The organism is Helicobacter mesocricetorum (genome assembly GCF_900198605.1).
GTDB classification, from domain to species: Bacteria; Campylobacterota; Campylobacteria; order Campylobacterales; family Helicobacteraceae; genus Helicobacter_D; species Helicobacter_D mesocricetorum.
Window position 1 is genome coordinate 1 of sequence record NZ_FZPJ01000020.1, and the last position, 50,249, is coordinate 50,249.

Here is a 50,249-nt window from a genome sequence, read left to right on the forward strand (position 1 = left end):
TACGGTGGACGAGCTAAGTGTATAATAATACTAGTTATAGAATGTTACAAGGTCTAGGAATTGATGAAAAAAGGGGGTGTGGGAGGAAGATAAAACATTAAAGGGACGAGGGGGGGGACCATAATAGCAACTCCATTAAAAATTAAGGAGTATCAATGAAAATTTCATTAATCGCATCAAGAGCCTTGATTGGCTTTAGTGTTTTGGGTTCTATTGCAGCCTATGCAGTAGATATTACAAATAATACAGATTTTACGAACAACTTCCAAAACAATAACGGAAATTGGAGTGTAAAAGCAGATTCTAAAATTCAAAGTGAAGGGGTAACTCTTAAAAAATTAGAGAAATTTGAACAACCTCTTAATAACATCACACTAAGCACAGATAAAAAAATAACTATTGACACTAATGTAGAAGTTGGTAGCTATACCGATAAAAATGATCTAACCAAAGCCTATAGTTTTAACATTAATGCTAAAGAAGGAGTGGATAATAATGGGACAATAGACATTCTAAGAGATTCCAAAATTGAGGCAAACACCTCATTAAAAACAAATTCTAGGTTAAATATTGTTGGAAGCAAACTTGATATTATAGGCAATGTTAGTGCAGAGGACAATAGCATAATTACTCTTACTGATACTACTAATATGAACGATACAATTCGTAGATTCGAGGAGTCAGTATTATTTGGAGATGATAATACCAATACAACGGATACAGAATCTCAAATTGACTTTAATGATCTTATTCGTTCCGCTAATGCTCTAGGAATTAGCTCTGGAATCCCCACTTTAAACATTAAAGGAAACTTTGAAACAAAAGGAGCTACGACTTTTGAGTTTCACGAAAATGGCTTTATTAATACCACAGGGAAAGCCACAATTAACTCTCAAGGTAGCCTTAACTTCAACACAAGCAATAGTCCTCTAACTAGCGATAAAACCCTACTTTTTGCACAAGGAGGAGTAGATATTGTAAAAACTGCCAATAATCAAAATTCCTCTGTTTTAACCCAACAAGGAGATAAAACTTGGAAACCCTCTGAAGGAGGAATACTCAATGTAACTTACGACAGAGAAGTAGCCTCCTATCTCTCTAACCCTTCCTTGCTAAATGGAATCATAGTTCCAAGAGTAGAGGATTTAAAAAGTGAGAACCTTACATACGAAATTCGTGTAGATGAGAAGAAAAACAATCTTTTTATAAAAGTCAATGTCGATAACTCAAAAATAAACACTACGAGTCTTAAAAATATTAAAGACGAAAAAGAACTCCAAAAAGCCCAAGATGAGTTCCTAAAAACCCAACTAAAAACTACTGCTACAAGCACAAAGACCGCTCTTGAGACTGCAAAGAAAAATCTTGAGACCGCTAAAACAAAATATAACGAAATCAGCACTAGCAATAAAGCGGCAATTACCAAAAATATCGACTTAGCCATACAAGATATTGACGCAAACCTAAAATCTACACAGGATATTAACAGCAAAACTGATGCCACAGCACAAGAATACCTTAGTGCATTGCTAAAGGGTGCTGATACCAAAACCGCAGAGGATGTATTAGTAACCTTGATTGACAAAAAAGACAATAAACTCTTCAATGCTACACTAGATACAGAAGTGCTAAAAAATACAACCACATCAATTTCTAGAAGCGAAGATACAAGAGATGGATTAAATATCTTAAAATCTCTCTCTACTTCTGCTATTGATACAGATACTATTCTTAGTGTAATAACTAACCAAAACTTCTTTAAAGATACAAGAGAACAAGCACAAACTATTTCGCAACTCTCTGATACCTCTAGCTCTCAATTAGGTGCTATTAATATCGCTAATGATGTAGCAATTGGAGATAGAATCGCAAGATTTAATAATCCTCATATAGAAACCAAAAGATTTGCTGCGCTAAGTAGTGATGTAGCTTATAGCTATTATGATGAATATGTCTCAAGCGTGTGGGCAAATGTCTTTGGGGGAGCTAATATCATTGGAGGAAATACCGGGGGACTTTATGGTCTTAGCATAGGGGTTGATAGAAATATTAGCTCGAATGTCTTGCTTGGCGGATACTTCACTTATGCGGATTCTACGTTTAAAAGCAAAACTACCAAACAAAAAACAAATAACTTCCAAGCTGGGCTTTATTCTTTGGTTAAACTCACACAAGATTGGGAAAATTGGGAAATAAGGACAAAAGCTTATGCGCAACTTAGCCCAACTGATCAATACAGCACCAATATCTTAGGGACAGATTCTGCAGATTTTACAAAAAAATTCTTTGGCATTAATGGAAGCTTAGGAAAAGTGTTTCAAATCTCTAATGACTTCTTCGTCAAACCCTTTGCTGGTATGAATTACTATTATGGCTTTACACCTAATTATACAGAGAGCGGAACTACTTTAGCCAAAAATGTTCGCTCTTCTACCAATAATGCTTTAAGCTTGGATTTAGGAGCAGAGCTTAGAAAATACTTCGGTAGCAATTCCTATCTCTTTATCACTCCAAAACTTGAGCAATACATTATCCATACCGGAAGTGATTATGTCGCAAGGTTTGCTGGCTCTACTTCAGCCTTTAGAATCGCAAATAACGAAAAGACAAAAACTTATGGACAGCTTGTTTTGGGTGGGAATGTGAATATTAACCAAAACCTATCTTTAAATATCGGGGGAGGCTTAAAGCAAATCCTAGCTGGTAAGTCTCCAACCAATGAAACTTATTTAAATGGAAATATCCAACTTAAATATAAATTTTAATTCAAGATTACACTTTATTTAAGTTTTTCATTAAGGGAGGTCTCCTCCCATCTCCTAAACTCTTCTTTGCAAAGCCTCTTTGATTGAATATTTTATTCCAATCTCTTAATGAAGTTTTAGAGTTTTTTTAGTAAAATTCACTCCAATATTTCCTTATAAATGGGTTTGATAATGGAAGAACATAATGAAGCTTTAGCACTCAAATATCGTCCTATGGATTTTGATGAACTTGTAGGGCAAGAATCTATTAGCAAAACACTCTCTTTGGCTTTAAATACCAAACGATTATCGCACGCATATTTGTTTTCTGGCTTAAGAGGAAGTGGCAAAACCTCAAGTGCTAGAATCTTCGCTAGAGCTTTAGAATGCGAAAATGGACCTAAGGCAAAGCCTTGTGGAATCTGTGCAAATTGTATTGCTGCTAATCCTCATAAAATGAGGCATATTGATATTATAGAGCTTGATGGTGCATCTAACCGCAAGATTGATGATATTCGCGACCTCATAGAGCAAACCAAATACCACCCCAATATGGGAAGATTTAAAATCTTTATTATCGATGAAGTGCATATGCTAACCAAAGAAGCCTTTAATGCCCTCTTAAAAACCCTAGAAGAACCCCCTCCTTATGTTAAGTTTATCCTTGCAACCACAGACCCTCTAAAATTACCCGCTACGATTTTAAGCCGAACCCAACACTTTAGGTTTAAAAGAATCTCGGACAAAAGTATCTTGGAACATTTAAAAAACATTCTCCAAAAAGAAGGCATTACCTATGAAGAAGAAGCCTTAAAAATGCTAATTCGCAGTGGAAGTGGCTCTTTAAGAGATACTTTAACCCTCTTAGATCAAGTTATTATCTACTCTAACTACAATATCACAACCAATACTTGTGCGAGTATGCTAGGGCTTATTAATCCTCAAAGTCTGCAATCCCTCTTTGAATGTATCCTCAATAATGATAGAGAAAAGCTCTTAAAAGCAATGGAGGGATTTTTAGAATATGAAAGTGAAATGCTCTTAGATGAGATGAGTATTTTTCTTAAAAACAAGCTCTTAAAAGGCGATAATGCCTATAATGTTGTGCTTATTGATAGATTTTTTCGTATTATTGCTCAAGCAAAAGAATTGCTTTTTTTAGGCTCTGATGACAATTTTGTGCTAACTTTAACCCTCCTTAAAATGCTAGAAGCACTGCAGATTCAAGAAATTGATACCGCCATAGAAAACCTAAAAAACCAAAGCCCACAGCTACCAATCCCAAAAGCACCTACCCCCTCTCCATCTCCCATACAAACGCCTACTTTAGCCAAAGAAAGCCCCTCTTTATTCCAATTGCTCCTCCAAAAAATCTATGAGAGAAACTATGACTTAGGGGAATGCTTTGAGAAAAACATTACTTTTGTCTCTTTTGATAACAATCTTCTAATATGGGAGAGCAAAGCCAAAGATGCTGACAAAGAGCGATTAAAAAATAGCTATTCTATTATTAAAAATCTTGTTTTAGAGATTTTTGGCTTACAAACCCAAATCAAATCTCTAAGCAAAGAAGAATCTTCTAAAACCCCAGAAACCCCAAACACTATTCCAAATACTACTTCTCATAATATCACTCCAGATTCCGCTCATACAAATACTCAGCAAAAGCTAGAAGATTCTCCATCTAATGACCCCAAAATGGAAGTTACACAAGCCCTAGAAACCCCGCTTTTAAAAAGCGCAAAAGAGTTATTAGGGATTAAACAAATCAAGGTTCGACCCAAAGAAGAGAATCTATGCAGCTCCTAACTTCCTTGCTTTTAAAAGAAAATGAACTTACAAAACTTGCTCAAACATTAAAGATTCAAGACAAACAAGGAGTTTATCTCTTAGAGGGGGATTTAGCAAGCGGTAAAACCACTTTGATAAAAGCAATTGCGCAATATCTAGGAAGCACAAGTCTTGTTACCTCCCCAACTTTCTTGATTAGACAAGAATATGACCATCAAATCTACCATTATGATTTTTACCAAAAAGACCTCCAAAACCTTTTAGAGTTAGGATTTTTAGAAGAGATTGAAAAAGCAGGTTGGCATTTTATAGAATGGGGAGATAAAAAATTAGCTAAAATATTACAAGAAGTTGGAATAAGCTTCACAACCATTAAGATTCTACCCCAAAACAACGAAAGGGAATACCAAATTTATGTATAAACTAGAAGCAAGGCAACTATCTAAAACTATCAAAAAAACAGACATTATCTCTAATATTTCTTTAGAAGTAAAAAGCGGTGAAATTGTGGGTTTGCTAGGACCAAATGGAGCAGGAAAAACAACAAGCTTCTATATCATTTGTGGGCTTTTATCCCCTAATGAAGGAGGAGTATTTTTAAATAACCAAGAAATTACTCATTTAAGTTTGCACCAAAGGGCTAAATTAGGCATAGGGTATCTCCCGCAAGAAAGCAGTGTTTTTAAAGACCTAAATGTAGAAGAAAACTTAAAAATTGCTGCGGAAATATCTATCCAAAAGGAAAAAGATAGAATAAAACGGATAGAAGAACTCTTAGAGACCTTTAACATTGAACCCATAAGATACCGCAAGGCAATTAGTTTAAGCGGTGGAGAACGAAGAAGGGTAGAGATTGCAAGAGCGCTTATTAAAAGACCAAAATTTATTTTATTAGATGAGCCTTTTGCAGGAGTAGATCCTATTGCGGTTTTGGATATACAAAATATCATCAAAAGACTTTTAAGCTTTAAAATAGGGATTTTAATCACTGACCATAATGTGCGCGAAACACTAAATGTTTGCGATAGGGCTTATGTTATCAATAAAGGGAAGCTTTTAGCAAGTGGTAATTCTGAAGAGATTCATACCAATGAGCTTGTTAGGAAGCATTATCTAGGAGAGAATTTCAAAATATGAAATTAAGAACCCAAGCTTCTACAACACTTAAAGCCAAGCTTTCTTCTACCTTAAAAAGCTGGTTACCTATTTTACAAAGCGGTATGCAAGATTTAGAGGAAACCTTAGGAGAGTTTGCAAAAGAAAATCCCTATTTTGAGATAAAATCCCAAATCACTAATGATTTCTCCTCTTATAAAAGAGGTAATAGAGACCGCCCAAAAGGTGCTAAAGCTGGACAAGCTGGAGGGCAAAGTGATGGTATTGAAAACTTCTGCATTCAAGAAGAAAGTTTAGAGGAGAGCTTACTAGCACAAATCCTTCCCCCCCTCTTCCCTACACAAACTTCACAAAATATTGCTCTAAAAATCATAGAAAACCTCAATGAAGAAGGATATTTTGAAGGCGATATTGAACATATCGCTAAAGAATGCTATTGTAGCACGGAAGAAATAGAAAAAATCCGCAAACGTTTTGCCTATCTTGACCCGCCCGGAATTGGAGCAAAAAACTTAAAAGAATCTTTTTATTTCCAGCTAGATAATATGGATATAAAGCCTGAAATCTTTGAACTTTGCTCAAAAATCCTAAAAGACTTGGAGCATCATATTCGCTTTAAAGAAGAATACTACTATAAAGAGGCTATGCGGGTGATTCAAAGCTTCAAAAACCCTCCTGCACTAGACTTTTATGAAAGGGAAGCAGCGATTATTCCAGATATTTTAATCCTCCAAGAAGCCCACAATATTCAAGTGCAGATTAATGAAAAATATTATCCAAGCATTGAAATAAACTTCCATAAAGAAAAAAATTCTAAGGTTAAAGAAGAATTCATCAAAATAAAAACCAAAGAGGCTAAAGATTTGGTAGATGCACTAGAGATGCGAAAGGCAACGCTCTATAAAATCGGGATTATGATTGTAGAATACCAATATGAGTTTTTCATCGGAGGAGAGATAAAACCTATGAAGCTTAAGGATTTAGCCCAAGAGTTTGGACACGCCCCAAGCACCATCTCAAGAGCGATTTCTAATAAATTCTTGGAATGCTCTCGTGGTATTTTTCCCCTTAAAGTGTTTTTTGCTACGGCTATTGATGAGGAAATAGCCAATGTTACTATCAAAGATTTTGTTGCGGATTTAGTCAAAAATGAGAACAAACAAAAGCCTTTAAGCGATACAAAAATCCTAAAACTCATCGAAGAAAAATTTGAAATTAAAATGGTGCGTCGAACTATCACAAAATACAGATCCCAACTCAATATCGCAAGTTCTAGTGAGCGCAAAAAACTCTATAAGATGTCCCTTTAGTTTATACAAAGCTAATCTTATCTTTATTATCCTCTTTAAAGAAGAATCCAAACAATCTAAAGAGTCTTAAGAATCCAATTAATCCAACCAACCAACCTAAACCAAGAATTTAATCAATCTAAAGTAAAAAAATAATAATAAATAGAGTCTTACCAACCTAAAGACTCTAAACAAACAATAATATAAACACTAAACTATTAAACGAGATTCCTCTAAGAAGTAAAGAATTTTTTTCGTGGCGGTGAGAACCCTTAGTTTGCAAGCAAACTTTTCCCAAGCCACTCTCAAAACTCTTTACTTCTTAAAGCTTTACCTTTTCTTTATCTTATTGCTTTATAAAAAACAAAAATGCTCTTGATTTTATAATCCCAATGAATAAATCGCCCAAATCGTGGAAACAACAGAAAAATAAGATAAGCTACATAATTTTAATAGTAAGTTTTCAAGAAATTTTACAAAGACACTAAATAAGATTCATTAAGTTTTAAAAAAGGGGTGGGGGTAAATTAACAACTATAAGTTGTTAAAAACTCAAAAGGATGGGGTCTTCCCTCCCAAGGCCAAATTTCTGTTTCAAACTTATACGCCTTGTAGGTTTGGATAAAGGTTTCACTAAAGACATTATCGACTTTTAAATATTCTTTATCGACCAACATTTCTTCAATAGCGTGTCTTAGGGTATGAGGAAGTTGTTTAATACCCTTTTCGCGAACTTCATCTAAAGTTAGCTCAAAGAGATTAACTTCCATAGGCTCTCCTGGGTGAATCTTATTTTTAATCCCATCTAATCCCGCCATTAATAAAGCAGCAAAAGCCAAGTAAGGGTTGCTAGAGCTATCAGGGAATCTAAACTCCATTCTTTTAGCTTTCTCCCCACTATTATAAGGAATCCGAATACTCGCACTTCTGTTTTGTGCAGAATAAGTAAGAATAGAAGGAGCTTCAAAGCCGGGTATTAATCGCTTATAAGAATTTGTCGAAGCATTAGTAAAAGCTGCTAATCCTCTAGCGTGTTTTAATACTCCACCTAAGAAATACAATGCCTCCTCACTCATTCCCTCATAAGCCTCTCCTGCAAAGAGATTCTTCCCTTTCTTCCAAATGCTTATATGTGTGTGCATTCCACTACCATTGTCATTATAGAGAGGCTTAGGCATAAAGGTTGCTGTTTTGCCATTAAGATGCGCTACCATTTTAATAACATATTTAAGCTTTTGCACATTATCAGCAGCTTCGAGCATATCTCCAAACTTCACACCTATCTCCCCTTGTCCTTGTGCTACTTCGTGATGAACTACAAAAGTTTCCAATCCCACTTGATTAAGCACTTTTACCATCTCTGCTCTTATATCCACCATAGAATCCACAGGGGCTACTGGAAAATAGCCCCCTTTAAGTCCCGGACGATGCCCTAAATTAACACCATCATATTCTTTGGAGCGATTCCACTCTCCCTCTTCTGTATCAATCTCATAATATTGACAATTCACAGAATCCCGCATTTTAATAGAATCAAAGACAAAAAATTCATTTTCAGGACCATAATAAGCAACATCCCCTATACCAGAATCTTTTAAATGCTGCATTGCTTTTTTAACAATACTACGCGGACATTTCTCATAAGGCTCATTTTTATAAATATCCCATATATCGCAAAACACCACCATTGTCGTATCAGCTGTGAAAGGATCAATAAAATACCGTATAGGATCAGGGATTAAAATCATATCCGACTTATTCACAGGTTGCCAAGCAGGAATAGAACTCCCATCAAAGGCAATCCCCTCAAAACTTCCCTCATCAATGGCACTAGCACTAAAAGATAAATGATGCCATATACCTTTAATATCTGTAAATCTAAAATCAATAAATTCTACTTCATTTTCTTTGCACTCTTCAAAAAATTTCTTTATAGCTTGTTTATCAACTTTTGGTTTATTGAGAGCCTGTTTCACTATCTACTCCTTAAAATGCCTTATTTTATGAAATTATAACAATATTTTTTTTAAAGTATTCCCATAAAGTAGCAATATTAGTTTGTTAATTGCTAGGAGATTCTTGAATGAAATTTTGCAATTTAAGGGCATAAACACTAAAACTTTTGAAGCTTCAAAAAACTAAATTTTTAAGGGTTCGATAGCTATGAAAACAAAAAATAATAGAATTATTATTATTTTTGTTTGTGAATATTACTCCCAAAAAATATCTACAAATAAGGTAATTTGAAGATTATTTTTTGTTCTCATTTTATAACTATTTAAGTTTTTTTTAATGGTATTATACTATAATTCCCTCAAATTAAAAGTTTTAGCTCATTTTAAAGAAGTTTTAAATGTCTCCTAGTCAATCTCAAAATCTAGAATCTTTCAAAAATTACCAAATCACTCCTAAAGATTTAGAAATACTTGCTGATTATTTTTCTATTATTCATCATAGCAAAGGAAGGATTAGACTTCGTGCAAGCTCAAAACTCAAAAATGCCGTAAAAGAAAGCTCTATTAATGCTCAATCATTCTTAGAACATCTTCAAAAGATTCCAGCCATTAAAGAGATAAAGTTCAATAAGCTCATTGGCTCTTTAACGATTGAATATGATTATAATATTTTTCAGCCAAGCTTTTGGGAATCTTCCCTTAAAGGGGAAAAACTAGAAGAAATTTCACAAGTTATTAATACTATGCTAAAGGACTTATAATGACGACACAAGAAAACTTACTACAAGCCTTAGATAATGAATATAAATCCTATAACTTTTATGCTAATGCCTCTCAAGCTTTTGGGCTTCCTTTTAGTCAAATTTTTAGCACTAAGCTCCAAGACATTAATGCTTTAAATTTACACCTAGCCAACCTAAACATCCCCATACCAACCAATCCTTACATTAGCACTATCTTACCTAATACTTTGAGGGAAACTTTAGAAAATGCCATAAGCAACGAAAATACAAGTGTCGCCCTTTATAACACCCTAATTGCTCAAGAATCAGATAAACAGGCACTAGATACTTTCTACCTACTACAAGCAGCTTCTTTTAATCACCATATCCCTACTTTACAAAATACTCTTTATACCATAGAGCAGAATAATCAAAACCCTTTTGAACAAATCCATCAAGGAAAAGCTCTTTTAGATGAGACTGGAACTATCATCACACAACTACAAAATGGCAACCTCACGCAAGGAGAGTTAGAAAGTTTTCTAAACAAACTCAATTATTCTTTAATCGGGGGAATAATTTTAGGTGCGTTTGGTGCTATCATCTTAAATGAATTTTTAAATAAAGATAAGGAGTAAAAATGCCATTACCATTCATTGCAGGATTAGCTATAGGTTCGGGAGCAGCGTTGTTATTTACTAAGCGAAAAACATTAAAAAAGGTTTTAGAATCTAAAAATATCCAACAAAAACTTCATCAAGGTAAAGAAATTTCTTTAAAGGCTTATGATAAACTCTCACAGAGTTTTAAAAATGCAAAATGTGATTTAGAAAAAGCTATTAATAATAAAAACTCTGCAACAGCAAAAAAAGCAAATAGCCCTAAAAGAATACAAAAAAAGGACAAATAATGCTTATAGATACAGGAACACCAAGGTCTATTGTAGGACACGCCATTAGTGGAGCTATCATTGGCTGTATGCTAAGTGGAATCTATGAAGCCTCACAATACAAACAAGGGAATACCTCTAAAGACAAGGCTTTAAAAAACACACTTAAAGCTACACTAGAAGGAGGTATCATCACCGCTAGTGGAATTGCTGCTACTAATGCTTTAGGGAATACCTCTAAAACCCCTTTACAAAACAGCCTAGAAGCCACAGCCTGTATTGCTTTAGGATTAGCTAGTGCTTATGGGATTTCGCAATTAATTAATACAAAACTCGTTTCAAAAAAGGACAAATAATGAATACCCAACCCCATCCAAACAACCCTTATACAAAAAATAATCAAAATACCCCTACACAAAATAATAAAAATAGCCTTTTTGGAAATAACTCTAATGCCCAAAAGGATTTCTTAAAAGGAGCCTTAGTAGGTGCAGTAGCTACTTTTATTTTAACCAATGAAAACGCACAAAGAGCAATTTTTAAAGGTTTTGCAAAAATAAGTGGAATCTTTGAAGCAGGCATTGAAGAGCTAAAAGAACGTTATGAAGATGCTAAGGCTGAAGTGAATTCTCAAGAATAAGCAAAACCATTATGTTAGCACAACACCAGCTTACTTTAGACCTTATTCATTCAACCAAAAGACGAGCAAGGTTTAAATATACTTGTTCAAAAGATTCAACCATCAACCCTTTACATCTACGCGTAGAGCTTGATAATATAGAAAATATCTCCTCGCTTAGAATTAATGCTATTTTAAATAACATTATCATTGACTACCAAGGGGACTTAAAAGTAATCCAAACAAAAATCTATCAAGCTTTATTAAAGCACATTATGCAAAAAAAAGACCAAAAAAAACAAGAAAGTTATATTGCCCTAAGAGACGAAATTCCAAGCTCTGCAGAAGTAACCCGTGCTGGAACTGCTCTTGTGCTTTCTCCTTTTTTAAATAATCCCACAATACAGACCGGATTTTCTCTTGTAGCTTGTGTTCCCTTACTCTTAAGCGGAGTAACAGAAACTTTCGCACACGGCATTAACTCACGCACTTTAGAAGCTTTAGCTGTGGCTATTTCTCTTTATTTAAAAGATTTTAAAACAGCAAATTCTACAAACTTTATGTTAGCATTGGGCGAATATATAGAGGAAATTACAATGTATAAAAGTGATGACCTCATTAAAGAATTAGCCAAACCAACATCAGGTGAAGTATGGATTGAGATAAAAGAAAATAATAAAACTATCACCAAAAAGGTTTCAAGCAATACCCTAAAAATTGGCGATATTGTCGTTATTGGTGCAGGAGATACGATTTTAATTGATGGACATATCATTCAAGGCGAAGCTCTTGTTAATCAAATCTCTATGACAGGGGAAGCCACCCCGACACAAAAAACACGAGGTGATAAAGTATTATCAGGAACAATCGTTCAAGAGGGGAAAATCAAAGTATGGGCAGAATCTATTGGCAAAGATACAGCCACTGCAAGAATTAAAAGCTATATTGAAGAAACCCTAGTCCAAAAATCCTCCCAAGAATTAAACGCCTCTAAAATGGCAGATTCACTTGTCCCCATTACCTTTGGTTTAGCCATTCTCTCCTATCTTTTTACGCGTGATTTAATGCGTGCTGCGAGTGTTTTACAAGGTGATTATTCTTGCGCTTTGAAGCTTACCACACCTGTTACTTTCAAATCTGCTATTTCAAGCGCAGGAAAAGAAGGTATTATTGTAAAAGGAGCAAAAAGCCTAGAATCCCTACAACTTAGTGAAGTTTTTGTTTTTGATAAAACAGGAACTTTAACCAAAGGAGAATTAGAAGTTTTAGATATTTATTCCTTTTCTAAAGAATGGAGTCCAGAAACCATCTTAAATCTTGCTGCAAGTATTGAAGAACATTATTTTCACCCTGTCGCACAAGCTGTTGTAAAAGCCGCTAAAGAAAAAAAATTTACGCATTTTCACCACGATGAAGTAACCTTCATAGTAGCGCGTGGAGTTAAAAGTGAAATTAATGGGAAAAGTGTAATAATAGGAAGTCGCCATTTCCTAGAAAATGACGAACAAATTCCCTTTAAAGCCCATAATAAAAAGATAGAGAAAATCCTCTTAAGTGGCGAAACTCCTTTGTTTATAGGCTATGACAAACAATTATTAGGCGTGATTGTGCTGAAAGATACTTTAAGAGAAAATGCCAAAAAAGCATTAGATCGCCTAAGAAAAAGTGGAATAAAAGAGATTATTATGCTCACAGGAGATACTAAGCAAAAAGCCAAACAAATAGCAGATACATTAGAAATTAACCGCTATTATGCGGAATTACTCCCCACACAAAAAGCAGAGATTTTAGAACAAATTATGCAAGAGGGCAAAAAGGTAGCCTTTGTTGGAGATGGGATTAATGATGCCCCTGCTCTTATCCGTGCAGATACTGGTATTGGTATGCACAAAGGTGCAGACATTGCCAAAGCAAGTGCAGATGTTGTACTTTTACGAGATGATGTAGAAGCTGTTGCAGAAGCTAGAGAGATTGCCATTATGTGTTTAAATAAAGTCCAAAGAAACTTTAAAATCACCGTGGTAGTTAATAGCCTTATTTTAGGGCTTGCCTCTTTAGGAAAACTCTCTGCTATCCAAACTGCTTTTATGCACAATGGAACAACCATAGCTCTCCTTCTTAATGCTTTACAAAGAATAAAAATCAAAGAGAAATAATGCGTCTTTTATTACTGATTGCTACAACACTTAGTGGAGTGATACTAACATCTACCTTGAAAAACACCTATTATAAATATAAAAAATACAAAAGGAATAATAATGAACACTAAAGATTCTTTAGAACAAAAAAGAGAAATAGCAAAAATTGGTATGAGTGCTTCTTTAGTCCTTACTGCTGGAAGTGCCTTGTTTTTAAAGCATACTTTAGCAAAGAAAATCCACATCGGAGCAGGGATAGCACTTATTGGATTTTCTTTATGGCATTCCTCCCTCTATCCCAAAACAAAACTAAAAGATAAAAATTCCTAACCCCCATTATTTTTATACTTCTTAGTTACAATGATAAAATTTTAGTTTTTAAGGATAAAAAGCTTGATATATTTTGCTTTAAGTATCTCTCTAGCAATCTTGTGTTTAGGTTGTGCCAAACTTCCAAACCCACAAGAACTAACCCACAAAATCCCGCAAAGCTTCAGCAATGAAGAAATCCTAATACACTCTAGCAATACCAATCTCACAGCCTCTTTAACCCCCAAAGAACAATTAAATACCTTATTCCTTGATGAATCCTTAAGTGAGCTTTATGAAATTGCGCTACAAAGTAATACCGATTTACAAATTATGCAAACAAGGATACAACAAGCCAACGCACAGCTAAAAAGTGCTTGGGGAGGAATTTTCCCAACCCTTAATGGGAATCTCAATACCGCTAATAACCATAGCAGGAGCAATACCAGTCCTGTTTCTAAAAGCTCTTCACAAACCACACAAATAGCAGCTACACTTTCTTGGGAGATTGATTTATTTGGGAGATTAAATGCCAACAAAAATGCTAAGGAATCTTTATATTATCAGAGTTTAGAAAATCTAAAAAATGCAGAAATTAGTCTTTTAGCCAATATTACAAGTCTTTACTTTACGCTTAGAGAAACTACTCTTAATATTCTCCTTACAGAAAAAAACATCACTGCCCTAACACAAATCTTGGAATTAACACGGCTTAAAGTAGAAAATGGTCTTTTAGATAGCACAGAGCTTTTTAATAAACAAGATTTACTAAGCAATGAACAAAACACCTTGCAATCACTTAAAATGCAATTAGAAGAAACTAAAAATGCGCTTTTGCTTTTGCTGGATTTAAACAACCTACCCTTTGATATTCACAATTCTTTTAGCTTTCATAATCCACAACCTCTAAATCCTCATATGATTCCAGCTGATGTGCTACTATCTCGCCCAGATATTCAAGCGAGTATCCAAAGCCTCTATGCACAAATCTATAATAAAGCTAATGCTAAAGCTAGTCTTTTTCCTATTTTATCCTTTAATGCCAATCTCAATGAAATTCTGCACTCTTCCACACAAAACAGCGGAAATATTGCGTGGCAGCTTGCTGCTTCACTAAGCGCCCCCCTACTTAATCGCACCCAATTAACACAAAATTACTTTTTACAAGATGCACTCTTAAAAGAATCCTATTTAACTTTGCAAAAAAATCTAAACACCGCATTTATCGAAATAGAAAATGCCATTTTTAATACCCAAAATACACAATCTCAACTCGAAAATAATACGCACAGACTACAAAATGCCAAAGAATACTATGATTTCTCTAATAATCGTAGAATCACAGGATTAATCGATGATTTGGAATATTTAAACAATGTAACCCTTCTAAATAATTCGCAAAAAAGCTTTAATTCATCAAAAAATGCCAAACTCCAAGCCCTCATTACATTATTTAAAGCATTTGGTGGCAATCTTTATCTCTCTAAAGGAATGCAATGATTTCTTCGCAAAATATTTTACAAAACTTAAACCCCAAAAAAAGCTACAAAAAACTCTTTTTATTGTCTATTAGTGCCGTTTTAATACTTCTTTTTTTAATTGGAGGAATCTACTATTGGAGCAATAAAGCACCCATTATTACTTACCAAACCAAAGAAGTATTTATAGGCGATATTTCAAGCACTATTAATGCTAATGGAACTCTCTCCCCAACCAATGAAGTCTCCATAGGAAGCGTCATTTCAGGCATTGTTTTAGAGGTTTTTGTCGATGTTAATGATAGGGTAAGCAAAGGAGAGGTTTTAGCAAAAATTGATTCAGAGAGCATTGAGCAAAATCTCTATCGGTTTAAAGCCCAACTAGAAAGTGCAAAGGCTCAATTAAAAAGCTCTCAAGTGGCTTTAGAAGAAAAACAATGGCAATACCAACAACTCCAAAATCTTTATGAAAAAACACAAGGTAAAACCCCCTCTGTTTTAGAATTACAAAGCGCAAAAACCTCCTATAATGCAGCCCTTAGTGATATAGAAATTAAAAAAGCAACCATTAAAGAAATTGAAACTTCTATCCGCTCTACCCAAGTGGATTTGAAAAACTCTCAAATCACCAGCCCTATTGATGGCATTATTTTAAAACGTTCCATTGAAGTTGGACAAAGTGTAGCAGCCTCCTTTCAAGCTCCTGAATTTTTCATCGTAGCAGAAAGCCTAGAAGAAATGGAACTTAATGCTAGTGTTTCAGAAGCTGATATTGGGAAAGTGCAAGTAGGACAAAAAGTAAAGTTTAGTGTAGATTCCTACCCCTCAAAAACCTTTGAAGAAAAAATTAATCGTGTAAATTATGGCTCTAATTCTACGAATTCTAGCACTTCAAGCAATGCTGTTGTAAGCTATGAAGTAAAAATTTATGTCCATAACAAAGACTTGCTTTTGCGTCCGGGAATGAGTGCGACAGCTGATATTGAAGTAGCAAATGCACAAAATGTTCTTTTAGTCCCCTCTAGTGCCTTATATTTCACCCCCAAAAGCACTGCCCAAACACAAAAAAAGAATCCCTTCAACCCCTTAAGTGGTATTAAAAAAAGACCAAATTCCCAAAAAACAACAACCAATCAAGGAAAAACGCTTTGGGTATTAGAAAATAACTCTCCTAAGCAAATTGAAGTGGAAGTTGGTATTAGCAATGGAGAATATACACAAATCTCTAGTGAATTAATCCAACCCGGAACTCAAGTTATCATTGGACAACAAGGTAACTAATGGAATTCATACAATTAAGCAATATCCATAAAAGTTATGGAAAACCCCCTAATAACTTTGAAGCCTTAAAAGGAGTAAATCTTCAAATAGAGCAAAGTGAATTTATCGCTCTAATGGGACCAAGTGGTAGCGGAAAATCCACAATGGCAAATATATTAGGCACTCTTGATAGTCCAACAAGCGGAATCTATGAATTTTGTGGCGTTAATGTCTGTGCTTTAAGCCTCAAAGAAAAAGCCCTCTTAAGAAGGCATTATATTGGCTTTATTTTTCAAGGATTTAACCTTTTACCCAAAACAACAGCTTTAGAAAATGTCGAACTACCCCTTATCTATCGCCAAATCCCCAAAAAAGAACGTTTAAGAATCTCTATGGAAGCACTAGAAATGGTAGGGCTAGAGAAATGGTATAACCATAGCAATAATGAACTAAGCGGGGGACAGCAACAAAGGGTGGCTATTGCAAGGGCTATTGCCTCAAAACCGCTTTTTTTGTTAGCCGATGAGCCAACAGGAAATCTTGATACCAAAAGAAGTATAGAGATTATGGAGATTCTCTCAAGACTAAATCGTGATTTTAAAATCACCATTTTGATGGTAACCCACGAGCCTGATATGGCACAATATGCCTCAAGAGAAATACTCTTTTTAGATGGTTTAATCCAACAAGATTCTAAAAGGTAATAAATGATTTTAAACGCATTTTTTCTAGCTTTTCGACAAATTACAAGAAGTTTTTTACGCTCTTTTTTAACAATGCTAGGGATTATTATTGGCGTTGGTGCTGTGATTGTTATGATTGCTTTAGGAAATGGCACTACATTAGCTATTACAGAGCAAATGAGTAGCTTAGGAAGTAATATTTTGCTGATATTTCCTGCAAGAGACCAAACACCAGGAAGAGGTGGAAGAAAACAATTTATGCTAAAAGATGTAGAAGTACTAAAGCTTCAAGTTGGGTATTTAACACGCGCTATTGCTCCTTTAGCCTCTACAAGCCTTCTAGCACAATTCCGACAGAACAATACCCAAACAGAAATATTTGGTATTGATGAAGATTATTTCATCGCTACAAATTGGGAAATTGCGCAAGGAAGGAACTTTAGCAAAGAAGAATACAAAGCAGGTAGCAATGTTTGTATGATTGGTGGGAGTGTTTTAAAAAATCTTTTCAATAACAATCTAAGTGATGCTTTAGGTTCTCGCATTAAACTTGGGAATATTATTTGTGATTGCATAGGTGTCTTAGCGAGCAAAGGACAAGGTGCTTGGGGAAATGATCAAGATGATGTCATTTTACTCCCGCTTAAAACCTACCAAAGGAGTATTTTAAAATCAGATTCTCTTTACAATATTAATCGCTTGATGGTTTCGCTTAAAGATAATATAGATTCCGCCACTGCTGTTAATGAAATCTCTAGGGCATTACAACAAATACGCAATATCAAAAAAGGGCAAAAAAATGATTTTGAAATTATGGATACCAAACAAATTCTTGAAATTATGAAAAATACAACCAATAATCTTACCTTATTTTTAGGTGCTATTGCGGGAGTTAGTTTGATTATAGGGGGTATTGGGATTATGAATATTATGCTGGTATCTGTTACCGAACGCACCAAAGAAATAGGAACGCGTTTGGCTATTGGTGCGCTACAAAGTGAGGTTTTATTGCAATTTCTCATTGAAGCAATAACTTTAAGCTCTCTTGGTGGAATTTTAGGAATTATTTTAGCTTTTTTTACATCTTTAGGCATTAGCCACTTAATGGACATTCCCTTTAGCTTTGATTATAGTATTGCTATATTTGCCTTTTTATTTTCTGCCTTTATTGGAATCTTATTTGGCTATCTCCCTGCTAGAAGAGCTTCAAAACTCGACCCTATTGATGCACTAAGACACGAATAGATTTTATTTCTTATAGGGAATGGGATTGAAAACTTGTTTTAAGTAATTTTTTTATAGAATAAAAATTCATTTCAAATTAAGGCAGTTTTAATGAAAAGAACCTATCAACCACACAATACCCCAAGAAAAAGAACTCACGGCTTTCGAGTAAGAATGCAAACAAAAAATGGAAGAAGAATTATCAATGCTAGACGCGCTAAAGGAAGAAAAAAATTAGCTATCTAAATTGGAATTATTTTGATTACTTTAAAGATAAGAACAGAGTTTGAAAATGTTTATAAAAGCCAAAAAAGATGGCATAACCCCTATTTTATCCTCTTTTTCAAAGAGAATATCCACCCCCAAAAAAGAATAGGATTTTGCGTGTCTAAAAAGGTAGGAAATGCAGTTTGTAGAAACTCTATAAAAAGACGATTTCGCAATATCTATAAAGAATCCATACCAAAGCTAAAAAATGGCGATATGATTTTATTGGCTAAAAATGGCGCAGATAAAATTTCCTATCAAACTTTAAAAAACAATTATAACTATGCACTTTCAAGACTTCATTTAATGGAAAAATCAGGATAAATTTATGTTTAAAAAAATAGGTAAAGTCAGTATTGCAATGATTAATTTTTATCAATGTTACATTTCTGCTTTATTGGGCGCAAAATGTCGCTATTATCCTAGTTGTTCAGAATACTCTAAACAAATCTTCCAATTTCATAATCCTTTTGTGGCTTTTTATAAAACATTCTTACGCATTTTAAGTTGCAATCAATTTTTTCAAGGGGGGATTAATTACCCAAAAGCAACCCTTTTTATACAACCTGTTTTTACCTCACCAAGATATTTTGACTTTTGGCTTATCCCTACACAGCCTATACTCTTTAGCCTAAGAAGCTTCACAAAACAACAAGTTTATATCATCAAAAATCTATCAAAGGACTCTCGTGTTTAACAAAATTGACAATCTAAGCTCTCAAGCAAGAATCCTCATTGCTATTATTTTAGCACTCTTGTTTTTTGTCCCTTATAGTTATTTTTATAAACCTACTCAAACCATACAAACCCAAGCCATAAAAGAAGAGAGCAAAACAACGCAATCTGCTATCCCACAAACCATTGAAGAACAAAGCAAACCAATACAACAAAATCTCTCCACAAACAATAATACAGCAAAAGAAATTATAGCAACCATCCAATCTAAAAATTTTGAATACCAAATTGATAGATTAGGGAGAATCACTCAAGCTTTTTTAAAAGAAGCAAGATACCAAAAAGACTCCCAAGAATTAGCACTCTTCTCCACAGATCTTTCTCATCAAGATAATCCAAAACCTTTAGAAATAAGATTCTCCGACCCTTTAATCAATCAACAAGCTTTCAATACCCCTTACTTTACCAACACTGCCACTATCCAAATAGAAGATAACCCACAAACTCTCACACTCACACAAAAACTCCAAGAAATCACCATTGAAAAACATATTACCTTTTATCCCAATGGGTATTATGAAATAACTATTAATATCCCGCAAAACTATGCTTACTTTATATCTCCGGGGATGCGCCCAAATGTAGAAAGTGATGCTTATATCTTCAAAGGTGTCATTATCAAAGAATCCGATAACACCATAACCACCATAGAAGACGGGGACGCTAAAGAACAAATTAATTTCAAAAACTCTACTATCTTAGCTGCTGTTGATAGATACTACACAACCCTGCTCTTTAAGCAAAATGGAAATATGGATTCTATTATTTTAAACAATACCAATAAAGATCCAATGCCCTTTATTAGTGCCAATGGGAACATCACCCTATCAGGCTATATTGGACCCAAAGATTATAGGATGTTAGAAAATATCAATCCAACTTTAACAGATGTTATAGAATATGGGATTATTACCTTTTTTGCAAAGCCCCTTTTTCTACTTTTAGATACCCTCTATAAACTAACAGGCAATTGGGGTTGGGCTATTATTTTACTCACACTTATTGTTAGAATCGTGCTTTATCCACTTACTTATAAGGGTATGGTTTCTATGCAAAAGCTCAAAGATTTAGCCCCTAAACTAAAAGAAATACAAGCAAAGTATAAAGGAGAACCCCAAAAACTACAAGCCCATATGATGGAACTCTATAAAAAACACGGAGCGAACCCTATGGGAGGATGTTTGCCCCTACTTTTGCAACTCCCTGTATTCTTTGCAATCTATCGCGTCTTGTATAATGCTATTGAGCTAAAAGGTGCGCAATGGCTTTTGTGGATTAAGGATCTATCGGTTATGGACCCTTATTTTGTATTACCTATTTTAATGGGGCTTACAATGTTTTTACAACAGCATTTAACGCCCACTACTTTCACAGACCCTATGCAAGAAAAAATCTTTAAATTCCTACCACTAATTTTCACGATATTTTTTGTTACTTTTCCTTCAGGATTAGTGCTTTATTGGTTTGTTAATAATGTTTTTTCAATCCTCCAACAACTTGCTATTAACAAATCTTTAGCTTATAAAAAATCCAAAGAAATTGCAGAACACAAACACTCAAAAGATTCCCGATGAAGAAAATAGAAGCTGATAATTTAGAAAATGCACTCATAAAAGCCTCTAATGAATTTAACTGCTCGGTTGTAGATTTAGAATATGAAATTATCCAAAACCCCTCAAAAGGATTTTTAGGATTTGGTAAAAAGTCTTCTATTATTTGTGTAGAGCCTAAAATAAAATCCCAAGAAGAATCCAACAAAGAAAATACAAAAGATTTAGCACATCAAGTCCCCCCACAACAAGAAAACAATCTAGCAATAATTGCAAAAGCTATCCAAAAAGAATTAGAAGAATTACTAAGCTTACTGCCTTATAAGATTAATACAATCTTCGTAGAACCCTATGATGAAAACACCTTATATATTAAACTTGATGGCGAAGATTCTGCCTTGCTTATTGGCAAAGAGGGCTATCGCTATAAGGCGATTTCTTATTTGCTCTTTAATTGGATAAATCACAAATATGGGCTAATGATACGACTTGAAATTGCAGAATTTTTGAAAAATCAAGAAGAAATGATTGCCAATTATTTATTACCTATTATTGATACGATTAAAACAACAGGTAAAGCCCAAACCAAACCTTTAGATGGGGTTTTAGCACACATTGCCATTACACAGCTAAGGGAGCAGTTTCCTAATAAATACATTGCCTTTCGCTTAACCAATGATGGGCAAAAATACATTATCATCAATGAATTTCACTATCAATGACACTATCGTAGCCCCTGCAACCACTTATGGCACCTCCTCTGTCAATATCATTCGCCTAAGTGGAGAAAATAGTCTAAAAATAGCCTCTCAATTAGCAAGAAAAGACCTAAGCAACCTGCCTCCTCGCTTTGCAAAACTCACCAAAATCTATTTCCAAGATAAACTAGGGCAGGACACACTTTTAGATGAATGCCTTATCCTCTACTTCAAAGCCCCCCATAGCTATACCACAGAAGATGTAGTAGAGTTTCAATGCCACGGGGGGACCTTTATCGCAAAAAACATTATGGAAGAATGCCTTAAATATGGAGCCACTCTGGCTAAACCCGGAGAATTTACCAAAAGAGCCTTTTTAGGAGGCAGGATTGATTTAAGCCAAGCCCAAGCTATCGCTAAACTTATCCAATCTAACAATGCACAAGCACATAAAATGCTAATGCGGCATTTAAAGGGCGAAATGCAAGAGTTTTGCGAAGACTTAAGGGAATCTCTGCTAAAAATACTAGCCCATAGCGAAGTGTTTATCGACTATGCAGAGGAGGACCTTCCCACAGATTTACTCCAAAGCCTCCAAGAACAGCTTGATTCTATCTTGCAAAACCTCTCAAACCTACTAGAGCAATCCAAACAAAAACGCAATCTCTTTGAGGGATATAGAATCTGCATTATCGGCAAACCCAATGTTGGCAAAAGCTCCCTTTTAAACGCTCTTTTGGGGGATAATCGTGCCATTGTTAGCGATATTGCAGGCACAACGCGCGATAGTATCGAAGAGAATTTTATGCTAGAGGGACATTTATTGCGGCTAATTGATACCGCAGGGATTAGAAAAAATGCAGAGACTATCGAAAGTGAAGGTATCCAAAGAAGCTTACAAAAAGCAGAAAATAGCGATTTACTCCTTGCTCTTTTTGATAATAGTAGAATCTTTGATGAGGAGGATTTGGAGATTCTTAATCTTTTGCAAAACTACAAAGATTCCAAAAAAATCGTTGCAATTATCAATAAAAATGATTTAAAAAGCTGTTTTAATCAAGAATATCTAGCTTCCTTTAACCCCTTATTGCTTTCTTTAAAAGACAAAGATTCCCTACACTCTCTCAAAGAGCATTTAAAAACTATCTTAAGCTCCACAGACAATAACGACACATTGCTCCTAACCTCCCAATACCAATTTGCTACGATACAAACTTGCATCAATGCACTTCAAAACTCTAAAGAACCTTTGCAAAATGGCGAATTAGAACTCTTTAGCTTCCACATCAATGAAGCACTACAAGCCATTGCCTCCATTACTAAGCCCTATGAATACTCCCAAATGCTAGATAAAATGTTTAGTGATTTTTGCTTAGGAAAATAATTAAAATCCCCTAAAAATCATTTGCTTTTTGGCTTGAAGTGTTTGCCTTTTCAAAGCATTGCTAAAAAAGTCTTGCTTAGATTCTTGAGGTATTAGGGGCAGTATCGCAAGGAATTTTCCTCTAAAAAGCTCCCCATTTTCAAATTCTCCCCTTGTATCATACATCGCTAAAAACTGCTCTTTACTCAAAGTCCTATTCCCAAGTGAGGGGTCGGCTAACCATACAATCCTTTCATTAATGCCCCTAATGACCGAGAAATGATCGCTTTTTCTATGCTTAAGATAAACCACCACAGGAATCTTAAGCCTAGAGAGTTGCTCAAAACTCGCAGCAAAACCCTGTGCCTTAAACCCAAATCCTGCCAACGCCTTTGCCATATCCTCAAAACTTGATTTATTATCGCCTTTATCCATTGCCTTAAGTATCTCTTCTTCACTTATCTCTTTATCATAATAAAAAGTAAGTATGGTCGCTAAGGAAGCAGCCCCACAAGAATAATCCAAATCTTGTTTGATGATTTTTTCATCCCTTAATTCCTTATAGCTTTTTACACCTACAAAGAGAGTATTGGAGGGATTTATAAGAAAATGATAATCTCTAGCATAGGCTAAAGAGATACAAAAAAGAAACAATAAAATCCTTAATTTAGAGGATATTATCTGCCAAATCATTGTGCGATTCCTTTAAAGTTATTCTAAGGAGTAAGCCCTCTGTCCTAAAAGCCTCTTAAAAAGTATAATTCCAATGCAAAGTGGCACTACTATTACTATCTTTTTGCGTAGCAGCCTTGAAGCTAAGGTTTAGGATATTCCCTTCAGAAAAACCATATCCCAAGCCAAAAGTTGGCTGAAGGAAGCTACGATGAAGCCCCTCTTTCCTGCTATTAAATCTACTCGCCCTTTGGTGAAGCCATTCAAACCCTAAGCTTAAGGTAACCCACTCATTAACCGCAAAGCCAACATTAGGATGAAGCAAAAGCACATTTCCGGGCTTATAATCTCCATCTTTGCTTTTGCGTTTATGACTATAACGATAGGTGGTGTTTAAAACTAAAACAATAGGATCGATACTCTTATACACAATACCTCCTACTTGCAAAGAGTGCAAATACGAGGATTTATTAAGGTTTTTCTCATAAAGTGCAGTTTCTACATAACCCAAAACACCTATGCTAGAATCATCTTTCAAAAACTCATAATTCACACCCAGCCAACCATCTATCGGCTTATGCTCAAAGATATTCGTAGAAACACTAGGATCTTTTTGTTGCCTATAGCTCCCTAGATAGCTACCGCGAATATAAATATCAGTTTTATTACTTATCCCATAATGAATCCCTAAAGTCCCAATAAGATTATCCCTCTCTTGCTCACTCTCCCCAAAGCTAGAGGGAATAGCGACAAAACCGGTATTGCTAATAGGCACGATAATGGGATCGCCTGTGGAGAGATTCTGACTTTTGGAGTTGGTATAGCTAAGAGAACTTTCAAGCTTAAACTTCCCCTTCCCACTCACTAAATCCTCTACCAACAAAGGCATATCTGCCGATAAAGATGTATAAAAAACAACAAAGAATAATAAGACGCGCATAAAACCTCCTTTGAAAAACTCTTATGAATTTAAAAATTAGCAACCAATAAATTCGCTAAATTACTCTACAAACATAGGGCAAAAGAAACAAAATATAGCAAAAAAATAAATATCTACCCAACTATAAAATCTATAAAAATAACTTCTACTTCCTTGCACGATAAAAAACTTAGTATGGGCTTTATAGTGATAGCATAGAAAGATAAGGACTCTCTCTAACATAATAACAAGCATTCCAAGAAATTGCCACCATTTGGTATCAAAGAAAATAAGAGAGATGATTAGAAAAAGAGTTTCGATAAAAATGTGAAAATAAAAAAATACTTTAAAAGCATCAGATTCTTTTCTTGATTCTAAAAGCGTTTTAAATCTCGACCACATAGAATAACTTTTATTAATAGAAATAAGATGGTAGAGAGAATATCTTAGACAATAATTCATTAAGGGTATCCTTACCATTCATCCTAAAAATCCTAATGGCAAAGAATTTATGACATCTCTGCTCAATATAACAAAGCATAAGGATACTAAAAATAAGGAAAGTAGGAATCATAAATATTATATATATACTAGAAGTCTCATAATAAAAAACATAACCAATAAACCCTAGAACTACAAGCCCAAAGTTAAAAAGTGTGATACCCCATACCACACTTCTTGTAGAGAGAATGATTCGTTTTTTGACTAGCATTTTTATCTTCTAAAATATCGAGATTTAAAAGAATCCCAACGAGGTTGCACATATTTAGTCATTACCCTACCATGAACTACTCTTGCACCCATTGTTGCGGGAGCCAATGTCATCTTTAGAGGAATCTGCTTTATCCCCCACGCCTTCGGCGAATAATAACCCCTAGTAGCTCCTAACGCAACAGCTATTCCAAAACTTCTCCAGCTCCAGCCTTGATTTCTACCAATTTGATAAGCAACATTATGAACACCCCCATAAAATGCACCAAAACCCATTCTAACTGCCATATATGGCAACCACGCCCCCTCTGTCGTTATCATCTCCTCATTAGAGAGTGCAATTAACTCTAAAGGTTTAGAATCTTTTATAAAAAGCGATTCTATTTCCTCTTGCGTGAAACTATCTTGAGCAAAGGTAAAGATAGAAAAAAGATTAAACAATACAATACTGCTAAATATTTTCATTAATGAACTCCTTAAAATGTAATTTTAATAAAGCTATCTTATTTTTACTATATTAAAATAATAAAGGGAATTAAAAATGGAGTAATGGAGTATAAAAAAGTAACATATACCTTAATCAAGCAACATCATCAATAACATTGTTAATCCAAAAAAGCATAAATTCATAATAATACAGGCTAATGCTTTAGGAGGGTAGTAGAAATTATTTTTATAAAACCATTCTACAGAAAAATGACAGGATACTTTGTTTTTATCAAGCCAATAGAGACAAGCAAACATTAAGGACAAAGTGGCAAGAGTTATTATAAGACGCAATAAACTTAACTCGCCATAAAGGTAAAATAACAAATCAACAATCCCAATAATAACAAAGACACCTAGACAAAAATATAAAAGGATAGATTCTTTAGTAATTTTCATAAGTCTATACCCCCATTAACTACCATTCCATTCTTACAAATCGTCCAGCAGAGACATTACCAATTATTACTATTGGCGCTCCTAATTTATTTCGCATAGCAACCACTGACTTCCTAGCTATCCATACACCCTCTACACTTCTTATAGCCCCTACTGCCACAGCTCCTCCAAAACTCCACTGATTCCAACCCTGCTTCCTACCAAATAATAAGATATGCCTTAATCATAATTAAAAATTAAGTTTTATTAATGGGTTTCTTAAAGAAAATTATTAAAACCAATGCGACACAAACCAATGCAACAAAGGCTAGATTAAGGATTTCATTATGAAATCTAACAGCCATTACTAGGATTGTTAAGAGAAAAAAACTAATAAATCGCTTGTAGCTAATCTTATCTAAATGGCATAAAACATAAAGCCACAGCAGAGAATAAACTGAACCCACAGCAAAAGTTAATCCCTCTATTGAAATTACCATCTAGTGTATAACCAAGGTCTTCCATAATAAATATAATCTTGTGGTCTAGGGGCATTTAAATAGGTTAGATTAGTAAATGTTAGACTCATTCCAATCCTTAACGCCAATAATGGCAACCACGCTCCCTCTGTCGTTCTCATCTCCTCATTAGAGAGTGCTATTAGCTCTAAAGGTTTAGAATCTTTTATAAAAAGCGATTCTATTTCCTCTTGCGTAAAGCTATCTTGAGCAAAGGTAAAGATAGAAAAAAGACTAAAGAATACAATACTGCTAAATATTTTCATTAATGAACTCCTTAAAATGTAATTTTAATAAAGGCATTTTATTTTTAACTATATTAAAATGATTTTAAAATGATAAAGGGAATTAAAAATGGAGTAATGGAGTATAAAAAAGTAACATTGTAATATTTTAAATAAAATCTATCCATACAAAAAATAATAAGATTTATAAAGGTTTTATTAAAAAATATTAAAACTTAAAACTAATCAAACCACCCTGTAAAAATATCTCCCAATGTATAAAACGCAAATAATAAAAACACATCTAACAATAAATAAACCAACAATTAGGATACCTATGCTCATACAGGCATTGCAAGCAATAAGGGCTGTAAAAATTAGGATAATCCTATGTAATAGCTTCTTCTTGGCATTAAACACCAAAATTGCATTAAATTAAGGCTTGAGATTTTATTATGCAATAAGTCCATAGATTTAAAGTTATATAAAAAAATACGAAACCCAAAAATTAAATTTCAAATAAATTTTGAGTTTGTCGGCTACCTTCTAAGAGAGAATTAAAATAGAGGATTTTACAGGTATTTTCTAATAAAGCAGTCATTTTAGAAAGGGATTGTAAATTTCTATCATAAGCATACACTCCATAGCCCTTTATAACCATAATCTTTTTATCATTTTCCCTAAAATAACGATTAATTTCCACATCCGCCCTTTCATACCAATTATCGTAATCTTTGGGGTTATACACATCAAGAACACCTAAAATTCTCGACCCAAAATAATCTTTAGGGATAATTTTGTCATAGCTTAGAGTATAAGAAGTCGTAAAAGGAGGCATTCCATAGGCAATGTATTTAGCATTGGGAAGGTTTTGATACAGCAAAGAATGGATAAAGGCATCCATACTTGCACCACTCCAACGATAATCCCTCTTGTGATAAAGCGTTATTAAAGAATCCTCATTCAAATCATCAAAAATTGCTTCTTTTTTGTTGATTAAAAAATGTCCTTCTTCAAGTTTTGCAGAAATAGAACCCTGAAAGATTCCAAAAAAATTCTTTCTAAACATTGCCAAAGAAACTTTTTGAAGATTGAGTAAAGTATTTTTATCCATTGGCTATTCTTAATCCTCAAAAAGAAGATTGATTTGATGGATAAAATCTAAGGGATCAACTTGAACTCCCTGCACTAAAAATCCAAAATGCAAATGAGGACCACTTACTCTTCCACTATCTCCACTTAGAGCAATCAAATCTCCTTTATTAACCCTATCTCCCACCTTAACCTTTAAAACATTACAATGATAATACATACTAAAAACCCCTTCACCATGATCAATAATCACAGAGCCACCAGCTAAAAATCTCTCTTTTGCAAGCACTACCTTACCGCTATTACTCGCATAAATAGGTGTTCCAACCGCTGCCCTAAAATCTGTGCCACTATGATAACTACTGACTTCACCATTAAAAACTCTAGCATTGCCATAAGCACTTGTTATTTTACTCTCCACAGGATAAATAAAAGGCTCACTCCAATAACGCTCTTTAGTGTGTATCGCATAAATCTCTTGTGTTTCTTTGCGTTCCTTTCGTATCCGCTCTTGATTTTTTTTATTAGGCTTTGCTTTAGCAGGCGAAACATAAATTTGCTCTTTTTTATAATTCCCCTCTTGTATCTTCAAAATTCCTCTATTACCCAAAGATATATTAATAGGCTTAGTGCGATAAGGAATACCAATAAAAGAAATTTTTTTAGCAGGATTACTAGGATGGGTTAGCCAAACATAAGTTTTATTTAGAATCTTTAAAGGCTGTGGATTATTTTCTAAAGTTTCTAAAATAATAGTTTTACCATTTTCTACAATATATTCATTCTGCGCTAAAAGCCATAAAGGCAACAATAAAACACAAAGGATTCTTGGCATAAATTCCTCAACCTTTAATAATATTAAAAGCCTGAAGAATATCAGAGTTTTACTTACAAAACAATATTAATTCCAAAACAATATTGTTTCAGCAACAAGCTTAACAAAAAGGTATTTTTGGGAATATTACATTTTTCTTATTAAGAAAGTTTAGCTTATTTTATTAATTTAACTTGACATTACAAGACTAAAGTTATATAATTTTGCTTGAATTTTAGAAGAATAATTGCTAAAATTCGCATTGAAGTTATTATTCTTAAAGCTTAAGGAGTGAAATGAAATGCAAGAAAATGAAAATTCGCCCATAGATTCTTCGCAAAAACAAGAAGAATCCCAAGAAATAGAAAATACCCAAGAAGATGATTCTAAAGAATCTTTAGAAAGTAAAATCAAAGAATTGCAAGACCAATATCTTCGCACCTATGCAGATTTTGAAAATACCAAAAAACGGCTTATCCGCGAAAAAGACCAAGCCCTAGAATATGCGTATGAAAAAATTGCTAAGGATTTACTGCCAAGCATTGATGCTTTAGAAAATGCCCTAAAAAGCATTAAAGATTCTAAAGAAAACCTTCAAGAAGGTGAGATTATAGAAAAAATTGAGGAGGGAATTGCATTAACCTTAGACAATCTTTTAAAAACTCTTGCAAAACACGGGATTGAACCCATTGATACCACAGGAGAATTTGACCCCAATTTCCACGATGCGATTATGCAAGTGCAAAGCGATACGCACAAAGCAGGAGAAATTGTCGCAGAAATGCAAAAAGGGTATAAATATAAAGAAAGGGTGCTAAGACCTTCAATGGTTAGCATCGCAAAAGCTTAAAAAAATATAAATAAAGGATAGATTATGGCAAAAGTATTAGGAATAGATTTAGGAACAACTAATTCGGCAATGGCAGTTTTTGAAGGCAATGAGGGAAAAATCATCGCCAACAAAGAAGGAAAAAATACCACTCCATCGGTAGTAGCATTTACCGATAAAGGAGAGATTTTAGTAGGAGACCCCGCCAAAAGACAGGCTATCACAAACCCAGAAAAAACTATTTACTCTATCAAAAGAATTATGGGGCTTATGAGTAATGAAGACAAAGCCCAAGAAGCCAAAAAACGACTTCCTTATAAAGTAGTCGATAGAAATGGAGCGTGTGCGATTGAGATTGCTGGGAAAGTTTATACACCCCAAGAGATTTCTGCAAAAATCTTGATGAAGCTAAAAGCCGATGCAGAATCTTACTTAGGTGAGGAAGTAACAGAAGCTGTAATCACCGTCCCTGCGTATTTCAACGATGCTCAAAGAAAAGCCACCAAAGAGGCTGGAACGATTGCGGGTTTAAATGTTTTAAGAATTATTAACGAACCAACTTCTGCGGCTCTTGCTTATGGACTAGATAAAAAACAAGCCGAAAAAATCGTGGTTTATGACTTAGGTGGAGGGACTTTTGATGTTACCGTTCTTGAAACAGGAGACAATGTCGTAGAAGTCTTAGCAACAGGTGGAGATGCATTCTTAGGCGGAGATGACTTTGATAACTGCATCATTGATTGGGCGGCAAGTGAGTTTGAAAGCGAAAATGGAATCAACCTCAAAAACGATGTTATGGCATTACAAAGACTAAAAGAAGCGGCTGAAAATGCCAAAAAAGAATTAAGTAGCGCACAAGAGAGTGAGATTAATCTACCTTTCATCACAGCAGATTCTAGCGGACCCAAGCATTTGGTGAAAAAACTTAGTCGTGCAAAGTTTGAATCGCTTATTGAAAAATACATTGACCAAACTATCAACAAAATCGGAGATGTGATCAAAGATGCGGATTTAAGCAAATCAGATATTGCCGAAGTGGTTATGGTAGGAGGCTCTACAAGAATCCCAAAAGTGCAAGATAGGGTAAAAGACTTCATTGGCAAGGAGCTTAATAAGTCTGTTAATCCTGATGAAGTTGTAGCCATTGGTGCGGCGATTCAAGGAGGGGTTTTAAAAGGGGATGTCAAAGATGTGCTTTTACTGGATGTTACGCCTCTTAGTTTAGGGATTGAAACCTTAGGGGGTGTAATGACAAAAATCATTGAGCGAGGCACGACGATTCCGGTTAAGAAAAATCAAGTATTCTCAACAGCGGAAGATAACCAACCCGCCGTAACCATTCAAGTTTTACAAGGAGAGAGGGAGTTAGCAAGGGATAATAAAGTGTTAGGGAATTTTGAATTAAGCGGAATCCCAGCAGCACCTAGAGGAGTGCCACAAATTGAAGTAACTTTTGACATTGACGCTAATGGAATCTTAACCGTATCTGCCAAAGATAAGGCAACAGGAAAAGCCCAAGAAATTAAAATCACAGGCTCTAGCGGATTGTCAGATAGTGAGATAGAAAAGATGGTTAAAGATGCCGAACTCAACAAAGAGGAAGACCAAAGAAAAAAAGAGGTGATAGATATTAGAAACCAAGCCGATAGCCTTGTTTATCAAACCCAAAAAAGCCTCAATGAGATGAAAGATAAAATCGACACTGCAGAAGCAGAAAAAATACAAAATGCCATTAGCGCATTGCAAGAAACCCTAAAAAATGATAATGCGACAAAAGAGGAGATTGAATCAAAAGTCAAAGAACTCACAGAAGTTAGCCATAAACTCGCAGAATCTATGTATAAAAAAGAGGATTCCACACAACAAGCAAACCAAAAAAAGGATGATGACATCATTGATGCAGAGGTTGAATAACCCTCTGCTTAAACCACACAAAAACATAACTACAAAAACACCAAACTCATCTTAGATAACTCAAAAACCTTTCTATAAATCCTTTGTGTTCTTGAGACTTTAGGGCAAACTAAAACCCTTAATTAAAACCCCTCTCTACGCCCTACACCTACTTTTTACTTCTACTTTGACGCCCCTGCTTTCTACCTCTACTTTGACTAACCCCTACTTTGGCTACCTCTGCTTTGGGGATGTAGAAAATCAAAAATTGTAGGAATCTAACGCCTTTTACTCTAATTAAGCTATACCCACATACTTACAAACTATCACCCTTAAAAATCACGATGTATAGAACTTTATCGCAAAAGACATTCCATAAATCATAAGAATTCCTAGATACCACCTAAACTCTTGCATAAGCCTAAAATACTTGATTTTTCTTGAAGTAAAGAGATTTCACATTCTACCTTTTAAGATTCTAACTTTACAACTTCTTATTTTTAAAATTTCTTGAACTTTAGAAACTACCTACCTAAACCCCATTTCTCTTTGACTATCAAAATTACTATTCATCTCTCTTTTAATCTCTGCAATAAAACCTTCTGTGGTAAAAAGTGGTATTTTCGAGCTTGCAACATTATAAGCGGTATTTTTAACCACTAAAGCAATCTGCCCTCCTGTAAGTGCAAAATCCGCCAATCTTTTTAAATTAAATGTTTTTTCAAAAGGTGCATTTTTAGGCAAAAGCCTTTCCCATAGCAATACCCTTTCCTCAAAATTGGGCTTTTTAAAGGCAATCTTATAATTAAATCGCCTAGAAAATGCGGTATCAATGGTTTCTAAGAGATTAGTAGTGGCGATTAAAATCCCATCAAAATGCTCAATTTGTTCTAAAAAAATATTTTGCATTTGGTTATGCATTTTCTCCGCTCCACCTCCACTTGAAGTTGTTCTAGTGCTTAAAAACTGGTCAGCTTCATTAAGCAATAAAACAGGAGATAATTTACTTTTTGTGCAAATATCTTGATAAGTCTCAAAAATCTTGCGGACATTTTTTTCGCTCTCCCCTACATACATAGATAAAATTTTGGAGCAATCAAAGCTTAATACAGGCTTTTTAAAAGATTTTGCTAGAGCTAAAGCCGTAAGCGTTTTCCCCGTCCCTGCAGGTCCATAAAAAATAATTTTTGCTTCAATGCCACGACTTTTTTCCTTAATCCCCCACTGCTTTAAAAGCTTTAAAACCTCACTATTAACTTGCTTTAATAAAACTTCCAAAGTAGCTCTTGTTTCTTGATTTAACACTACTTTACTAAGAGAAATTTTAGGTTTTAAATACTCAAAAATCTCTTGCTCTTTTACCAAAGATTCTAAACTTATTCTTTGTTTTTTGGTATCAGCTTGTATATGGGTAATTTTTTTTAAAATTCCATCGGGGATAAAAAATGTCCGAGATATTCCTCCAAATGGATTAAAAATCTCATCATAATCAATAAAACCTTTTTGAACTAACTTACTCCCATCGTCCAATAAAGAACGATTCTTTATCCTATCATAATCATTAACGCTAACTAGATTAATTAAAGAGTTTAAATCCCTTACTTCTGTTTCTTTTCCTGAATATTCCTCTTTTAGGAGTGCTAAAAATAATATTTTTTCTTCTTTATTAAAATCATTTTCTTTAAAAAGCTCTTCTAGGGGCAATTTTTCTTTAGTAATTTTTACCCTCAATTCTATCCTTTGTTGTAGAGATTGCGACTTTTGTAACATTTTATTTAACAAAGGCGAGGGCTGTTTATCATTTTTTAAAGGTATTAATCCCCATAAGACTTGAATCAATAAAAATTGATCTTTTAAATATTCTAAATGATTAGCATAAGGGATACTTTGGGGCAATTTTGGGTTAATACTACCTCCCTCTAAAATTTTCAAAAAATTTGCACTCAAAGAAAAGCTTACATTGATAAGTTCTAATAAAATAATCTCCGCTCCTGCATTTTTTAAAAAATTATTTTGACTAATCCATCCTAATTCTAAAAGATTCTTAAAATAAGGTAAATATTTAAGAATTTCATACTTTTTAGGTGCGAAAAGAAAATTAATCATATCAATACATAAAATCTCATCATTGCCCTTTAAAAGCTCTGCGCACATATAGCGCAAAATCTCTACTTCTTCTTTGGAGCATTTCAAATAAGGAAATAATATAGTTTTAGTGATAGGTTCAGTTTGCATAAAATTCAGTAAATGCTTCATCAAGTTATCCTTAAGCAAGGTTAAAGTGCAGGTAATAAGTATAAGGGCTTAATCATTGGACTAAAGCAATCCTTATTTAATATTGGCGGGAAGGTATATTCTGCCTCTTGTATTAATTCTTTAAAATTCTCCAAAAGAATTTGACCCTTCTTGCGGACAAAATAACTCTTTCCATAAGCCCTAATAGGAGAATCTCCATTAAATTCAAATCCATTTGTCGCTAAAAGCTCTATTCCTTTAGTAATTGCTAAAGTTTTAGCAAAAATATAAACTAATTTTAATGCCATAAAACTTCCCGGACCATTAATAAAAAAAAGTGTTTGGACTTTTGGGTATTTATCGCATACTTTAGCAAACAAAGGCAAAAGACAATCACTTAATTGCCCCTCCATTTGAAAAGATTCTAAGAATCTCTGCCCATCATAAACCCCTATTTTTAAAGGTTTGCTGGTAGAAAAAATTAAAAGATTATATTCTTTCATAAGCATAATCATAAGTTTGTTCAATATCTCCTAATTCCATAATTTCATAAGATTTATCCTCGCTAAGGAGTTTTTTGGTTAGGAGATGATTAAGTTTGTGGCTTCCTGCATAAGAGATATAAGCCCCCAAAAGAGGGATTCCAAGCAAAGACATATCGCCAATAGCATCTAAAATCTTATGACGAACGAATTCTTCTTTATAGCGCAATCCGCCTTGATTTAATATCCCATTCTCATCAAGCACAATAGCATTATCTAACGAACCGCCTAAAGCCAAACCTTTAGAACGTAAATACTGAACCTCTTTTAAAAATCCAAAAGTCCTAGCCCTTGCAATTTCTTCTTTATAATTTTTTGTCGAAAAATGAAATTTATATTTTTGCGTCCCAATGGCTGGATGTGGGAAATGAATAGCAAAATCAAAAATACATTCTTTATTAGGTTCTAAACGAACAAATTTATCATCATCTTTAACCTCAATAGGTTTTTTAATCCTAAGAATCTTTTTATTAGAGTTTTGTTGCTCTATTCCCGCCTCCTCTAAAAGCATACAATAACCAATGCTACTACCATCCATAATAGGCACTTCTTCATTATCCAAAACAATTCTTAGATTATCAATCCCATAAGAATGCACTGCAGAAAGTAAATGTTCAATGGTAGAAACCCTATACCCATCTTTGGCAATAACTGTTGCCATTGTTGTATCAACTACACTCTCTGGCTTTAAAGGAATATTAACACCCACATCATTACGAAAAAAATGGATTCCGCTATTTTCTGGAAGTGGCTCTAAGCGCATCTTCACAGGCACACCCTTGTGCAAACCAATTCCGACAACTTCAATGGCTTTTTTAAGTGTCTGTTCTTTCATCATAAATCCTCTATTATAATTTCATTATTCTTCTTATAAATTCTTTTAGCCCCATCACCTAATCTTTGCTTTTGGATAATCTCTCCGCCAAAGACAATATTTCCTTGCTGGAGTGATGTAATAATAAGGTATTCTCCATTGCAAGAAATATTACCATTAACTTCGCCAAAAATTTGGATATTCCCTTGAGATTGTATCAAAGCACCACTATTAATGCGTCCAAAAATAGTAATATCTCCCTCACTTTTAACTTCCTCTCCGCTACGAATAGTGCGATGAATAACAAGGGTATTTACTACTTTTTGCAAAGAATTTTTTTCTACTTTTTGTATTGGAGAAAAATCTTTATTATTTTTTAAATCCCTTAAAATTAAACCTTTTTTATAGGATTGTTCAAAAAAATTAATTTCTTTAGAGCATAAAAAATTTCTTAACTCTTCACTCAAAATATAAGTAAATACTAGCAAAAAACCCTGCAAAAAAATAGAATTTTTATTTAAATACTCAATAATTTCTTTATCCTCTCCTTGCGAACATACAAAAACTTTTAAATTCTTCTGTCTTATTTGGAGCATCATCATTCCTATAAACTATTAATAATTCCTTTAGCCTCAACAATAACTTTTGTAATGTTATTTTCAATCCATTTAGAATCCATCCATTCAGCAGTCCATACCTCATATCCTTGAACTAAAACCCCAAAATGCAAATGATCACCCAATGATAAACCTGTATTGCCCGTATTGCCTATTATAGTTCCTCTCTCCACCTTATCACCAATATCCACTAAGGATTTTGTTAAATGTGCATAAAGAGAAGACAACCCAAGACCATGATGGATAACTAAAGCATTTCCATCGATTCCGATAAATTCATCAACTATAACCTCACCCGGATTGCTTAAAATAATAGGAGCTTGTTTGACACTTGCTAAATCTAAGCCCATATGGTTAGAATAACCCACCACTTCCCCTTGATAAATAAAAGTGCGATGATCCCCAAAACTAGCCGTTACTGCAGCATTCTTAAGAGGAGAGAAAGCAGAGATTTGAAAATCCTCTATGGTTTCTAAAGAAAAAGTAGCACCCGCTTGCATAATGTGTTTTTCGCTATATTGCCTTATATCTTCATTAATATACTTAAAAATAGAAAGCTTATCAACAAAACTCTCTAAACTCCTATCTCCTATCTCTTCTACTAGACTTGAAATTTTTCCATCAATAAAAGAATCTGTCAGGGAAATGTTAGATTTTCTATACTCTTTTTTGACCGCGAAGAAATTAATAGGAGCAACACTGACATTACCTGCTGTATCACTAGCATAAATCTTTGCATTAAAGGCTAGATTATTTTTAGGCCAAGCCAACAAAGAAATATAATAACCCTCTTTATAAAAAGGCTGAGGAATAAATTCGTTTTCACCATTGGAGATTCTAATCTTTTCTAAATTCTCATCTTCAACTCTAAAAATCACTAAAGCACTTCCACCTTGTGTAATCCTATAAGAATTGGATACAACTGCTAATTGTGGCTTTTTGGTATCTATTGTAATAGCAATATTCTCTAAAGTTTTATTACCGCTAAAAAAATTCCACTTGCTCTTATCTGTTACTTCCACTATGAGATTTAAAGATTGAATATTTTTTGTGGGGATATTTGGCTTTTCTATAGCAAGACAAATGCCATTTTCCTCATCTTTAGCCACAAAAGGGCATTCACTAAAGGGAGCCATTTTGGTTGGTAAAAAAGATTCTTTTAAATCTCCTTCATAAGATACTCTATAATCCTTAATGCCTGTATCATCACTTAAATAAATAAAAAAATCTCCATTGAGATTCCAGCTAGGCTCTAAAGAAGTCTTAATCACTGGCTTATTCCTCTCAAATCCCTCAGAAGAGAGCATAAAAAGTCCTGCTCCTAAAAAGAAAACAACAAGCACTAATCCAATAATTTTTACAAAACTTCTTGATTGAACTTCTGATTGAATTTCCATAGTAATTCCTAATCTTTAATCATCTCAAAGAATTATAACTGAAATACCTAACTTTTGGATATAATTTAGACGGATTTTTCATTAACAAGGTTTTATTATTGAGTTTTTTTGCTCTCCTTTATCAAGCCCTTCAAGCAACAAGTGCAGAAGAAAAATGCACCCTTGTGCAAGATATTTATGCGCATTTTTATTCGCTAAAATTTGTCGATGAACCTATATTTTTGCTTGAAAGACCTACTTTTGCAAATTTCTGCACTATCCTCCCAAAACACAAAGTCCCACAAGGAAAAGTCTTAAAAACAGACTTGAATTTTGCGCATCTTTTACACTCTATTACACATATTGAATTTAGTGCTATTGATTTAGCCCTTGATTGTGCCTATCGTTTTAGAAACCTGCCCTTGCAATACTATTTTGACTGGATAGAAGTTGCCAAAGAAGAGGTGCAACATTTTTTAGCATTACATAATCTTTTAAATCACTTAGGGTATAAATATGGAGATTTTGGGGTGCATACCACACTCTTTGATTGTATGCAAAATTGCAATATCCTACTAGATAGGATAGCTGTAATCCCTAGAGGTATGGAAGCCGTTGGGCTAGATGTCAATCCTTTTCTTTGCGCAAAAGTTAGCACCAGCAAACACCCTATTAAAGAAGAATTATTAAAAGTCTTAAATATTATTTTAAATGAGGAAATTTCCCATGTTTCTAAAGGAGATATATGGTTTCATTATTGCTGTAATTTAGAAAAAATCCCTCTTAAAGAGCATTCTAAGACATATTTTAAAATTTTGCAAAAACATCATTTCTCTTTCCCTAAAGCAAATTCTCTATTAAACACTAAGGCGCGTCTTAAGGCAGGATTCACACAAGAAGAGATAGATTACTTAGAGCAAAACCAATTAAAGCACATCTAAATAAAATAAACATATCACACCCAAGATAATCCTATACACTCCAAAAGGAATAAAATTAAAACGAGCAATAAATCCTAAAAAAAATCTCACAGCTATTAAAGCCGAAAAAAAGGCTACAATAAATCCAACAAGAAGCAATAAAAAATTATCCACATTTAAGAGATTATAATTTTTATAGAGGCTATAACCACTTGCAACCACCATAGCAGGAAGTGCTAATAAAAATGAAAATTCTGCAGCAACCTTCCGATTGCAACCTAACAACAACCCACCAATAATAGTAGATCCACTCCTTGAAGTTCCGGGTATCAATGCTAAAGCCTGAAAACATCCAATCCATAAAGCCTGTTTATAAGAAATTTGCGAAACTTCTTGAATGAAATGTGTTTTTTCTTTATAGAAAAATTCCACCACGATAAAAACAATTCCTCCTATAATCAACATAATAGCCACAATCAAAGGATTAAAAAGGGATTTAATAACACTATAAAACAAAAATCCCAAAATCCCTGCAGGTAAAAAACCAATCATTAGCTTTATCCATAAATCCCAACTATTCTTATAAAGCTTTTCCCAAAAAATAAAAATAACCGCTAAAATAGAACCCAATTGGATAACAACTTCAAAAACCTTATGAAAAGGATTTTCAGGGATTCCCAATAACTTTGAAACTAGAATTAAATGTCCGGTTGATGAAATAGGTAAAAACTCTGTTAATCCCTCTACTATCCCTAAAATTGCAGCATTAATAAAATCCATTTTCTGCCTTTGAATGTGTAAAAATGTGAGAATTCTAACACATTTAAAAAGTTTTACAAAACTTTCAAGCATAGAATAAAAGAATAAAGTATAAAATAACCAATCAACTTCAATTTGGGAGTTCTTATGTTTAAAAGAATCTTAATTGCTAATCGTGGTGAAATTGCTGTAAGGATAATCCGTGCCTGTAATGATTTAAGCATTGAATCTATTGCGATTTATTCACACGCCGATAGAGAAAGCCTACATGTTAAAATGGCAACTTATACTTATGCAATCAGCGAAGATCCCATTAAAGGCTATTTAAATCCTGATTTAATCATCGAAGCCGCTAAAGCACTTGAAGCTGAAGCTATCCATCCGGGATATGGCTTTTTGAGTGAAAATGCACTTTTTGCTAAAAAGGTAAAAGAAGCAGGGCTTGTATGGATTGGACCAAATAGTGAAGTCATTGCTAAAATGGGGGATAAAAATGCAGCAAGAAACTTAATGATAGCTAATGGAATCCCCGTAGTTCCTGGAACTGAACCACTTAATGCTTTAAGCATCTATGAGATTTATAAAATTGCTAACAAAATTGGCTACCCCATTATTCTTAAAGCAAGTAGCGGAGGAGGTGGTAGAGGGATACGCGTAGTCTGGAAAGAAGAAGAATTAGAAGCATCTTTTAATGCTTGTAAAAGGGAAGCTCTAACCTTTTTTAAAAATGATGATGTTTTTATGGAAAAGTATATTCAAAACCCGCGTCATATTGAATTCCAAATTCTAGCCGATAATTATGGCAATGTTATTCACCTTTTAGAAAGGGATTGTTCGATTCAAAGACGTCACCAAAAACTTATTGAAATTGCACCTTGTCCAACAATTAGTTCTGATTTGCGTCGCAGAATGGGAACTGTCGCAGTCGCAGCAGCAAAAGCAGCTAAATACACCAATGCAGGAACTGTGGAATTTTTAGTAGATGATAGTAACGATTTTTATTTTATGGAAATGAACACAAGAATCCAAGTAGAACACGGCGTAACAGAGGAGATTACAGGTTTGGATTTAATTGCTAGGCAAATTAGAATCGCAAATGGTGAAATTTTAGATTTAACACAAAGTGATATTCACCCTCAAGGATATGCGATTGAAGCTAGAATTAATGCAGAGGATGTTCATAATGATTTTATACCAAATCCCGGAACTATTACTGCTTATTATCCCTCACTTGGTCCTTTTGTGCGGGTAGATAGTTATATTTACAAAGATTTTACCATTCCTCCATTTTATGATTCAATGGTTGCAAAGCTCATTGTTAAAGCCGGAAGCTACGATTTAGCCGTCAAAAAGCTCCATAGGGCTTTAAATGAGTTTAAAATACGGGGAGTAAAGACTACCATTCCTTTTCTTATCAATATCTGCAATGATAAGGACTTTAGAAAAGGCAATTTTGATACTTCTTATTTAGAGGCAAAAATCAACGACTTGCTACCTCAAGAAAGATTTGATGAGAGTGATTTAATCGCCGCTATGGCTGTTGCTTTAGTTAGCCACTTTGAAGAATAAACACCTATTTCACTTTATTTACATTTAAAGTATTTTTAAAATACCCAACATCTCCATACTCTCACTTTTTTAAAGAGGATACCCAAAAGTCCCTAAGTAAATAAGGATTCTTCCCACAACACTTAACCAATAAATCCATTCCACCCTAACCTTTCTTTTACCAATTATTCTCTTACCCACTTTTTGCATTTTTAATTTCACGATTACCAGAACTACCACCCCTTGTTTGCTCCATTATTTAAATACATCAGAAAATGTAAATATAGGTGCAATATAGCTCTATGTAGATAAAAACCACTTTTGTTAAATCTTTACTCATTATTCTATTCTTTATATTTAAAGAATACATAATTATCATTATAGTAAAAACTGCAACCAATCCAAGATAAGCAATATAGCTATATTGTGCATATCTTACTGCTTTATTTTATCTAGTTTCTTTAGCTTTTTTATTTTCAAAATAAACTAATTGGGCTTACTTTATTGAAATATCCAAGATTATCTTTATCCAATATTATTAGTCATCAAACAAAACTTCGTTTTAATGCTAAACGCTTATAATAACCCCAAATAAAGCCATTGAAACTATCACGACAAACTCTATGTAACTCTATATTTTGTCTTTACATTTCTCACACAAAATATGTGCAATAAGCATCATAGGTATTTTTAGCATTCCTTGCCTTTATAATAGCTATACTTATGAAATGACTTTTAAGCAAAACAATGCCTTAAAATAAACTATCACTTCTACTAAAACTAAAGAGTTCATAAGTTTTTTGTGTCGCAATTCTTCCTCTAGCTGTGCGCTCTAAAAACCCATTAATAAGTAAATAAGGCTCAATCACATCTTCGATTGTCCCCTCATCTTCACTCATTGCTGCTGCTAAGGTGCTAAGCCCAATAGGGCGCCCCCTGCTCTCGCAAATAATCTTTAAAAAACGCAAATCAAGCTCATCAAAGCCATATTCATTAACCCCTAATTCATTTAAAGCATATTCAGTGCGCTCTTTGGTAATAACCCCCTCTTCTGCTACCTCCGCAAAATCTCTAACCCTCTTTAAAAGTCTTAAAGCTATTCTAGGTGTCCCTCTTGAACGTTTGGCGATTTCTAAAGCACCCTCTTTCAAGCATTCCTTTTGTAATTTAATAGAAGCAATACCCACAATCCTTGCTAATTCTTCTTGTTCATAAAATTGCATACGAAACTGCATTCCAAATCTATCGCGTAAAGGATTACTAATCATTCCCGCCCTTGTTGTTGCGCCAATTAAGGTAAAATGGGGTAAATCAATTTTCACCGTTTGAGCGGCAGGACCACTCCCAATAATAATATCTAACCTAAAATCCTCCATAGCCGGATACAAAATTTCCTCAATCGCAGGAGAGAGCCTATGAATCTCATCAATAAATAAAATCTCACCCTCACTTAAATTGGTTAAAATTGCGGCTAAATCTCCTGCTTTCTCAATCATAGGGGCTGCGGTAACTTTAATAGAAGTATTCATTTCGCTACTAATAATATGCGCTAAAGTAGTTTTTCCAAGCCCCGGGGGACCAAATAATAAAATATGATCTAAAACTTCTTTACGCTTTTTAGCCGCATTAATAAAGACTTGCAAATTTTTCTTTAACTTTTCTTGTCCAATATAATCATCCCAAGTAGAGGGACGTAGCCTAACCTCCTCCTCACTTTCTAATGCCATCTTTTCTATTTCGACAATTCTTTCCACTCTTAATAACTCCTAATAACTCTCATCATCATTAGGAAAATCCCCATTTTTAACATCTTGCACATATTCTTTTAAAGCTTTCCTAACAAGTTCTGCCCCTTTTAAATACTGACGCACAAATTTAGGTTTAAAGTCCTCAAAAAACCCTAAAGCATCACTCCATACCAAAACCTGTCCATCGACATCTCTACCACTCCCAATCCCAATAACAGGAATCTCAACGCTTTTTGTAATTTGTCCTGCGACTTCTGCTTTAACACCCTCTATGAGGATACTAAAGGCTCCACATTCTTCCATAACTTTAGCAGTTTTTAATAATTCTTCCACACTCTTTGAATCTTTTCCTTGAATCTTATATCCACCCTCAGACCTCACAAAATGAGGTTTTAATCCAATATGAGCCATAACAGAGATTCCATTCTCCACTAAAAGCTTAACCATATCACTAGCCTCCATACCCCCCTCAATCTTAATAGCTTGTGCATTGGTTTTTTTATAAATCTCAATACACCAAGCTAAGGTTTCTTGAGCATTGGCTAAAGCCCCAAAAGGCAAATCACACACTACCAAGCTTTGCTTTACCCCATTACAAACCGCTTGTGTGTGATAAATCATACTCTCAAAATCTGCGCTTAGAGTATCACAAGCCCCAAAAAAACTCATACGCAAACTATCACCCACTAATATCATATCCACCTCTCCATCAAAAATCTTAGCAAAGAGGGCATCATAAGCAGTTATCATTGTGATTTTTTCTTGGTTTTTCTTTTTTTTAATTTGCGTGATAGTCGTAGATTTTATAGAACTTTGAATACTCATTACTAGCCTCCATTTAAAAGAAAATTTTACTATATTTTAGCATTATTTATGCTACAATCCATACCCTATTCGGGGCTGATTTGAATTTCGACAGGATTTAGATGGCTCTAGCTGCATGCCAACTTGCACGAAGTTGTAAAACCCGCGCACTAAATATAAACGCAAACAACGCAAATTACGCTCCAGCTTACGCTAAAGCTGCGTAAGTTTATCAAGCTTTTGGAGCTATTTTTGGCAAAGATTCTAGCTATTTTCCAAAAATATCATTTCTGCTAGATGCAATCTTGCTCCGCCAAGGCAAGATGAAGTTTTGGCTGTCTTTGTGAATGATTTTAGGAAGTTTTGCTTCACAAAAAAGATGAAAACCCTAAAAAGCATGTAATCCAGCGGTGTTGGTCTAATTTTTGGACTGGGGTTTGATTCCCCACAGCTCCACCAAATCTTCGTTTTTGCTACTTTTGTAAAAATATCGTATGGCAAATATTTCAAATCAATTTATCTCCCATACAAATCTAAGGTTTTTTGATAAAATACTTGAGGATGATATTTCTCGCATAGATAAAACCCTCTTAAATACACAAGAATCAGAACAATCCAAGATAGATAAGATTTTAGATTCTATTGAGAATTTTACATTCTATCAACATAAAGGAGTAAGCTTTGATACAAGGGGAAACTATGGACCTCAAATAATAGGCACTGGCATTGATAGTAGCGAATCTCCGAATAGCAATGTAGAATTTAATGATTATTATAAGGCATTACCTATACCAACAGAAAGTGAGTTTGAAGATACAAAGGATAGATTATTAACGCAGATGAAGGATATTTTAAAAGAGACTTATCTTAATAAAGGTGGGGATAGTAAAGAATTTTTGCATTTATACGCGTAGTGCAAATACAGTGATGGTCGATTTAGAGGAACGCAAAGAAGCTAGAGATACTCAAGAAGTTAAGACTCCTAAAGAAGCTAGAATCCCTAATGCTTAGATGTTTAAAACCTTATTTAAAAAACCTTTCACTGGGAAACTCTAAATCTTTTATGACAGGCTTAAGGTTATCCTTAGAGGTTATAATTAAAGCATAACCTCCTATTTCATCCTTATCCCAAATAGAATAAAATTCTTTCTTGGTGCTAATATATTCCCCAAAACTTGGATCAAGCACCCTAATAAAATCGCCTTGATAATTCACAATTACTACAAAATGTGGATACCTAGGATCATTTTCTATTTTTACAAGCAAGGGATAAGAAGTCTGTTCTAATATCTCTCTGGAGAGCTGGAATCCTTTTATATCGTAGCCTAAAGTGATAGCAAGTTGTTGTAATTCTTTAAAGCTTAACATATCGGTTTTTTGTTTTAAAAGTGCCAATATATCTTGCTCTGTATATTGTTTAAAAGTGAATAGATTTACTAAGGTAGCCAATGAAGAAGCCCCACAAGATTCCTCAAAATGTTGCCTAATAACATTTTGATTATGGATTTCTTGGAGAGATTTCACAGGAAAGCTAAAGCAAAGATGAGAAGAACATAGAAAAATAAAAATAGCTTTATTCATTAAACAATCTCACTTAAATATTACTTAAAATTTCTTCCAAAAGCTTATTGTAAAAACACTATCAGGAGCAGAGGAGCTTCCACCAGCAGTTCCAGATACAGAAATTGCAGTATCAGAATTCAAGCTATAAGTTGCACCCAAAGAAAATGTGGGAATAGAATAAGAATTTGAAGTTTTTCTTCCCTCAAATGCTGAAGCAGTTTGGAATCTTTGTTGCAATCCAACATCTAAAGAAACCTTTGGGCTTAGGACTATAGACATATCTAGCCCAAAGTTAATATTATTTCCATATTTTAGCTTCCCATAATTAAACTTTCTATCTGCATTATAAACCCCTCCAATATAGACTGATGAAACAATAGGATCAGAATAATTTCTTAACGCAAATTGTGCAGAAAAAGATTTAAAAATAAAGCTTTTTCTTTCATCAAAATGTTTCTCTCTTTGCAGTATTCCACTTTGTAAAGTAACTTGTGGGACAAATATGCTCCAAAGGCTACTTCCTGTATAAATCCCACCAACCCACAAAGAATCAAAGCCAAAACTCCTTTTCAGAAGCATATTCTCTACCAAGGTTTCTCGTATATTCATTTTGCTTATAACTTCCATTTCCAGCAACAAGTAAATCAAATTTTGGGATAAGGGTATAAACAAAAGATTGGCTAATAGAAACCTGCTTTGTATCTTTCCAAGTTCTCGTATCAGGTTGTGCTACAAGTGTCGGATAGAGATTATAAATATAAGCATTCCCACTATTGAGATAACTTAAACTTGTAATACTCCTTAAACCAATTTGCTTTTTAAAAAGTGAATCTATGGTAATAGGATCAGAGGCAAAGCTCATAGAAAATAAATAGAAATAGAGAGTAAAGTCCTTTTAAACATTGTGTTCCTTATTTGTAAATTTTAATTAGCAATAAAGCTTTACAACATTGCATAGCACACTATAATCCAAAAAATACCTATCAATAAAGAATAAAATTTCACTTTATCAATGATGATATTTAAAACATCTAAAATCTCCAAATCAAAGAAAATAAGCAAATAAGAATCTACATTCTAAAATAGTGTGGGAGAAGTATTACAAGGCAACCAATACACTAAATAGATTCTAAAATATCTATTAATGCTACCTTGTTGTAACTTCTTATTAAAACATTCTTTAAAGAAGTAAAGAGTCTTTTCTTATTGGAATAAAATTTGCTAGGATAAAAATTGTTAAATTATACATTGAAGGAGTTAGTTATGAAAAAGTTATTCTTAAGTTTAGGCATAAGTTTAGGATTGATAAGCTCACTCTTAGCTCAAGAGTTAGACTTTATTGCTCTTGCCACTAAGGCTAAGTTTAATGAAATTTCTTTAGAAATTTAGGAGCAACTATGCAAACACCAAACATCACACCACTTAACCATACACTATTTACCCTCTCTAGTGATTTTATCGTTCCAGATAATTCTACAAGCTTTGCCAATATGTTAGCCAAAACAGAAAATGCAGAAGAATTAAAAAGCCCAATGCCACTTCTGGGAGATAAACTCAACCCTAATGATTATCAAGAAAGCTTGAAAAATCTAGCACTAGCACAAATGAGGGAGTTACAAAGACTTTAACTAAACAATAAAGGATTAAAACTTTTGCAAGGACGCATAATTATCTAAAAAGGATAAATTATGACAACAAACACTTCTTACAAACCTTTAAACATACAAAGTGATTATTCCGTTTCTAATGCTCGTAGAGAAATTTATCTACAATCCTTACAAGAAAAATTAAAAAAAAGCTGGAGGGGGTGGCTATGCAGAATGGTATCTCCCTCCTGAATCTTTCATCAATGCTTTTGATTATCTTGGAGGCGGTAATTTCATAGGGAAAGGCATTAGGCAAAGTAGATTAGACACCAACCCCCTTAGCTTCCAAAACACTTTAGAACAAGAACAAAGCCTAGCCTCAAAGGCAACAAGTCAGATGCAAGATTTTTTAAACACTCCTAATCTGGCTAATTTTAAAAGGAATGAAGTATCTCTAAATAATAATGATTCTAAAAACACCTTTGGAGGCTATGCTACTGATGAATATGGCTTTATGGGAGAAGAGTTTTTAAAAGCTACTAATCTACCTAGTGATTATAAGATTCATAAAAATGCCTTGCAAGCAATCTATGATGTATCGACTATTCCTATCGCAAGAGAGGGTAGTAGGGATGATATTCATCCAATATATGATAGCATTGACATCATCGCAGGTATCTCTTATGCCTATGAAGAGTTACAAGATCTTACACAAGGAAAGTTTAATTCTAAAGAATCTTATTCTGAAAATGAAATCCAACAGATGTTTAAAAATGATGCTCTTTGGAATTTTAATTTTCCTTTGAATACCCCTTTAATGCGGGATTATAAAAACAAAAAAGGAGAGTTTCAAAGAGAGGGTATTATGCTAATGTATGCTCTCACTTATGATACTTTTGCAAAAGCAGAATCTCCTTATACAAAACTTAGTGAATATGGCAAGTTTTCAAAAGGAATGCCAAGCTCTTATAGCCCTAGTGAAACAAATGATTCTAACAAAAAACCAAAAACACCCGAATAGCTAAAAAAGAAATGCTTGATAAGCTAGGAGAAGTGTATTTAAAGATTTTAGAAAATACAAAAAAGACAGATAATACTGATGCCTTAAAAGAGATTAATGGTTTTATCAATGAAACAATTAGGGAGCATTCCTCCAAATCAAAACTATATTCTCCCAATGAGCTTAAAATTATAATCGAAAACTTCTTTTAAAGATTATTCCCTTTGTGGGAATTGCAATTAACCATAAATCCGCATTATCACTTAAAAATACATTCCAACCCTAATTTAAGCTTATTTTTTTAGGGGATGATTATAATTCGCTAGTTATATTATTTAAGGAGAAACCCCAATGTATAAAATATTAGTTCTAATTTTTCTACTGCCCTATATTGTATTTGGCAATGAATATCATCTTAAATTAAAAGATAGTGATATTTATATCTTTTCTTTAAAGACTTCCCCTATAAACCCTTCTATACTCTTACCCCATTTAGATTCTGAAAAGGAGTTAATCAAAGAGATGTATGAGGGCAAAAACAAAACCAATGAACACAATATTATGCTTATTAAAGACGCAAAATTCATAGCCTTAGTGGATACAGGATATGAAAACACCATAGAAAAACTCCAAATGTTCTTAAAAAAAGCTGGAGTAAATTTTGAAGATATTACACATATCATCATTACACACGGGCATATGGACCACATAGGAGGATTAACCCAAAATGGCAAAAAAACCTTTCCTAATGCAAAGCTACTCATTGACGAAAAGGAATACAATTATTGGATAAATCAAGAAGTCAAGGCAAAGGAGATTCTTACACAATTTCAAGAAAATAAAGAATTTTTTAATCACAACGATAAACTCTTTGATAGCTCTTTAGAAATAAAAGCCATAAAAGCCTATGGACACACACCCGGACATAATATCCTAAGCATTCAAAAGGGTAAAGACAAACTCATATTTTGGGCAGATTTACTCCATACCTTTGATGTGCAAAATATCCAACCACACATTAGTGTAACCTATGATATAGACAAAGAAGAAGCGGCTAAAGTAAGAACAAAATTTTTAGAAGAATGGAAGAAGAATAAAGTTCTTGGAGTTGGCACACACACTCCTTTTACCCAGCCTATTGCTTTAGAATAATCCAAAGGGATTATTCCCTTTGCTATCTTTTGCAAATCCTATAAGCTTATAAAAAACTTTTTTGCGTCATAGTTATTAAATCCACTTTGCAAGGCTACCAAATTTCATTTTATTGCTATGTTTATCTCTCATCAAGCACCTCTAGCATTGGATACAAACTTAAAACTACAAAACCCCCTAATCTCTCTAAGGCAAAGCTATCTAAAATTGCTTAATGATACATTTAAGATAATTTAATAGGCTCTTCTTCCACATTTCCACTCTACTTCTCTTGCGCCAAAAACACCCTCTGCTTGAGGGATAATATCTATCTCAACAAACATTCCCGGCTGCAATGACGAAAAACCCCCATAAGTGTCCCACATACCAAATAATCCACAATCATCCCCTTTTAGCTTCGTATGAGGATAAATTTGTATTTCTATATTTCCATTAGGACTTGACAATGTGATAGTTTTAGCCATATCATTGACAAAAACAATTTCTCCGTGAATATCAGCTAACATAGGGATACTTCCCAAACTCATTAAAACCAAAGCTAAAAAAATCTTTTTCATCGTTTTTCCTTATCATTGTTTTGAAAAATCTTACCGCTTTATTGTGTGTTTTTTGTTAAGATTCCAAAAACTCTAAAGGCTATTTTTGCAAAACACCATTCTACCTCCAAACACTCTAATGTTAGCACCACTTGCAGGATATACAGATTTGCCCTTTAGGGAGGTTGTAAAAAAATTCGGCGCAGATATTACCGTTAGCGAAATGATTAGCGCACACGCCCTTGCCTTTAAAAATAAAAAAACAATGAAAATGGTAGAAAAGTCTCCGCTAGAAAATCCTTTTGCACTACAAATTGCGGGTAATGATTTAAATATTATCCAAAAAGCCATAGAGTTTTTAAATACTTTAGATTCTATACAAATCCTTGATTTAAATTGTGGTTGTCCAGCCCCAAAAGTCTCAAGCCACGGAAGCGGAAGCTCACTTTTAAAGGATCTCAATAAGCTCACTATTATCCTAACATTCTTGAAAAAAATCAGCAAAATACCCTATTTAAGCGTCAAAGTGCGACTAGGATTTGATAAAAAAATACCTCTTGAAATCGCTAATGCACTCAATGACTGCCCTATTGATTATGTGGTTGTTCATGGACGCACTAAAAGTGATGGTTATAAAAAAGAAAAAATCGATTATCAAGCCATCAAAACGATGAAAAGCATTCTAAAATGCCCCCTTATTGCCAATGGCGAGATAAACTCTCCAAAAATAGCCCAAGAAGTCAAAGAATTCACAGGTGCAGATGGATTGATGATAGGGAGAGCCGCTATACAAAAGCCTTGGATTTTTACACAAATTAAAGACAATTTAGAAGAATCTATCACACTAAGAAAGCAAGTAACTTTAGAGCATTTTGATAGAAGTATAGAGTTTAGAGGAGATTATGGAGCTATTATGTTTCGCAAAAATCTCCACGCATATTCTAAAGGATTAGAGGGAGCAGGTGAGTTTAGGAATAAAATCAATACTTTAACTAATCCTACACAAATGCGAGAGTCTATCTTAGAATTTTTTCACCATACAGCCCTAATCCTAAAAGAATCTTAATCCTTTTTGCTAAGGACAGGTTGTTATCAAAGCTTAGGTTTCCTACTCTTGTTTGTAAGGTTTTAAGATTAAGGGGGTTGGGTTATTGTTTTTGTTTTCTTTTATTCTTTGGATTCTTCTTTAAAGAGGACAATAAAGAAAAAGTAAAGCTTTAAGAAGTAAAGAGTTTTGAGAGTGGCTTGGGAAAAGTTTGCTTGCAAACTAAGGGTTCTCACCGCCACGAAAAAAAATTCTTTACTTCTTAAAGGAATCTCGTTTAATAATTTAAAGAATTGTTTGATTCTTTTTACTATTGAAACTTTAGTTTCTTTACTATTTAAACTCTATTTAGTCTTTTACTCCCTTAAGTTTAAAACCTTACAAGCAATTAGGACAGCTTTGTTTATTATCTATTAGAGTTATTATATAGCAATGATTAATTCTATATCAAAGCTTAAGTTTCCTACTCTTGTTTGTAAGGTTTTAAGGTTGAGGGGGTTGGTTGGTTTTTTTATTTTTTAGAATCTTTAGGTTAGGTGGATACTTAGTTTAGTTAGTTTAGGTTGATTGGATTAGTTAGATTCTTGATTTAATTATTTGTGGTAGGATAGTTTAAATAATAAAGGAGATGATACTTA

General features: G+C 34.0%; 58 protein-coding genes and 1 other RNA gene. 35 read left to right on the plus strand and 24 right to left on the minus strand.

Annotated elements, in window-relative coordinates; genetic code table 11:
• The first annotated feature begins 155 nt into the window (after positions 1-155).
• The 5 genes from C6H18_RS05565 to C6H18_RS05585 all read left to right on the plus strand — a co-directional run bounded on the left by C6H18_RS05565 (position 156) and on the right by C6H18_RS05585 (position 6,961).
• Positions 156-2,765 carry an autotransporter outer membrane beta-barrel domain-containing protein gene (locus C6H18_RS05565; RefSeq protein WP_233704078.1) on the plus strand — a complete coding sequence of 870 codons (2,610 nt, stop codon included), beginning with the start codon at positions 156-158 and terminating at the stop codon, positions 2,763-2,765.
• Positions 2,766-2,936: 171 nt separating this feature from the next.
• A complete protein-coding gene (locus C6H18_RS05570; RefSeq protein WP_104722124.1) occupies positions 2,937-4,553 on the plus strand; it encodes a DNA polymerase III subunit gamma/tau in 1,617 nt (538 codons plus the stop codon).
• Complete coding sequence (gene tsaE, locus C6H18_RS05575) at positions 4,541-4,957, plus strand: tRNA (adenosine(37)-N6)-threonylcarbamoyltransferase complex ATPase subunit type 1 TsaE (RefSeq protein WP_104722125.1); 417 nt, start codon at positions 4,541-4,543, stop codon at positions 4,955-4,957. Before C6H18_RS05570 ends, tsaE begins: the two co-directional genes overlap by 13 nt.
• Complete coding sequence (gene lptB, locus C6H18_RS05580) at positions 4,950-5,672, plus strand: LPS export ABC transporter ATP-binding protein (protein ID WP_104722126.1); 723 nt, start codon at positions 4,950-4,952, stop codon at positions 5,670-5,672. Before tsaE ends, lptB begins: the two co-directional genes overlap by 8 nt.
• Positions 5,669-6,961: an RNA polymerase factor sigma-54 gene (locus C6H18_RS05585; RefSeq protein ID WP_104722127.1), complete on the plus strand. Its 1,293-nt coding sequence runs from the start codon at positions 5,669-5,671 to the stop codon at positions 6,959-6,961. The genes lptB and C6H18_RS05585 overlap by 4 nt, the downstream gene beginning before the upstream one ends.
• Positions 6,962-7,467: 506 nt before the next feature.
• Here the strand turns inward: C6H18_RS05585 and glnA are convergent.
• A complete protein-coding gene (glnA, locus tag C6H18_RS05590; protein WP_104722128.1) occupies positions 7,468-8,916 on the minus strand; it encodes a type I glutamate--ammonia ligase in 1,449 nt (482 codons plus the stop codon).
• Positions 8,917-9,293: 377 nt separating this feature from the next.
• On the opposite strand from glnA, the gene C6H18_RS05595 reads away from it, so the two are divergent.
• The 17 genes from C6H18_RS05595 to mnmE all read left to right on the plus strand — a co-directional run bounded on the left by C6H18_RS05595 (position 9,294) and on the right by mnmE (position 22,851).
• On the plus strand, positions 9,294-9,656 hold the full coding sequence (locus tag C6H18_RS05595; RefSeq protein ID WP_104722129.1) for an HMA2 domain-containing protein: 363 nt from the start codon (positions 9,294-9,296) through the stop codon (positions 9,654-9,656).
• A complete protein-coding gene (locus tag C6H18_RS05600; RefSeq protein ID WP_104722130.1) occupies positions 9,656-10,255 on the plus strand; it encodes a ferritin family protein in 600 nt (199 codons plus the stop codon). The genes C6H18_RS05595 and C6H18_RS05600 overlap by 1 nt, the downstream gene beginning before the upstream one ends.
• 2 nt (positions 10,256-10,257) lie before the next feature.
• The gene (locus tag C6H18_RS05605; RefSeq protein ID WP_104722131.1) at positions 10,258-10,527 is read left to right on the plus strand and encodes a hypothetical protein; all 270 of its coding nucleotides are present in this window, start codon (positions 10,258-10,260) and stop codon (positions 10,525-10,527) included.
• Positions 10,527-10,862, plus strand: a complete 336-nt coding sequence (locus C6H18_RS05610; RefSeq protein ID WP_104722132.1) for a hypothetical protein — start codon at positions 10,527-10,529, stop codon at positions 10,860-10,862. Before C6H18_RS05605 ends, C6H18_RS05610 begins: the two co-directional genes overlap by 1 nt.
• Positions 10,862-11,146, plus strand: coding sequence for a hypothetical protein (locus tag C6H18_RS05615; protein WP_104722133.1), 285 nt, complete (start codon positions 10,862-10,864; stop codon positions 11,144-11,146). The genes C6H18_RS05610 and C6H18_RS05615 overlap by 1 nt, the downstream gene beginning before the upstream one ends.
• 11 nt (positions 11,147-11,157) lie before the next feature.
• Positions 11,158-13,281 carry a heavy metal translocating P-type ATPase gene (locus C6H18_RS05620; RefSeq protein ID WP_104722134.1) on the plus strand — a complete coding sequence of 708 codons (2,124 nt, stop codon included), beginning with the start codon at positions 11,158-11,160 and terminating at the stop codon, positions 13,279-13,281.
• A 102-nt stretch (positions 13,282-13,383) separates the two neighbouring features.
• Complete coding sequence (locus tag C6H18_RS05625; RefSeq protein ID WP_104722135.1) at positions 13,384-13,593, plus strand: hypothetical protein; 210 nt, start codon at positions 13,384-13,386, stop codon at positions 13,591-13,593.
• 63 nt (positions 13,594-13,656) lie between these two features.
• Positions 13,657-15,072: a TolC family protein gene (locus C6H18_RS05630; RefSeq protein WP_104722136.1), complete on the plus strand. Its 1,416-nt coding sequence runs from the start codon at positions 13,657-13,659 to the stop codon at positions 15,070-15,072.
• Positions 15,069-16,331, plus strand: a complete 1,263-nt coding sequence (locus C6H18_RS05635; RefSeq protein ID WP_104722137.1) for an efflux RND transporter periplasmic adaptor subunit — start codon at positions 15,069-15,071, stop codon at positions 16,329-16,331. The genes C6H18_RS05630 and C6H18_RS05635 overlap by 4 nt, the downstream gene beginning before the upstream one ends.
• Entirely contained in the window at positions 16,331-17,014 is a 684-nt protein-coding gene (locus tag C6H18_RS05640; protein ID WP_104722138.1) for an ABC transporter ATP-binding protein, read from the plus strand. Before C6H18_RS05635 ends, C6H18_RS05640 begins: the two co-directional genes overlap by 1 nt.
• Positions 17,015-17,017: 3 nt before the next feature.
• Positions 17,018-18,238: an ABC transporter permease gene (locus C6H18_RS05645; protein WP_104722139.1), complete on the plus strand. Its 1,221-nt coding sequence runs from the start codon at positions 17,018-17,020 to the stop codon at positions 18,236-18,238.
• Positions 18,239-18,328: 90 nt separating this feature from the next.
• Positions 18,329-18,463 carry a 50S ribosomal protein L34 gene (rpmH, locus tag C6H18_RS05650; protein WP_104722140.1) on the plus strand — a complete coding sequence of 45 codons (135 nt, stop codon included), beginning with the start codon at positions 18,329-18,331 and terminating at the stop codon, positions 18,461-18,463.
• A 12-nt stretch (positions 18,464-18,475) separates the two neighbouring features.
• A complete protein-coding gene (gene rnpA, locus C6H18_RS05655; RefSeq protein WP_104722141.1) occupies positions 18,476-18,808 on the plus strand; it encodes a ribonuclease P protein component in 333 nt (110 codons plus the stop codon).
• A 4-nt stretch (positions 18,809-18,812) separates the two neighbouring features.
• Positions 18,813-19,181, plus strand: coding sequence for a membrane protein insertion efficiency factor YidD (gene yidD, locus C6H18_RS05660; protein ID WP_233704079.1), 369 nt, complete (start codon positions 18,813-18,815; stop codon positions 19,179-19,181).
• A complete protein-coding gene (gene yidC / locus C6H18_RS05665) occupies positions 19,174-20,793 on the plus strand; it encodes a membrane protein insertase YidC (RefSeq protein ID WP_104722142.1) in 1,620 nt (539 codons plus the stop codon). Before yidD ends, yidC begins: the two co-directional genes overlap by 8 nt.
• Positions 20,790-21,491 (plus strand): Jag N-terminal domain-containing protein, encoded by a 702-nt coding sequence (locus C6H18_RS05670; RefSeq protein WP_104722143.1) that lies wholly within the window; start codon positions 20,790-20,792, stop codon positions 21,489-21,491. The genes yidC and C6H18_RS05670 overlap by 4 nt, the downstream gene beginning before the upstream one ends.
• Positions 21,445-22,851 (plus strand): tRNA uridine-5-carboxymethylaminomethyl(34) synthesis GTPase MnmE, encoded by a 1,407-nt coding sequence (gene mnmE / locus C6H18_RS05675; protein WP_233704080.1) that lies wholly within the window; start codon positions 21,445-21,447, stop codon positions 22,849-22,851. Before C6H18_RS05670 ends, mnmE begins: the two co-directional genes overlap by 47 nt.
• Here the strand turns inward: mnmE and C6H18_RS05680 are convergent, their stop codons facing one another.
• The 11 genes from C6H18_RS05680 to pgp3 all read right to left on the minus strand — a co-directional run bounded on the left by C6H18_RS05680 (position 22,852) and on the right by pgp3 (position 28,665).
• A complete protein-coding gene (locus C6H18_RS05680; protein ID WP_199770141.1) occupies positions 22,852-23,484 on the minus strand; it encodes a C39 family peptidase in 633 nt (210 codons plus the stop codon).
• A gap of 94 nt (positions 23,485-23,578) precedes the next feature.
• Positions 23,579-24,442 carry a hypothetical protein gene (locus C6H18_RS05685; protein WP_104722146.1) on the minus strand — a complete coding sequence of 288 codons (864 nt, stop codon included), beginning with the start codon at positions 24,440-24,442 and terminating at the stop codon, positions 23,579-23,581.
• Between the two features lie 60 nt (positions 24,443-24,502).
• The gene (locus C6H18_RS05690; protein WP_104722147.1) at positions 24,503-24,883 is read right to left on the minus strand and encodes a hypothetical protein; all 381 of its coding nucleotides are present in this window, start codon (positions 24,881-24,883) and stop codon (positions 24,503-24,505) included.
• The gene (locus C6H18_RS09435) at positions 24,837-25,133 is read right to left on the minus strand and encodes a hypothetical protein (RefSeq protein WP_158654873.1); all 297 of its coding nucleotides are present in this window, start codon (positions 25,131-25,133) and stop codon (positions 24,837-24,839) included. Before C6H18_RS09435 ends, C6H18_RS05690 begins: the two co-directional genes overlap by 47 nt.
• Before the next feature lie 2 nt (positions 25,134-25,135).
• Complete coding sequence (locus C6H18_RS05695; RefSeq protein WP_104722148.1) at positions 25,136-25,597, minus strand: hypothetical protein; 462 nt, start codon at positions 25,595-25,597, stop codon at positions 25,136-25,138.
• Positions 25,598-25,708: 111 nt separating this feature from the next.
• A complete protein-coding gene (locus C6H18_RS05700) occupies positions 25,709-26,017 on the minus strand; it encodes a hypothetical protein (protein ID WP_104722149.1) in 309 nt (102 codons plus the stop codon).
• A gap of 19 nt (positions 26,018-26,036) precedes the next feature.
• Positions 26,037-26,177 (minus strand): hypothetical protein, encoded by a 141-nt coding sequence (locus C6H18_RS09440; RefSeq protein WP_158654874.1) that lies wholly within the window; start codon positions 26,175-26,177, stop codon positions 26,037-26,039.
• Between the two features lie 76 nt (positions 26,178-26,253).
• The gene (locus C6H18_RS05705) at positions 26,254-26,496 is read right to left on the minus strand and encodes a hypothetical protein (RefSeq protein ID WP_104722150.1); all 243 of its coding nucleotides are present in this window, start codon (positions 26,494-26,496) and stop codon (positions 26,254-26,256) included.
• A complete protein-coding gene (locus C6H18_RS05710) occupies positions 26,490-26,780 on the minus strand; it encodes a hypothetical protein (protein ID WP_104722151.1) in 291 nt (96 codons plus the stop codon). The genes C6H18_RS05705 and C6H18_RS05710 overlap by 7 nt, the downstream gene beginning before the upstream one ends.
• 466 nt (positions 26,781-27,246) lie before the next feature.
• Entirely contained in the window at positions 27,247-27,852 is a 606-nt protein-coding gene (locus C6H18_RS05715) for a class II aldolase and adducin N-terminal domain-containing protein (RefSeq protein ID WP_104722152.1), read from the minus strand.
• 9 nt (positions 27,853-27,861) lie between these two features.
• Positions 27,862-28,665: a peptidoglycan metallopeptidase Pgp3 gene (gene pgp3 / locus C6H18_RS05720; RefSeq protein WP_104722153.1), complete on the minus strand. Its 804-nt coding sequence runs from the start codon at positions 28,663-28,665 to the stop codon at positions 27,862-27,864.
• 280 nt (positions 28,666-28,945) lie between these two features.
• Between pgp3 and grpE the strand changes: the two genes are divergently transcribed.
• Together grpE and dnaK are read left to right on the plus strand one after the other, a co-directional pair.
• Entirely contained in the window at positions 28,946-29,494 is a 549-nt protein-coding gene (gene grpE, locus C6H18_RS05725) for a nucleotide exchange factor GrpE (protein WP_104722154.1), read from the plus strand.
• Between the two features lie 24 nt (positions 29,495-29,518).
• A complete protein-coding gene (gene dnaK / locus C6H18_RS05730; protein ID WP_104722155.1) occupies positions 29,519-31,387 on the plus strand; it encodes a molecular chaperone DnaK in 1,869 nt (622 codons plus the stop codon).
• Between the two features lie 507 nt (positions 31,388-31,894).
• Here the strand turns inward: dnaK and C6H18_RS05735 are convergent.
• The 5 genes from C6H18_RS05735 to C6H18_RS05755 are packed head-to-tail and all read right to left on the minus strand — an operon-like array spanning position 31,895 to position 36,971.
• Positions 31,895-33,622, minus strand: a complete 1,728-nt coding sequence (locus C6H18_RS05735; protein ID WP_104722156.1) for an ATP-binding protein — start codon at positions 33,620-33,622, stop codon at positions 31,895-31,897.
• A 20-nt stretch (positions 33,623-33,642) separates the two neighbouring features.
• Positions 33,643-34,104 carry a hypothetical protein gene (locus tag C6H18_RS05740; protein ID WP_233704081.1) on the minus strand — a complete coding sequence of 154 codons (462 nt, stop codon included), beginning with the start codon at positions 34,102-34,104 and terminating at the stop codon, positions 33,643-33,645.
• A complete protein-coding gene (gene lpxC, locus C6H18_RS05745) occupies positions 34,091-34,978 on the minus strand; it encodes a UDP-3-O-acyl-N-acetylglucosamine deacetylase (protein ID WP_104722158.1) in 888 nt (295 codons plus the stop codon). The genes C6H18_RS05740 and lpxC overlap by 14 nt, the downstream gene beginning before the upstream one ends.
• The gene (locus C6H18_RS05750; RefSeq protein WP_104722175.1) at positions 34,978-35,553 is read right to left on the minus strand and encodes a septum site-determining protein MinC; all 576 of its coding nucleotides are present in this window, start codon (positions 35,551-35,553) and stop codon (positions 34,978-34,980) included. The genes lpxC and C6H18_RS05750 overlap by 1 nt, the downstream gene beginning before the upstream one ends.
• Before the next feature lie 8 nt (positions 35,554-35,561).
• Positions 35,562-36,971, minus strand: a complete 1,410-nt coding sequence (locus C6H18_RS05755) for a M23 family metallopeptidase (RefSeq protein WP_104722159.1) — start codon at positions 36,969-36,971, stop codon at positions 35,562-35,564.
• A 98-nt stretch (positions 36,972-37,069) separates the two neighbouring features.
• Between C6H18_RS05755 and C6H18_RS05760 the strand changes: the two genes are divergently transcribed.
• A complete protein-coding gene (locus C6H18_RS05760; RefSeq protein WP_104722160.1) occupies positions 37,070-37,891 on the plus strand; it encodes a ferritin-like domain-containing protein in 822 nt (273 codons plus the stop codon).
• Here the strand turns inward: C6H18_RS05760 and C6H18_RS05765 are convergent.
• A complete protein-coding gene (locus C6H18_RS05765; RefSeq protein WP_104722161.1) occupies positions 37,877-38,650 on the minus strand; it encodes an undecaprenyl-diphosphate phosphatase in 774 nt (257 codons plus the stop codon). The two genes, C6H18_RS05760 and C6H18_RS05765, sit on opposite strands and share 15 nt — an antisense overlap.
• Positions 38,651-38,776: 126 nt before the next feature.
• Here C6H18_RS05765 and C6H18_RS05770 point away from each other — a divergent pair, with 126 nt between their 5' ends.
• The gene (locus C6H18_RS05770; protein ID WP_104722162.1) at positions 38,777-40,198 is read left to right on the plus strand and encodes an acetyl-CoA carboxylase subunit A; all 1,422 of its coding nucleotides are present in this window, start codon (positions 38,777-38,779) and stop codon (positions 40,196-40,198) included.
• Between the two features lie 731 nt (positions 40,199-40,929).
• On the opposite strand, the gene ruvB is transcribed toward C6H18_RS05770, so the two are convergent.
• Together ruvB and panB are read right to left on the minus strand one after the other, a co-directional pair.
• Positions 40,930-41,931: a Holliday junction branch migration DNA helicase RuvB gene (ruvB, locus tag C6H18_RS05775; protein ID WP_104722163.1), complete on the minus strand. Its 1,002-nt coding sequence runs from the start codon at positions 41,929-41,931 to the stop codon at positions 40,930-40,932.
• 12 nt (positions 41,932-41,943) lie between these two features.
• Positions 41,944-42,750: a 3-methyl-2-oxobutanoate hydroxymethyltransferase gene (panB, locus tag C6H18_RS05780; RefSeq protein WP_104722164.1), complete on the minus strand. Its 807-nt coding sequence runs from the start codon at positions 42,748-42,750 to the stop codon at positions 41,944-41,946.
• A gap of 71 nt (positions 42,751-42,821) precedes the next feature.
• Between panB and ssrA the strand changes: the two genes are divergently transcribed.
• Together ssrA and C6H18_RS05790 are read left to right on the plus strand one after the other, a co-directional pair.
• Positions 42,822-43,188, plus strand: a transfer-messenger RNA (tmRNA) gene (gene ssrA, locus C6H18_RS05785).
• Between the two features lie 35 nt (positions 43,189-43,223).
• On the plus strand, positions 43,224-43,643 hold the full coding sequence (locus C6H18_RS05790) for a hypothetical protein (protein ID WP_104722165.1): 420 nt from the start codon (positions 43,224-43,226) through the stop codon (positions 43,641-43,643).
• A gap of 109 nt (positions 43,644-43,752) precedes the next feature.
• Here the strand turns inward: C6H18_RS05790 and C6H18_RS05795 are convergent, their stop codons facing one another.
• The 3 genes from C6H18_RS05795 to C6H18_RS09775 are packed head-to-tail and all read right to left on the minus strand — an operon-like array spanning position 43,753 to position 45,154.
• The gene (locus C6H18_RS05795) at positions 43,753-44,310 is read right to left on the minus strand and encodes a C39 family peptidase (RefSeq protein ID WP_104722166.1); all 558 of its coding nucleotides are present in this window, start codon (positions 44,308-44,310) and stop codon (positions 43,753-43,755) included.
• Positions 44,311-44,334: 24 nt separating this feature from the next.
• Positions 44,335-44,901, minus strand: a complete 567-nt coding sequence (locus tag C6H18_RS05800; protein ID WP_233704082.1) for a hypothetical protein — start codon at positions 44,899-44,901, stop codon at positions 44,335-44,337.
• Entirely contained in the window at positions 44,843-45,154 is a 312-nt protein-coding gene (locus C6H18_RS09775; RefSeq protein WP_233704083.1) for a nucleoid-structuring protein H-NS, read from the minus strand. Before C6H18_RS09775 ends, C6H18_RS05800 begins: the two co-directional genes overlap by 59 nt.
• A gap of 401 nt (positions 45,155-45,555) precedes the next feature.
• Between C6H18_RS09775 and C6H18_RS09710 the strand changes: the two genes are divergently transcribed.
• From C6H18_RS09710 to C6H18_RS05820, 6 genes are all read left to right on the plus strand, one after another.
• Positions 45,556-45,681 (plus strand): hypothetical protein, encoded by a 126-nt coding sequence (locus C6H18_RS09710; RefSeq protein WP_267891869.1) that lies wholly within the window; start codon positions 45,556-45,558, stop codon positions 45,679-45,681.
• An 8-nt stretch (positions 45,682-45,689) separates the two neighbouring features.
• Positions 45,690-45,920 (plus strand): hypothetical protein, encoded by a 231-nt coding sequence (locus C6H18_RS05805; RefSeq protein WP_104722167.1) that lies wholly within the window; start codon positions 45,690-45,692, stop codon positions 45,918-45,920.
• A gap of 60 nt (positions 45,921-45,980) precedes the next feature.
• The gene (locus C6H18_RS09445; RefSeq protein WP_158654876.1) at positions 45,981-46,130 is read left to right on the plus strand and encodes a hypothetical protein; all 150 of its coding nucleotides are present in this window, start codon (positions 45,981-45,983) and stop codon (positions 46,128-46,130) included.
• Between the two features lie 145 nt (positions 46,131-46,275).
• Positions 46,276-46,899, plus strand: coding sequence for a hypothetical protein (locus C6H18_RS05810; RefSeq protein WP_104722168.1), 624 nt, complete (start codon positions 46,276-46,278; stop codon positions 46,897-46,899).
• A gap of 11 nt (positions 46,900-46,910) precedes the next feature.
• The gene (locus C6H18_RS05815) at positions 46,911-47,090 is read left to right on the plus strand and encodes a hypothetical protein (protein WP_104722169.1); all 180 of its coding nucleotides are present in this window, start codon (positions 46,911-46,913) and stop codon (positions 47,088-47,090) included.
• Between the two features lie 139 nt (positions 47,091-47,229).
• Complete coding sequence (locus tag C6H18_RS05820) at positions 47,230-48,030, plus strand: MBL fold metallo-hydrolase (RefSeq protein ID WP_104722170.1); 801 nt, start codon at positions 47,230-47,232, stop codon at positions 48,028-48,030.
• A gap of 233 nt (positions 48,031-48,263) precedes the next feature.
• On the opposite strand, the gene C6H18_RS05825 is transcribed toward C6H18_RS05820, so the two are convergent.
• Positions 48,264-48,587 (minus strand): hypothetical protein, encoded by a 324-nt coding sequence (locus C6H18_RS05825; protein ID WP_104722171.1) that lies wholly within the window; start codon positions 48,585-48,587, stop codon positions 48,264-48,266.
• Positions 48,588-48,705: 118 nt separating this feature from the next.
• Between C6H18_RS05825 and C6H18_RS05830 the strand changes: the two genes are divergently transcribed.
• Positions 48,706-49,632: a tRNA dihydrouridine synthase gene (locus C6H18_RS05830; protein ID WP_104722176.1), complete on the plus strand. Its 927-nt coding sequence runs from the start codon at positions 48,706-48,708 to the stop codon at positions 49,630-49,632.
• Positions 49,633-50,249: the final 617 nt, after the last annotated feature.

Excerpts from the sequence above, each read along its gene's own strand:
- C6H18_RS05565 (WP_233704078.1), top strand. The coding sequence starts at position 156 with ATGAAAATTTCATTAATCGCATCAAGAGCCTTGATTGGCTTTAGTGTT.
- C6H18_RS05570 (WP_104722124.1), top strand. The coding sequence starts at position 2,937 with ATGGAAGAACATAATGAAGCTTTAGCACTCAAATATCGTCCTATGGAT.
- tsaE (WP_104722125.1), top strand. The coding sequence starts at position 4,541 with ATGCAGCTCCTAACTTCCTTGCTTTTAAAAGAAAATGAACTTACAAAA.
- lptB (WP_104722126.1), top strand. The coding sequence starts at position 4,950 with ATGTATAAACTAGAAGCAAGGCAACTATCTAAAACTATCAAAAAAACA.
- C6H18_RS05585 (WP_104722127.1), top strand. The coding sequence starts at position 5,669 with ATGAAATTAAGAACCCAAGCTTCTACAACACTTAAAGCCAAGCTTTCT.
- C6H18_RS05595 (WP_104722129.1), top strand. The coding sequence starts at position 9,294 with ATGTCTCCTAGTCAATCTCAAAATCTAGAATCTTTCAAAAATTACCAA.
- C6H18_RS05600 (WP_104722130.1), top strand. The coding sequence starts at position 9,656 with ATGACGACACAAGAAAACTTACTACAAGCCTTAGATAATGAATATAAA.
- C6H18_RS05605 (WP_104722131.1), top strand. The coding sequence starts at position 10,258 with ATGCCATTACCATTCATTGCAGGATTAGCTATAGGTTCGGGAGCAGCG.
- C6H18_RS05610 (WP_104722132.1), top strand. The coding sequence starts at position 10,527 with ATGCTTATAGATACAGGAACACCAAGGTCTATTGTAGGACACGCCATT.
- C6H18_RS05615 (WP_104722133.1), top strand. The coding sequence starts at position 10,862 with ATGAATACCCAACCCCATCCAAACAACCCTTATACAAAAAATAATCAA.
- C6H18_RS05620 (WP_104722134.1), top strand. The coding sequence starts at position 11,158 with ATGTTAGCACAACACCAGCTTACTTTAGACCTTATTCATTCAACCAAA.
- C6H18_RS05625 (WP_104722135.1), top strand. The coding sequence starts at position 13,384 with ATGAACACTAAAGATTCTTTAGAACAAAAAAGAGAAATAGCAAAAATT.
- C6H18_RS05635 (WP_104722137.1), top strand. The coding sequence starts at position 15,069 with ATGATTTCTTCGCAAAATATTTTACAAAACTTAAACCCCAAAAAAAGC.
- C6H18_RS05640 (WP_104722138.1), top strand. The coding sequence starts at position 16,331 with ATGGAATTCATACAATTAAGCAATATCCATAAAAGTTATGGAAAACCC.
- C6H18_RS05645 (WP_104722139.1), top strand. The coding sequence starts at position 17,018 with ATGATTTTAAACGCATTTTTTCTAGCTTTTCGACAAATTACAAGAAGT.
- rpmH (WP_104722140.1), top strand. The coding sequence starts at position 18,329 with ATGAAAAGAACCTATCAACCACACAATACCCCAAGAAAAAGAACTCAC.
- yidD (WP_233704079.1), top strand. The coding sequence starts at position 18,813 with ATGTTTAAAAAAATAGGTAAAGTCAGTATTGCAATGATTAATTTTTAT.
- C6H18_RS05670 (WP_104722143.1), top strand. The coding sequence starts at position 20,790 with ATGAAGAAAATAGAAGCTGATAATTTAGAAAATGCACTCATAAAAGCC.
- mnmE (WP_233704080.1), top strand. The coding sequence starts at position 21,445 with ATGATGGGCAAAAATACATTATCATCAATGAATTTCACTATCAATGAC.
- C6H18_RS05685 (WP_104722146.1), bottom strand. The coding sequence starts at position 24,442 with ATGCGCGTCTTATTATTCTTTGTTGTTTTTTATACATCTTTATCGGCA.
- C6H18_RS05690 (WP_104722147.1), bottom strand. The coding sequence starts at position 24,883 with ATGAATTATTGTCTAAGATATTCTCTCTACCATCTTATTTCTATTAAT.
- C6H18_RS09435 (WP_158654873.1), bottom strand. The coding sequence starts at position 25,133 with ATGCTAGTCAAAAAACGAATCATTCTCTCTACAAGAAGTGTGGTATGG.
- C6H18_RS05695 (WP_104722148.1), bottom strand. The coding sequence starts at position 25,597 with ATGAAAATATTTAGCAGTATTGTATTGTTTAATCTTTTTTCTATCTTT.
- C6H18_RS05700 (WP_104722149.1), bottom strand. The coding sequence starts at position 26,017 with ATGAAAATTACTAAAGAATCTATCCTTTTATATTTTTGTCTAGGTGTC.
- C6H18_RS05705 (WP_104722150.1), bottom strand. The coding sequence starts at position 26,496 with ATGGTAATTTCAATAGAGGGATTAACTTTTGCTGTGGGTTCAGTTTAT.
- C6H18_RS05710 (WP_104722151.1), bottom strand. The coding sequence starts at position 26,780 with ATGAAAATATTTAGCAGTATTGTATTCTTTAGTCTTTTTTCTATCTTT.
- C6H18_RS05715 (WP_104722152.1), bottom strand. The coding sequence starts at position 27,852 with ATGGATAAAAATACTTTACTCAATCTTCAAAAAGTTTCTTTGGCAATG.
- pgp3 (WP_104722153.1), bottom strand. The coding sequence starts at position 28,665 with ATGCCAAGAATCCTTTGTGTTTTATTGTTGCCTTTATGGCTTTTAGCG.
- grpE (WP_104722154.1), top strand. The coding sequence starts at position 28,946 with ATGCAAGAAAATGAAAATTCGCCCATAGATTCTTCGCAAAAACAAGAA.
- dnaK (WP_104722155.1), top strand. The coding sequence starts at position 29,519 with ATGGCAAAAGTATTAGGAATAGATTTAGGAACAACTAATTCGGCAATG.
- C6H18_RS05735 (WP_104722156.1), bottom strand. The coding sequence starts at position 33,622 with ATGAAGCATTTACTGAATTTTATGCAAACTGAACCTATCACTAAAACT.
- C6H18_RS05740 (WP_233704081.1), bottom strand. The coding sequence starts at position 34,104 with ATGAAAGAATATAATCTTTTAATTTTTTCTACCAGCAAACCTTTAAAA.
- lpxC (WP_104722158.1), bottom strand. The coding sequence starts at position 34,978 with ATGAAAGAACAGACACTTAAAAAAGCCATTGAAGTTGTCGGAATTGGT.
- C6H18_RS05750 (WP_104722175.1), bottom strand. The coding sequence starts at position 35,553 with ATGCTCCAAATAAGACAGAAGAATTTAAAAGTTTTTGTATGTTCGCAA.
- C6H18_RS05755 (WP_104722159.1), bottom strand. The coding sequence starts at position 36,971 with ATGGAAATTCAATCAGAAGTTCAATCAAGAAGTTTTGTAAAAATTATT.
- C6H18_RS05765 (WP_104722161.1), bottom strand. The coding sequence starts at position 38,650 with ATGGATTTTATTAATGCTGCAATTTTAGGGATAGTAGAGGGATTAACA.
- C6H18_RS05770 (WP_104722162.1), top strand. The coding sequence starts at position 38,777 with ATGTTTAAAAGAATCTTAATTGCTAATCGTGGTGAAATTGCTGTAAGG.
- panB (WP_104722164.1), bottom strand. The coding sequence starts at position 42,750 with ATGAGTATTCAAAGTTCTATAAAATCTACGACTATCACGCAAATTAAA.
- C6H18_RS05790 (WP_104722165.1), top strand. The coding sequence starts at position 43,224 with ATGGCAAATATTTCAAATCAATTTATCTCCCATACAAATCTAAGGTTT.
- C6H18_RS05795 (WP_104722166.1), bottom strand. The coding sequence starts at position 44,310 with ATGAATAAAGCTATTTTTATTTTTCTATGTTCTTCTCATCTTTGCTTT.
- C6H18_RS05800 (WP_233704082.1), bottom strand. The coding sequence starts at position 44,901 with ATGAATATACGAGAAACCTTGGTAGAGAATATGCTTCTGAAAAGGAGT.
- C6H18_RS09775 (WP_233704083.1), bottom strand. The coding sequence starts at position 45,154 with ATGAGCTTTGCCTCTGATCCTATTACCATAGATTCACTTTTTAAAAAG.
- C6H18_RS09710 (WP_267891869.1), top strand. The coding sequence starts at position 45,556 with ATGAAAAAGTTATTCTTAAGTTTAGGCATAAGTTTAGGATTGATAAGC.
- C6H18_RS05805 (WP_104722167.1), top strand. The coding sequence starts at position 45,690 with ATGCAAACACCAAACATCACACCACTTAACCATACACTATTTACCCTC.
- C6H18_RS09445 (WP_158654876.1), top strand. The coding sequence starts at position 45,981 with ATGACAACAAACACTTCTTACAAACCTTTAAACATACAAAGTGATTAT.
- C6H18_RS05810 (WP_104722168.1), top strand. The coding sequence starts at position 46,276 with ATGCAAGATTTTTTAAACACTCCTAATCTGGCTAATTTTAAAAGGAAT.
- C6H18_RS05815 (WP_104722169.1), top strand. The coding sequence starts at position 46,911 with ATGCTTGATAAGCTAGGAGAAGTGTATTTAAAGATTTTAGAAAATACA.
- C6H18_RS05820 (WP_104722170.1), top strand. The coding sequence starts at position 47,230 with ATGTATAAAATATTAGTTCTAATTTTTCTACTGCCCTATATTGTATTT.
- C6H18_RS05825 (WP_104722171.1), bottom strand. The coding sequence starts at position 48,587 with ATGAAAAAGATTTTTTTAGCTTTGGTTTTAATGAGTTTGGGAAGTATC.
- C6H18_RS05830 (WP_104722176.1), top strand. The coding sequence starts at position 48,706 with ATGTTAGCACCACTTGCAGGATATACAGATTTGCCCTTTAGGGAGGTT.